The sequence below is a fragment of the Methylocella sp. genome, from assembly GCF_041905455.1.
Taxonomy (GTDB): Bacteria; Pseudomonadota; Alphaproteobacteria; order Rhizobiales; family Beijerinckiaceae; genus Methylocapsa.
Genome location: NZ_JAYRLA010000016.1, coordinates 1 through 54889, shown reverse-complemented (window position 1 = coordinate 54889; position 54889 = coordinate 1). Strand labels below are relative to the sequence as shown.

The following is a 54889-nucleotide window of genomic DNA, read 5'->3' as shown; positions in this document are numbered from 1 at the left end:
GGCGCCGCGCCGCTCGCCGTCAGCCGGGCGTTCGGCGACGGCTTCTGGAACCTCATTCCCTTCACCATGCAGATGGCCTTCGTCGCCATCGGCGGCTATGTCGTCGCCGTGTCGCCGCCCGCCGCGCGCCTCCTGCGCCGCCTCGCCGAACTGCCGAGGACCGCGCGCGGCGCGACCGCCTTCATCGGCGTGCTCGCCATCCTTCTGTCGCTGGTCAACTGGGGCCTCAGCCTGATCTTCTCCGGCCTGCTCGTGAAGGCGATCGCGCGCCGCCCCGAGCTGCGGCTCGACTATCGCGCGGCGGGGGCCGCCGCCTATCTCGGCCTCGGCTGCGGCTTCACGCTCGGCGTCTCCTCGTCGGCGGCGCAGCTTCAGGCCAACGCCGCCTCGATCCCGCCGAGCCTTTTGCCCATCACTGGCGTGATCGGCTTCGACGAGACGATCCTCACCTGGCAGAACGGCGTGACGCTCGCCGTCGTGCTCGCCCTGTCGGCGGCGATCTGCTACTTCACCGCCCCCGCCGAGAGCGCGCGCAAGACCGCGCAGGAGCTTGGCGTCGCCCTCGACGAGGAGGCGCCGGCCGAGGCGCCGCGCCCGACGCGGCCGGGCGACTTCCTCGAGCATTCGCCCATCCTCACCATCGTCGTCGTCGTCCTCGCGCTCGGCTGGCTCTTCCTGACCTTCTCCTCGGGCAATCCGCTCATCACCCTGTCCGGCCTCAACACCTATAATTTCGTCATCCTGATGCTCGGCGTCCTCCTGCACTGGCGCCCGCGCAGCCTGCTCAAGGCGTTCTCGAACGCCATGCCGAGCGCGGCGGGCGTCATGCTGCAGTTTCCCTTCTACGCCGGCATAGCGCAGATCCTGACCAAGGCGCAGAACGGCGCCGGCCACACCCTGTCCGACGCGATCGCCCACTGGTTCGTCGGCGCCTCGGGCGGCGAGACGAGCTTCTCCTTCGTCGTCGGACTCTATTCGGCGCTTCTCGGCTTCTTCATCCCGTCGGCCGGCGGCAAATGGGTGATCGAGGCGCCCTATGTGATGAAGGCGGCCAATGAGGTCGGCGCCCATCTCGGCTGGACGGTGATGGTCTACAACATCGCCGAGACGCTGCCGAACCTCATTAACCCGTTCTGGATGCTGCCGCTGCTCGGCGTGCTCGGCCTCAAGTCGAAGGACCTCGTCGGCTACACGTCCGTCCAGTTCCTGTTCCATTTCCCGATCGTGCTGACGCTGGCCGCGGCGCTGATGGCGACGTTCGTCCACCATCCGCCGGTCATGCCGTAAGGCGCGGCCTCATTTCGTCGTGTAGCCGCCGTTCACCAGAATGGTCTGGCCGGTCATCCACCATCCGTCCGAGACGAGAAAGCGGATCCACGGCGCGATGTCCTCGACGTCGGTGAGGCCGGTCTTCGAGAAGGGCGAAAGCGCCGCCGCCGTCCTGTGGTAGGCGACGGCGTCCGCGCCCTCGGCCGGATAGAAGAAGGGCGTGTCCATCGGGCCGGGCCCGACCGCCGTGACCGAGATTCCCCGCGCGCCGAATTCTTTCGAGGCCGCCCGCGTATAGTGCTCGACCGGCGCCTTGGTTCCGGCGTAAGCCGCGTAGAAAGGCGTATAGGCGCCGAGCAGCGACGTCACCACGGTGCAGATCTTGCCGTTGTCGTTGAGGCGCGCGCCGGCCTCCTTGATGAAGAAGAACGCGGCCTTCGAGTTGATCGCGCTCATCTCGTCGAACTCGGCCTAGCCGATCTCGGCGATCGGCTTCTTCAGCACCTTGCCGACCGTGTTGACGGCGATGTCGGGCCTGCCCGCCGCGGCGACGACCGCGTCGAACAGACGCTCCATGGCGCGCGCGCTCGTAAGGTCGCCCTGGAAGGCGAAGCCCTGCGCCCCCGCCGCCCTGATCGCCGCGACGGTCTCGTCCGCGGCCTGCTTCGACGCGGCGCTGTTGTAATGAATGGCGACGGCCCTCGCGCCTTGCGCGGCGAGATCGCGGGCGATGAGCCCGCCGAGGTTCTTGGCGCCGCCCGCGACGATCGCGGTCTTGCCCCTGATGCTGTGGTCGGTCATGTCCGCGTCTCCGTCCTGCCGCGGTCCGACGCCCGGGCCCGCGTTGGCGGCCAGAATAACGTCTGGAATTCACGCACAAAGCAGGCCATTCTGACATCATCTGTCAGCTGTGGCGGACAATCGCCTGGCCCCAATGGATCGTATCGAACGCTTCCGCATCTTCGCGCGCGTCGTCGAATGCGCGAGCTTCACCCGCGCCGCCGCCACGCTCGGCCTGCCGCGCTCCTCCGTCTCGGCCGCCGTCGCCGACCTCGAGGCCGGCCTCGGCGCCCGTCTCCTCAACCGCACCACGCGAAAGGTGTCGACGACGCAGGAGGGCGAGGCGTTCTACGAACGCTGCCTTCGCCTTCTCGCCGACGTCGAGGAGGTCGAGAACCTGTTCCGCCACGACGGCGCCGGCGTCGCGGGCCGGTTGCGCGTCGACGTGCCCGGCCGCATCGGCCGTCTCGTGATCGCGCCCGCGCTCCCCGAGCTCCTCGCGCGCCATCCCGCGCTCGACGTCGATCTCGGCGTGACCGACCGGGCCGTGAACCTCGTCGAGGACCGGGTCGACTGCGTGCTGCGCGTCGGCCCGATCGAGGATTCGAGCCTCGTCGGCCGCAGGCTCGGCGAACTCGGCCTCGTCAACGTCGCAAGCCCCGCCTATCTCGCGCAGCGCGGCGTCCCACGCTCGCCGGACGATCTTTCGGGCCATCTCGCGGTCAACTACGCCTCGCCGTCGAGCGGGCGCGTCGAAGACTTCGAATGGGTGGAGGGCGGCGAGCGCCGCGCGCTCGCGATGCGCGCGCGGGTGACGGTCAACAGCGCCGAAGCCTATATCGCCTGCGCGCTCGCCGGCCTCGGGCTGATCCAGATTCCGGCCTATGACGTGCGCGGCCATATCGCCTCCGGCGAATTAAGGGAGGTGATGCCGGACCATCGCGCGGCGCCGCTGCCGATGAGCCTCCTGCGCCTGCGCAGCCGGCGTTTCTCGCGCCGGCTCGAGGTGTTCGCGGACTGGCTCGAGGCCGTGGTCAGGCGCGACCTGACGTCCTCAGCCCACGCCTGAAGGGCGCAGAAGGCGGCGCCGCCGGACATTTGACATGGCGCGCCGTCGATTTGACCCAAAGCGCCGCGCCGGGGCCGATCCAGCGACGCCGGCGAAGGATCGTGGCGGCGCTGACGCGCGCCCTTTCGCCGCATGTCGCCGGCTCCGCCAAACGGACGGATGCGCCGCTCCGCCCCATCGAGGCGCGCGATCGAAGCGTCTGGATGGCGATCCGCCCTTGGAACGAACAAACAGAATATAATTAGAATAATTGTATATTTAGCCCATCAGCAAGCTATTCGAGAGCTATTCTATTGTTCCTGTAACTATTGACCGACGCTCATTTCCTAAGATAACGCTAAGTCGATAGTCATCTCGACAACAGATATCGGCTTTGAGCCCTGACGAGTCCTTGCGCCGGTCAACGCCGCGCGTGGCTGCTTCGATTTGGATACGGAAGATCGGCATGTCGACGGGAAGGCCACCGGAGCAGAGCGAAATTCTTTTGCGCACGCTCGTCGCGTCCCGCAAATATCTGGTCGATTGCGCCAACCGGATCGTCAAATGCCCGTCCCGCGCCGAGGACGTGGTGCAGGACGCCGCGCTCAAGATCTGCCAGGCCGACCAGCCCGACGAGGTGCGCAATCCGAAGAGCTACCTCTGCCAGATGGTGCGCAACCTCGCGATCGACGCGGTGCGCCGCAACGCGCGCGCCGCGCAGGCGGGCGACGAGGAAAGCGTCGAGAACCTTCCCGCCCCCTGCGCCTGCCCGCTGCGCCGGATGGAGAGCGGCCAGTCGCTGCACGCGATCTCCGCCGCGCTCGCCGCGCAGCCGCCGCGCATGAGCCGCGCCTTCCTGCGCCATCGCGTCGACGGCGTTCCGCAGAAGCAGCTCGCCGCCGAGATCGGCGTCTCGCCGACGCTCGTCAACTTCATGATCCGCGACGCCACGCTGATCTGCCGCCGCGCCGTCGAGGAGCTCGACGCCTGAGCGCTTGGACCTGAGACGGGGAGAAGACCCGGCGGCCTGCTCACGCGCCGCAGCTTTCGCGGGCCGGCGCGACGATCTCGACGACCGCGCCGTTCTCGAGCTTCACGCAGCGGTCGGCGAGGTGGAAATAGCGGTCGTCGTGCGAGATCGCCAGCACCGCCTTGCCGCGCGCCCTGAGCTCGGGCAGCAGGGTTCGGTAGAACACGTCGCGGAACTCAGGGTCCTGGTCGGCCGCCCATTCGTCGAAGACATAGATCGGCCGGTCCTCGAGATAGGCGATGACCAGCGCGAGGCGCTTGCGCTGGCCCTGCGAGAGCGCGCGCGTCGAGAGCCGCCCGTTCTCGACGCTGACCTTGCTTGCGAGCCGCAGCCTGGCGATGAGCGCGTTGGCGCGCTCGTCGAGCGTTTCGTCGGGCTCTCCATCGTCTCGCAGGTCGAGGCCGTCGATCGTCGGGAAGAGATGGAAATCGGAGAAGACCGCCGAAAACAGGGCGCGCTGGCGGCTGCGGTCGTCGTCGCCGACCGGCTCGCCGTCGATCTCGATCCGGCCGCCTTCGGGCGGATAAAGGCCCGTCAGCACCTTGGCGAGCGTCGTCTTGCCGCTGCCGTTGCCGCCGATCAGCATCACGACCTCGCCGGGGGCGAGGTCGAGGTCGATCGGGCCGAGGGTGAAGACGCCGTCCTCCGCCTCGCGGAAATAGCGATGGCCGACGCCCTTGAGGCTGAGCCGCCGGAAGCTTGGACGGCCGGGCCCTGCGACCGGCTCGGCGTCGCCCGCGTCGGCGAGCACGCGGTCTATGCGCTCCATCGAGACGCGCGCCTGCTGCATATGCGGCAGCGTCGCGAGCAGCGAGTCGAGCGGCATCATCAGATAGAGGAAGACGATGGTCGAGCCCGCCGCCGCCTCGCCCGTCGCGAAGGTCAGCGCGCCGACGAGGCCGTAGACGAGCGCCATCGCGACGCTCGAGGCGAGCACGTAGACGCGCAGGCCGCGCAGCCGCAATCGGCGCACGTCCTCGACGCTGGCGGCGAGCGAGCGCTCGAGGAAGGCGCCGGCTCGCCCCTCGTTGAGCTTCAGCTCCTTGGCGCCGAGAAAGAGTCCCTCGAGATGGCCGAACAACTCGTCCTGCGCCTTTCCTGCGGCGTCGAGGTCGTTCAAGGCGCGCAGATTGCCGAGGTGGAAGATCGCCGAGCCCGCGAGCGTCACGAGCAGGGCGAGGATGAAGGAGGTCCAGGACAGCCAGGCGAGATAGAGAAGGCAGCCGGCGACCATCACCGCGTTCATGACGATATGCGGCGCGGCGACGAGGAATTCGGCGATCTTGCCCGCGTCGTCGGCGATCACCGACTGCACCCGCGCCGCGCCGAGCGCCTCGATGCGGCGATAGGGAGCGGCGAGGATGCGGCGCGCCATCTGCGTGCGCACGTCGAGCAGCGCGCCCTCGCCGAGCCGCGCGAACATCATGCCGCTCGCGATCCGCGCCGCGACGGCGACGAGCGCCGCCGCGCAAAAACCCGCCGCCAGCGCGACCGTCTCATGGACGCCGCCGATCGCCGCATTGACGAACGCCACCATGGCGACGCCCGCCGCGCCGCCCGCCACGCAGACGGCGAGGGCGAGGGCGAGCTCGCCTTGCGGCCGACGCCGCAGCACGCGCGCCAGCGGATGTTCGACGATTGCGCGCGCGAAACCGGCCACCCGGCGTTCCTCTCAATTCTCGGCCCACGAGGTTGAGACGATACGGGCTGTTGCAGATTTAGCGCGCCGGCGCCGGGAGCTCTAAATTTTCTCTTCGACCCCGCGTCTAGGGTCCAGAGCGGCTTTCGCGCCGCAAAACCTGGACGGCTCTAGGCGATGACCAGTTTCCGCCCGGCGGATCAAGAACGTTTGGATCGGGCGGACGGCGCCTCGTTCATCCTCGACGCGCCGATGGTCCACGAGCGTTTCTCCGCTCTTTCGTCGTCGGCTCCTTCTCGGCTGGCGCTGGTCGGGTCCGGCTTTCGCCTGAGCTACGGGGAGCTTGCGTCGGTCTCGAACGGGGTCGCGGTCGCGCTTGCGCGGCTCGGAGCCGGCCGCGAGGCCCGGGTCGCGCTCGTCTTCGGGCGCACGCCGCTCGCCATCGTCGCCATGCTCGGCGCGCTCAAGGCCGGGGCGGCCTATGTCCCGCTCGACCCCGACGCCCCGGCCGAGCGCAACGCCGCCATGATCGCCGACGCCGGCGCAAGCGTCCTCGTCTGCGAGGACGGCGATCGGCGCGCCGACGCCCTCGCGCCCGGGCTGCCCCGCCTGCGCCTCGATCCGGCCAGCCTCCCCAGCGCCGCCGAGGCCCCGCAGGTCGAGGCCCATCCCGACCAGCTCGCCTATGTCGTGTTCACCTCGGGCTCGACCGGACGCCCCAAGGGCGTCGGCGTCGCCCACGGCCCGCTCGCCATGCATGCGCGCGAGGTCGGCGCGCTCTACGGCGCGAACCCCGACGACGTCGTGCTGCACGTCATCTCCTTCAGCTTCGACGGCGCCACCGAATGCTGGCTCGCCGCGCTCGCCCATGGCGGGCGCCTCGTCGTCGCCGACCCGAAAAGCCTCGCCCCCGCCGACCTCCTCGCCCTCGTCCGCCGCGAGGGCGTCACCATCGTCGGCATGACCCCCGCCCTGCTCATGAGCCTCGTCGAGGCGCAGGACGGCGAGGGCGGCGGCCCGCTCCCGGTCAGATCCTGGACCGCCGGCGGCGAGGCCTTCGCGCTCAAGGACTTCGCCCGCCTGCGCGCCGCCTTCCCGTCCGCCCGGATCATCAACGGCTACGGCCCGACCGAGGCGGTGATCACCCCGACGCTGTTCGCCGCGGCGCCGGACGCGCCGGCGGCCCGCTACGCCAGCCCGGCGGGCGAAGCCGGCTTCGTGCCGATCGGAACGCCGGTCGGGGCGCGCGCGGCCCATGTCCTCGACGAGGACATGAACGAGGTCGGCGTCGGCGTTGCCGGCGAACTGCACCTCGGCGGCTACGGCCTCGCGCGCGGCTATCTCGGACGGCCCGGCGAGACCGCCCTGCGCTTCGTCCCCGACCCGTTCGGGCCGCGCGGCGCAAGGCTCTACCGCACCGGCGACCGCGTCCGAAGACGCGAGGACGGCGGCCTCGACTATCTCGGCCGGCTCGACCGCCAGGCCAAGATCCGCGGCTTCCGCATCGAGCCCGGCGAGGTCGAGGCGCAGCTCGTCGCCGACCCGCTCTGCCGCGAGGCGGCGGCCGTCGTCGCCCGCCGCGCCGGCGCGCCGCAGCTCGTCGCCTATGTCGCGCCGGCCCGGACCCCCGAGGCGCAGGCGCTCGACGCCGCGACGCTGGCGAGCCGCCTGCGAACCCGCCTCGAAGCCCGCCTGCCCGACTACATGCGCCCCTCGCTGATCGAGGTTCTGCCCGCCCTGCCGCGCCTGCCCAACGGCAAGATCGACCGCCTCGCCCTGCCCGAGCCGGCCTGGCCGCACACCGCATACGAGCCCCCCCGAACCGAGACCGAACGCGCCCTCGCGGCGATCTGGGAAAGCCTCCTCGACGCCCGACCCATCGGACGCGCCCAAAGCTTCCTCGAACTCGGCGGAAACTCAATAACCGCAATAAAAATGACCGCGGGGATCAGGCGCAGGTTCGATGCGACGATCGGCCTCGAAGAGGTCTTCGCGACGCCGACCCTCGCCGAGCTCGCCGCGGCGATCGAACGCGCCGCCGACGCCGCGACTGCGCTCGACGACGTCGACGCGCTGCTCGCGCAGTGGGAGGCCTGGGATATGACGCAGTCGATGCGGCGGGAGCGCTCCGACTGGGAGGGGATCGCGCGGCGCGTCGCGGCGCTGCCGGCCGACAGGCGCGCGCCTTTCCTGCAGGCGACGCAGGCGCACGGCGTCTCGCTCGACGAGCTGCCGTTTGTTCCGATCGACGCCCCGGACGGCATGTCGCCCGCCCAGCGGCGGTTGTGGTTCCTGTGGCGGCTCGAGCCGCAGTCCGAGGCCTATGTCGTCGGCGGCGCGCTGGCGCTCGAAGGCGCGCTCGACGAAGCGGCGCTGCAGCGCGCCCTCGACTGGCTGTCGGCCCGGCACGAGGCGTTGCGCACGATCTTCGCGCCGCAGGACGACGGCGACGCGCGCCCGCTCGTCCTGCCTCCCGCCGCGCTCGCCCTGGAGCGCGCGGACGCGCCCGACGCCGAGACGCAGGCGCGCGAGATCGCGAAAGCCCGCGTGCGCCGGCCTTTCGACCTGACGGCCGGGCCGCTGCTGCGCGCCGGCCTCGTGCGCGTCGCGCCGTCCCGCCATCTGCTCTGGCTCGCCGTCCATCACATCGTCTGCGACGGCTGGTCGATGGCGACGATGGTCGAGGAGCTGGCGGCCGCCTACGGCGCCTTCGCGCAGGGCGAGTCGCCGACTCTGCCCGCCCCGCCGATCCGCTACGCCGACTACGCCGCCTGGCAGCGCCTGCGCGCCGAAGCCGGCGAGGCGACGCGCCAGCTCGACTGGTGGAAGGGCGAACTCGGGCAGGCGCGCCCGCCGCTCGCCCTGCCGACCGACCGGCCGCGCCCTCCCATTCAGAGTTTCCGCGGCGCGCTTCATGCATTCACGCTCGACGCCGAACTCAGCCGGCGCGCGCGCGACTTCTCGCGCAGCCGCGGGGCGAGCCTGTTCATGACGCTGCTCGCCGCCTATCACGCGCTGCTCGCGCGGCTCTCCGGCGAGGACGACATCAGCGTCGGCGTCTCGAACGCCAACCGCGCGAGACCTGAGACGGCGGGCCTCGTCGGCTTCTTCGTCACGACGCAGGTGATCCGCGCGCGTCCGCGCGGCGAGACCTCGTTCGACGCGCTGCTCACAAGCGTCAAGGCGACCACGCTGAAAGCCCAGACGCGCCAGGACGTCGCCTTCGAGGCGCTGGTCGAGGCGCTGGCGCCGGAGCGCTCGCTGAGCTGCAACCCGCTGTTCCAGGCGAAATTCACGCAGCAGATCGCGCTGCCCGAAGCGATCGAGGCGGCCGGCCTCGTCTTCTCGCCGGCGCTGAGCGCGGACGAAGCCGCGCGTTTCGACCTGAGCCTCGATTTCGTCGACCGCGGCGAGACGATCGAGGCGGCGTTCGCCTACGCGGCCGATCTTTTCGACGCGCCGACCGTCGCCCGCTTCGCCGAGCTTTACGCCGATTTTCTCGACCATGCGCTCGCGCGCCCGCAGGCGCCTTTGCGCGAATTTTCGCCGAAGCGCGCTTCCCGCCTTGCAGGCGAAGCGCGCGTCTTCCCCCATAGGGACGTCCTTTCCACCTTCGCGGCCAGCGTCGCCGCCTCGCCCGAGGCGGTCGCCCTCACGGACGGCGCGGCGACGCTCACTTGCGCCGAGCTCGACGCGCGCTCGTCCCGGCTAGCTGCCGCGCTGCGAACGCGCGGCGTCGGGCGCGAAAGCGTCGTCGCCCTCCTCGGCGGACGAAGCGCCGGCTTCGTCACGGGACTGCTCGCGATCATGAAGGCGGGCGGCGCCTACGCCCCGCTCGATCCGCGCCAGCCCGAGAAGCGCTTGCGCGCGCTGATCGCGCAAAGCGGCGCGAAGCTCGTCCTCAGCGATCGTCGGGACGCGCGCTTCGGCGCGCTCGCCGTCGACGACCTTCTCGCCGACGCGCCCGAGCCCCCCTCCGCATGGCCGGCGCCGCATCCACGGCAGGCGGCCTATCTGATCTTCACCTCCGGTTCGACCGGGGAGCCGAAGGGCGTCGTCGTTCCCCATCATGCGCTCGCCAATTACGTCGCCGGCGCCCTCGGGCGGCTGGCGCCGCCAGCCGACTGCGGGCTTGGCATGGCCTCGACGATCGCCGCCGACCTCGGCCACACCGTCCTCTACGGCGCGCTGTGCTCGGGCCGGACGCTGCACCTCATCGACGAGGACGCGATCCTCGACGCCGACCGCTTCGCCGACGTGGTCGCCGCACGCCGGATCGGCGCCCTGAAGCTCGCGCCAAGCCATCTGCAAGGCCTGCTCGCGACGCCGCGCGCCGCCGAGGTCCTGCCCGCCTGCGCGTTGATCCTCGGCGGCGAAGCGCTGCCGCCCGCCCTCGTCGAAGCCGCGCGCGCGCTCAAGCCGGGCCTGCGCGTCGTCAACCATTACGGGCCGACCGAAACCACGGTCGGCGCGCTGACGCATGAGCCCGCCGGCCTGCCGGCGCATGGCTCGGTTCCGATCGGCCGTCCGCTGCCCAATGTCGACGTCATGCTGCTCGACGCCGACCTCAATCCCGTCCCGCCGGGCTCGACCGGCGAACTCCACATAGGCGGCGACGCGCTGGCGCGCGGCTATCTCGGCCGGCCCGGGGCGACCGCCGAGCGCTTCGTCCCCGATCCGTTCCGGCCGGGCGCGCGGCTCTACCGCACCGGCGACTTCGGCAGGCTCGACGCGCAGGGGAACGTCGTGTTCATCGGCCGGCGCGACGATCAGGTGAAGATCCGCGGCCACCGCGTCGAGCTGCGCGAGGTGGCGCAGACGCTGCGCTCCCTTCCCGGCGTAGACGCCGCCGAAGTCATCTTCGAGCGCGCCCAGAGCGGGCGCGAGCGGCTCGTCGCCTATGTCGTCGCTCCCGCGGCGGAGGCGTCCGCGATCGAGGCGCAGGCGCGCGCGATGCTTCCGGCGCATATGGTCCCGGCCGCTTTCGTGAAGCTGGAGCGGATGCCGGTGACCGCCAACGGCAAGCTCGACAGGGCGCGGCTTCCAGCGCCCGAGGCCGTCGCCGCGAAGGCGCCTGAAAATCCTGCGGGCGAGATTGAGCGCGTCCTCGCCGGCGTGTGGGGCGACGTGCTGCGCCGGCAGGATTTCAGCCCGGACGACAATTTCTTCGCGCTCGGCGGCGACTCAATCCTGACCCTGCAGGTTGTCGCCCGCGCCAAGCGCGCCGGCGTAAGAATCACGCCGAAGCAGCTATTCGAGACGCAAACGGTTCGCGCGCTCGCCCGCCTCGCGACGCCGGCCGCGCCGCAGGCGCCGACGCCCGGTCCGAAGCCGACCGTCGAAATCCCGCTCACCCCGGCCGCGGCGGAATTCTTCGCGCGCCCCGTCGGCGCGCGCAGCCACTGGAACCAGTCCGTTCTGCTCGTCCCCTCCTCGCCGCTCAAGCCGGAGGCGCTGACGCAGGCGCTCGCGGCGCTCGCCGCGACACATGACGCGCTGCGCCTGCGCTTTGCGCTCAAGGACGGGCGCTGGCTGCAGCGTCGCGTCGAGGTTCAGGGCGCGACCGACCTGTTGCGCGTCATAACAGTCGCCGACGAGGCGGCGCTTTCGCGCGCCTGCGAAGAGACGCAGCGCAGCCTCGACATCGAGAACGGGCCGCCGCTGCGCGCGCTGCTCGCCGTCTTCCCGGACGGACGCCAGCGTCTGATGATGACCATCCATCATCTTTACGTCGACGGCGTCTCCTGGCGCATCCTTCTCGACGATCTCGAGCTCGCCCTGACGCAGATCGCGCAAGGTCGGGAGCCGCGCCTGCCGCCCGTCGAGACGAGCTTCGGCGACTACGCGCAAAAGCTTTTCCTGCGCGCCCATTCGCAGGCGCTGCGCGACGAGCTGCCGCATTGGCGGGCGCTCGCGGGCGTCGAGCCCGAGCATGCGCCAAGGCCCCTCACGCAGGCGCGGCGGCTCTCGCGCAGCCTCGACGCGGCCCTGACGCGCCGTCTCGACGAGGCGGCGACGCGGGAGGGCGGACGCCTGCACGAGACGATGGCCGCCGCCTTCGTCCACGCGCTCGACGGCGAAAGCGTCGACATGTGGATCGAGGGCCATGGCCGCGGCGGGCCCCTTGTCGATCTCGACCTCGGACGCACGGTCGGCTGGCTCACTGCGCTCTATCCCGTCCGGCTCGGGCGCGGGGCGCGCTTTTCCGACACGCTGCGCCTGACGAGCGACACGCTCGCAGCCGTTCCGGGCGAAGGCGTCGGCTACGGCCTTCTGCGCTGGCTCGCGCCGGAAGACGCCAGAGCTTCCGTCGCCGCGCCGCGCGGTCCGGTGTTCAACTATCTCGGCCGCTTCGACGCGAGCCTTTCGCGGGACGCCTTCTTCCACGTCGCGCCCGAGGGCGCCGGCGCCGAGCGCGATCCGCAGGCGCCGTTCCTCGAGCCGATGCGGCTCGACGCGCGGATCCTCGACGGCGCGCTCAGGCTCGACTGGACCTTCGACCCGTCTTTATATGACGAGGCTGCTGCGCAGACCGTCGCCGCAGCGTTCGAGGCGGCGCTGCGCGAGGCGGCGGGCGAGCCGGGACGGCCGCGTCCCGTCGCGCTCACGCCGATGCAGGAAGGCCTCCTGTTCCAGGCGCTGCTCGCGCCGCAGGATCAGGCCTACGTCAACCTGCTCGCCGTCACCCTCGAAGACCTCGACGTCGAGCGCTTCAGGAACGCCTGGCGCGAGACGATCGCGCGGCACGAGGCGCTGCGGCTCGTCTTCCGTCGGGACGACGGCGAGGCGGCGCGCGCGTTCGCCCTCGACGACGCGCAGCCGCTGTTCGAGGAGCATGACTGGCGCGGCCAGGACGACGTCGACGCGCGCCTGCTGCGGCTCGGCGAGGCGGAGCGCAAGCGCGGCTTCGATCTATCCGCCGCCCCGCCCATGCGCTTCGTCCTCGTGCGGATCGACGAGAAGCGCTGGCGCTTCCTCTTCGTGCGCCATCACGTGCTGCTCGACGGCTGGAGCACGGCGCGCATTCTCAACGAGGTCGCCGACGCCAGCGCCGGCCTGCGCGAGCCCGCCGCGCCGACGCGCGTGCGCGATCATCTCGCAGGGCGCGACCGCGCCGCCGACGAAGCCTTCTGGCGCGACGCGCTGAAGGACGTCGCCGAGCCGTTCCGCCTGCCGAGCCGCTCCGCATCCGACGAGACGCGCGGGCGCCTCGTCCTTCGACTGCCGGCGCAGCCGCTGCGCGAGGGCGCGCGCGAGGCTCGCGTCACGCTCAACACGCTCGTCCAGGGCGCCTTCGGCCTGCTTCTGCAGCGCCGCTCGCTGCAGCGGCGCGCGATCTTCGGAGTCACGGTCGCCGGCCGGCCGGAGGACGCGCTGGACGCCGTCGGCCTGTTCATCAACACTCTGCCGGTCGTCGTCGAGGCGCGCCCCGATCTTTCAACGCGCGACTTCCTCGCCGCCTTGCAGGCGCAGAACGCCGCGATGCGCGAGCATCAGCGCGCGCCGCTCTACGACGTCCAGTCATGGGCGGCCTTTTCCGGCGAGCCGCTGTTCGACGCCGCGCTGGTGTTCGAGAACTACCCTGTCGACGGAACGCGCGCCGGCGCCTTCTACCGCGACCCGCTGGTCGACGAGGATACGCATTACCCGCTCTCCCTGACGGTCGAGGCGGGCGAGGAGATCGTCCTGACCTTCGGCTACGCCCGCGCGCAGTTTTCGGACGCGGAGGCCGCGGCGCTCGCCGATCAGTTCGCGCGCGTCCTGACGCGCCTCGCCGAGGACGTCGAGCGCCCGCTCGGGCGCGTCGGCCTAGCCGGGAGCGGCGCAGGCGAGATCGGCGCGCCGGCGCAGGGCTTCATTCCCGTTCACGAGGAGATCGCGCGCCGGGCCGCGGAGACGCCGGACGCCGTCGCCGTGCGTGGGCCGCGCGGAACTCTGAGCTACGCCGCGCTCGAGGCGCGCGCGAACGCGATCGCCGCCCGCCTTGCGCGGCTCGGCGTCGGCCGTGAGGCGCGCGTCGGCGTGTTCCTCGAGCGCGACGCCGACATGGCGGCGACGCTCGTCGCAATCTTCAAGGCAAGCGCGGCCTATGTTCCGCTCGACCCCGATTATCCCGAAAGCCGGCTCGCCTTCATGGCCGCCGACGCCGGGCTGGCCGCGCTGGTCACGCAGGAGAGCCTGCGGGCGAAGGCGCCGGCGGGCGGCTTCGCGGTCCTTGCGCTCGAGGATGTCGGAGAAGCGGCCGCGCCCTCCGCCTCGCCTACGCTTCGCGGAGATGATCTGGCCTACGTCATATACACGTCGGGTTCGACCGGGCGTCCCAAGGGCGTGATGATCCCGCACGCGGCGCTCGCCAATCTGCTCGCCTCGATGGCCGAGGCGCCGGGCCTGGCGCGCGACGACCGGATGGTCGCGCTCACCTCGCTGTCGTTCGACATTTCGGCGCTCGAGCTGCTGCTGCCGCTGACGCGCGGCGCGCAGCTGCGGATCGCCTCGCGCGAGGAGACGGCCGACGCGCGTCGCCTCGCCGCGCTGCTCGACGAGGCCGGAGCGAGCGTCGTGCAGGCGACGCCTTCGGGCTGGCGGCAGCTCGTCGACGGCGGCTGGAAGGGCCGCCCCAGCCTCAAGGCGCTGTGCGGCGGCGAGGCGCTTCCGCCCGACCTCGCGGAGGCGCTCGTCGCGCGCGGCCTCGAACTGTGGAACATGTACGGGCCGACCGAGACGACGATCTGGTCCGCGGCCGCGCGCGTCGTTCCGGGCGAGGGCGCGCCGCCCGTCGCAGGGCCGGCGCGCGCGACGAGCCTGCGCGTCCTCGACGACGCGCTCGAGCCCGTCCCTGCGGGCGCCGCAGGCGAACTCTTCATCGGCGGACGCGGCCTTGCGCGCGGCTATCTCGGCCGCCCCGGGCTCACCGCCGAACGCTTCGTCCCCGATCCGTTCGGGCCGCCCGGCGCGCGCATGTACCGCTCCGGCGACGTCATGCGCGTCCGCTCCGACGGCGGCTTCGACTATCTCTGCCGCGCCGACCATCAGGTGAAGATCCGCGGCCACCGCATCGAGCTCGGCGAGGTCGAGGCGGCGCTCGCGGCGCATGAGGGCGTGCGCGCCGCCGCAGCCGCGCCGTCGCCGCGCGGCGACGCCCTCGTCGCCTATGTCGTCGCGCGCGAGGGGCTCGACGAGGAGACGCTCGTCGCCCATCTCGCCGCGTGCTCGCCGGCGCACATGCTGCCCTCGCGGATCGTCTTCCTCGAGCGCCTGCCGCTCACTCCGAACGGCAAGCTCGACCGCGCCGCCCTGCCGCGGCCCGAAGCGGCGCAAGCCTCGTTCGCCGCGCCGCGCGAAGGGATCGAGCGCGCCGTCGCCGACATCTGGAGCGCTGTCCTCGGCGTCCCGCAGGTCGGGCGCGCCAGCCACTTCTTCCGCCTCGGCGGCCATTCGCTGAGCGCGACGCGGATGATCGCGCGGATCGAGGTCGAGCTCGGCCTGATCGTCCCGCTGAAGACGATCTTCGACGCGCCGACGCTCGCAGGATTCGCCGCGCGGCTCGAAGCGCTACGCCCGGCGGAGAAGGCGGAGCGGCTCGATGCGCTGATGGCGGAGCTCGGCCTGTCATGAACGTCGCCGTCATGGACAACGCCGCCAAGCTGCGCGCGCTCGCCGAACGCGTCGCCGCGAGCGCGCCGGCCGAGCGCCTAGCGCTCGTCGAGCGGCTGCGGACGGCGGGCCTCTCGCTCGGCGACCTGCCGGTTCCGCGCGCGGACCGGACGCGTCCGCTTCCCGCCAGCGACCTGCAGCGCCGGCTCTGGATCCTGTGGCGGCTCGATCCGGCAAGCGCCGCCTACGCCGTCGGCGGCGGGCTGCGGCTGCGCGGGCGCCTCGACGCGTCCGCCCTGCGGCGCGCCTTCGACGCGGCGGCCGCGCGGCACGAAATCCTGCGCACGCGCTTTTGCGAAGACGCCGGCGGGACGCTCTCGCAGATCGTCGATCCGCCCGGACCCTGCGATTTCGCGCTAGCCGACCTTGCGGCCGCCGCCGACCCCGAGGCGGCGCTGACGCTGGCCGCGCGCCAGACGATCGAAGCGCCCTTCGACCTCGAAAAGGGCCCGCTCCTGCGCCTTCGCTTGCTGCGGCTCGGCGAAGACGACCACGCTCTCGTCATGGCGCTGCATCACGCCGTCTGCGACGGCTGGTCGCTCGAAATTCTCGGGCGTGAAGTGAGCGAGGCCTACGCCGCCTTCGCCGGGGGACATGCGTTCGAGGCGCCGGTTCCTTCGATCCAGTTCGCCGATTGGACGGCTTGGCGCGCCGCAAGGCTCGAGGCCGGCGAGTTCGAGGACGCGATCGCGCGGAGCGTCGCACGCCTTGAAGGTTTTCCCCGCGCCGCAGCGCTTGGCGGCTTCGTGGACGAGAACGCTGAGCTGGACGGACGCGCTCTGCGCCTGCCGCTCGCCTTCTCCTCTGAAGCCGGCGCCGGCGCGCAGGCCCTGGCGCGCGCGCTGGGAACGACGGGCTTTTCCGTTTCGCTCGCGATCTTTTGCGCCTTCCTGCGCAGGATCGCCGGTCAAAGCCGCTTCATCGTCGGCGCGCCGGCGGCGAACCGGGAAGGCGCGGCGGCGCAGGACGTCCTCGGCGCCTTCGTCAACACGCTGGCGCTGCCGATCGAGGTGGACGCGGGCGCCAGCCTGCGCAGCCTCGTCACGGCTGTCGACGCCGCCGCGCGCGCGGCGCAGGAAGGGCAGGAGGCGCCGTTCGAGCGCGTCGTCGAGACGCTCGGCGGCGGCCCGCTGTTCAATGTGATGTTCGCCTATCAGCGCGCCGCGCCCCCGCCCGTCTTCGCCGGGCTCGCCGCGACGCCGATAGAGGCTTTGCCCGAGGCCGCCAAGTTCGACCTCGCCTTCGGCGTCGAGGAAGGCGAAGGCGGCGCGCTCGCCGGAATGCTGGTCTTCGCCCGCGCTCGCTTTTCGCGCGAGAGCGCGGCGCGGCTGCGCGGCCGCCTCCTGCGCTTCTTCGAGGAGGCGGCGCTGCGTCCCGACGCGTCGCTCGTCGATCTCGACATGCTGCCTCCAGCCGAACGCGGCCTGCTCGCGCGCTGGGGCGCGCCGCGCCGCGCGCCGGCCTTCGTCTCCGCTGCGCAGCTGATCTCCGCTCTTTCGTCGTCCGCTCCTTCTCGGCTGGCGCTGGTCGGGTCCGGCTTTCGCCTGAGCTACGGGGAGCTTGAGTCGGTCTCGAACGGGGTCGCGGTCGCGCTTGCGCGGCTCGGGGCGGGCCGCGAGGCCCGGGTCGCGCTCGTCTTCGGGCGCACGCCGCTCGCCATCGTCGCCATGCTCGGCGCGCTCAAGGCCGGGGCGGCCTATGTCCCGCTCGACCCCGACGCCCCGGCCGAGCGCAACGCCGCCATGATCGCCGACGCCGGCGCAAGCGTCCTCGTCTGCGAGGACGGCGATCGGCGCGCCGACGCCCTCGCGCCCGGGCTGCCCCGCCTGCGCCTCGATCCGGCCAGCCTCCCCAGCGCCGCCGAGGCCCCGCAGGTCGAGGCCCATCCCGACCAGCTCGCCTATGTCGTGTTCACCTCGGGCTCGACCGGACGCCCCAAGGGCGTCGGCGTCGCCCACGGCCCGCTCGCCATGCATGCGCGCGAGGTCGGCGCGCTCTACGGCGCGAACCCCGACGACGTCGTGCTGCACGTCATCTCCTTCAGCTTCGACGGCGCCACCGAATGCTGGCTCGCCGCGCTCGCCCATGGCGGGCGCCTCGTCGTCGCCGACCCGAAAAGCCTCGCCCCCGCCGACCTCCTCGCCCTCGTCCGCCGCGAGGGCGTCACCATCGTCGGCATGACCCCCGCCCTGCTCATGAGCCTCGTCGAGGCGCAGGACGGCGAGGGCGGCGGCCCGCTCCCGGTCAGATCCTGGACCGCCGGCGGCGAGGCCTTCGCGCTCAAGGACTTCGCCCGCCTGCGCGCCGCCTTCCCGTCCGCCCGGATCATCAACGGCTACGGCCCGACCGAGGCGGTGATCACCCCGACGCTGTTCGCCGCGGCGCCGGACGCGCCGGCGGCCCGCTACGCCAGCCCGGCGGGCGAAGCCGGCTTCGTGCCGATCGGAACGCCGGTCGGGGCGCGCGCGGCCCATGTCCTCGACGAGGACATGAACGAGGTCGGCGTCGGCGTTGCCGGCGAACTGCACCTCGGCGGCTACGGCCTCGCGCGCGGCTATCTCGGACGGCCCGGCGAGACCGCCCTGCGCTTCGTCCCCGACCCGTTCGGGCCGCGCGGCGCAAGGCTCTACCGCACCGGCGACCGCGTCCGAAGACGCGAGGACGGCGGCCTCGACTATCTCGGCCGGCTCGACCGCCAGGCCAAGATCCGCGGCTTCCGCATCGAGCCCGGCGAGGTCGAGGCGCAGCTCGTCGCCGACCCGCTCTGCCGCGAGGCGGCGGCCGTCGTCGCCCGCCGCGCCGGCGCGCCGCAGCTCGTCGCCTATGTCGCGCCGGCCCGGACCCCCGAGGCGCAGGCGCTCGACGCCGCGACGCTGGCGAGCCGCCTGCGAACCCGCCTCGAAGCCCGCCTGCCCGACTACATGCGCCCCTCGCTGATCGAGGTTCTGCCCGCCCTGCCGCGCCTGCCCAACGGCAAGATCGACCGCCTCGCCCTGCCCGAGCCGGCCTGGCCGCACACCGCATACGAGCCCCCCCGAACCGAGACCGAACGCGCCCTCGCGGCGATCTGGGAAAGCCTCCTCGACGCCCGACCCATCGGACGCGCCCAAAGCTTCCTCGAACTCGGCGGAAACTCAATAACCGCAATAAAAATGACCGCGGGGATCAGAAAAAAACTCGGGGCGCGGCTCGATCTGCGCGCCGCGTTCGACGCGCCCACCCTCGCCGACATGGCGCGCCTGATCGAGAGCGCGCCGCGCGCCGACGGTGAGCGCGAGACCATCATGCCGGCGCCGGACGGTCCCGCGCCGGCGACGCCGACGCAGGAGGAAATCCATCGCTGGCTGCGCGCGCGCCCGTCAAGCCCCGCCTATAACGTCGACGGCGCCGTCAGGCTTTCGGGGTCGATCGACCCGCTCGCCTTCACCCGCGCCTTCGACGCGCTCGTCGAGCGCCACGAGGCGCTGCGCACGGGACTGCGCTTCATCGACGGCGAGCTCAAGCAGGTCGCCCTGCCTCCGCGCGCGGTGTTTGAACATCTCGACCTCGGCGGTCTTCCCGACGCGGCGCGGCAGGCGGAGGCTGCGGCGCGGCGCAACGTCCTGCGTCCGTTCGACCTGACCGCCGGCCCGCTCCTGCGCGCCCTTCTCGTCAGCGCCGGTCCGACCGATCACATCCTGACGATCGTCGCCCATCACGCCGTCGTCGACGCGCAGGCGATGGACGTGCTTCTCGAGGAGCTCTCCCTTCTCCTCGAAGGGCGCCCGCTCGTCCCCGCGCCCCGGCGGCTGCGCGACTACGCCTGCTGGCGGCGTTTCCGCGACGCGGGACCCGAGTTCGAGCGCCGGCTCGCGCAGGCCCGCGAGCGCCTGTCGGGCGCGTGGAGCGCCTGGCCGGTCGCGCCGGACCGTCCCGCCGAGGCGGGCTTTTCCGACGCCGGCGGGCGCGTGCGCTTCGAGATCGCCGCGCCGCTCGTCGCCTCGCTGCGCGCGCAGGCGACCGCGGCGCGGGCGAGCCTGCCGATCCTCGTCCTCGCCGCGCTCGGCGCGACGCTTTGTCGATGGGCGCGCGTCGAGCGCGTCGGGCTCGAAGTCCTGATGAGCGACCGGCGTCATCCCGACGCCGAGCGGATCGTCGGCGTCCTGCTCGACTCCGACGTCGCGATCGTCCGCGCGCCGGAGGACGCGCCCTTCTGCGAGACGCTCGCCGCCGTCCGCGAAGACCGGCTCGCCGCGGAGACGGCGCCGCCCATCCCCTTCCGGCGGCTGATCGAAGCCATCGCGGACAAGGACGAGCCTCCGCTCGAAATCCTGTTCAACTATCTGCGGCGCGCCGCGGCGCCTGCGCGCTCCCTCGCAGGCGTTCCGATCGAAGACTTTCCGATGGAGACCGGAGCGGAGACGCATCCGCTCGAATTCGACTTCATCGAGGACGCGGACGGACGCCTCGCCTGCTCCGTCGGCTATCTCGCCGCGCTGTTCGACCCTGCGACGGTCGAGGGCCTCCTCGCCGCCTTCCGCGCGGCGCTCGCGACGATCGCGGCCGATCCACGCACGCCCGCCTCACATCTTACGAGACGCGATCATGTCGACCACTGAACACCAGATGATCGGGATCGGGTTCGGCCCCGCCAATCTCGCCCTCGCCGTCGCGCTCGCCGAGCGGCCCGCCGCGTGCGGCCTCGACGTCTGCTTCCTCGAGCGGCAGGGCGACTTCCGCTGGCACCAGGGCATGCTGATCGAGGACAGCCGGGTGCAGATCTCGTTCCTCAAGGACCTCGCGACGCAGCGCGACCCCACGAGCCGCTTCACCTTCATCAACTATCTGCACGCGACGGGGCGCCTGCACAGCTTCATCAATCTGAAGCGCGGCAATCCGACGCGCGCCGAATTCACGAACTACTTCCGCTGGGCGGCCGAGGCGTTTCGCGACCACTGTCGCTACGGCGAAACGGTGGAGAGCGTCGAGCCTGTGGCGCGCAACGGACGGGTCGCGCGCCTCTGCGTCACTTCAACCAACAGCACCGGCGAACGCCGCGCGCGGCTCGCGCGCGACCTCGTCGTCGCAGTCGGCGGACGCCCCCACATCCCGCAGCCGTTCGCGTCGGCGACGCCGGAGCGGATCGTCCACGCCAGCCGTTACGTCACCCGGGCGCGGGCGATCCTTTCGGCCTCGCCGCGCCCGCTGCGCGTCGCCGTCGTCGGCGGCGGACAGAGCGGCGCGGAGGTGTTCCGCGACGTCGCGGAGCGCTGGCCGCAGACCCAGGTCGACCTCATCCTGCGCGACCACGCGCTGCGGCCCGCCGACGACAGCCCCTTCGTCAACGAGATCTTCGATCCCGCCTTCGTCGACGTTCTGCACGGGCTGCCCGACGAGCGGCGGCGCTCGCTCCTGGGCGCGCTCAAGAACACCAATTACTCCGTCGTCGACCTCGAGCTGATCGAGCGCATCTACGCCATGCTCTACGAGCAGAAGTTCGCCGGCGCGGCTCGCCTGCGCCTTCTCGCCAACCGCGTCGCCGCCGCCGCGCGCGCCGACGACGGGCGCGTCGAACTCGATCTGCGCGACACGCTGACAGGCGCGCGCGAGCAGATCGCCTACGACCTCATCATCCTCGCCACAGGCTACCGCTACGACGCGCACGAGCGCCTGCTCGCGGCTCTTTCCGCCGATCTCGGCTCCTTCGAGGTCGACAGGTTCTACCGGGTGAAGACTCCGCCTTCCTACGCCTGCCGAATCTACTTGCAGGGATGCAACGAGGACAGCCATGGCCTCAGCGACACACTGCTCTCGATTCTACCGCTGCGGGCGAATGAGATTGTGGACGATATGTTGTCGAGCAGGCATTGTTCGATGGCGACGGCGATGTGACGACGCCTCGTTCGACGGAAGGACGACTTTTGAGGCCCGCCGAAGAAATTTTCCCGGACGCATCGCCGAAGGCCCGAATTGGGGAGATGACAAATTGAACGGACACTCTTTCTGGCGGAAGCGGTTGGCGGCGACCGCCTCCGCCGCCACGCTCGTCCTCGCGGCGTCCGCCGCTCTGGCGCAGGAGGCAGGAGAGCAGACGCTGCCCCAGGTCGACGTCTCCGGGCAGGGAACAGGCGGCGGGGTCGGTCCCTTCCACGGCCTCGTCGCGCCTTCGAGCACGGCCGGCACCAAGACCGACACGCCGATCATCGAGACGCCGCAGTCGATCACTGTCATCGGCCGCGACAGGATGGATCTGTTCCAGGACACCAACGTCAATGAGGCGCTGCGCTACACGCCCGGCGCGGCGCCGGATGTCTACGGCTCGGACCAGCGCTCAGACAATTACATCACCATCCGCGGTCTGCCGGCGAATTTCTTCCAGGACAATCTGCAGCTGCCGCTGCTGCTGCCCTACGCAAGCTGGCGCGTCGATCCCTGGTCGCTCGAACGCATCGAGGTGCTGCGCGGCCCGGCCTCGATCCTCTACGGACAGGGCAATCCCGGCGGCACGGTCAACTATGTTTCGAAGCGGCCGACCGCGACGCCGCTGTTCATCGCGCAGACGCAGTTCGACTCGCACGGCCGCATCGAACTCAATCTCGATCAGGGCGGACCGATCGACCCGCAGGGAACATGGGCCTATCGCGTCGCCGCCACCGCCTACCAGACGGATCTCCAGTTCGGCGATCCGAACGTCGGCCGGCGCCTCTCTTTCTCTCCCTCGCTGCGCTGGTCGCCGGACGCCTCGACCTCGCTAACCTTCTTCGCCAACTATCTGCACGACCGCACCAGCGTCGACACCAACTTCCTGCCCGCCGCGGGCACCGTGCTGTTCAATCCGCTCGGCCAGATTCCGCGCTCGACATGGACTGGAAATCCCTATTTCGACAATTACGACAAGGAGCAGTGGTCGGCGGGCTACGAATTCTCGCACGAGATCAACAAGGTCTGGACCGTACGTCAGAACCTGCGCTACAATAGCATCACCAACGACATCAAGACAGTTTACGGCGCCGGGCTCTATCCTATCCCCGGCAACTACAGCTCCATCGCCGAGATCGCCGCGCGCGCCAACACCGGCGCCGCCCGCTTCGGCGTCGACACGCAGGCCCAGGCGAAGTTCGACCTCGGCGAGACGTCACACACCATGCTGTTCGGCGTCGACTACGCGCATCAGAAGACCTGGGATCCGCAATACTATAATTTCGTTCCGACTCTGTTCAACGTCTTCGCGCCGAACTACACGAATCTCTGGGATCTCAAGCTCTATCCGGCGCAGAACCAGCGCCAGCAGCTCGACCAGGTCGGCCTCTACGCGCAGGACCAGATGAAGGTCTCCGATCGCGTCGTCATCACCGGCGGCGTGCGCTACGACATCGCGCAGCAAAGCTTCCGCGACTCCGTCGCGAGCCCGGACACGGTCTACATGACCAACAACGTTTGGTCGCCGCGCGTCGGCGCGGTGTTCCTGCTCGATGGCGGCTTCGCCCCCTACGCCTCCTACACGCAGTCGTTCCTGCCGAACGTCGGCTCGAACGCCGAGGGCGAACCCTTCGCGCCGAGCTTCGGCCGGCAGGGCGAGGTGGGCGTGCGCTACATTCCCCCGGGCACGAACAGCCAGATTTCGGCCGCCCTGTTCGACATCGACCAGACCAACGTCATCTCGCAAAACGGCGCCAATCTTTCCGACAACATCGCGCAGGACCTCAACTCCAAGGGCGTCGAGCTCGAGGCGCTGCTGCAATTCGAAGAAGGTTTCCGCGCCATCGCCGCCTTCACCTATCAGAACGTGCGCGTCACGAAGGACGCAGATCCGGCGATCATCGGCAACCGTCCGGTCGCCGTGCCGAACACGATGCTGCAGGTCTGGGGCGACTACAAATTCTCCTCGACTCCGCTCGCCGGGCTGCGGGTCGGCGCCGGCATCCGCTATTATGGCGCGACGACGGGCGACGAAGAGAACACTTTCAACGTGCCGAATTTCACGCTCCTCGACGCCGGCATATCCTACGAGTTCCAGAACTGGCGCGTGGCGCTCAACGTCAACAACATCCTCGACACGCACTACGTCTCGGCCTGCTCGAGCCTCGCCTCCTGCTTTTACGGAGCCGGCCGGCTCATCACCGGATCGGTCCGCTACACATGGTGACGAGCCTCGCCGAGCGCGTCGCGACGACGGACGACTGGCCTTTCGGTCTGACGCTCGCCGACGGGCGACGCGCGTACGCCCGGACGCATGAGGGCCGCGCGACGCTGAGCCTCGACGCTCGCGCGGACCTGCGCCTTTGCGCCGTCGGACCCGGCGCATTCGAATCCTTCGAGCGGATCGACGCCGACGCGCTCCCGCCGCCGGCGCTGCTTCCCCTGCTCGCCTGCGTCTTCTCCCAGCCGCCGCGGCCCGCCGTCTTCACGCTTCTTGCGCCAGCTTCCCCGGAGTTCGCAGCCGAAACGCTGGCGCACGGGATCTTCGACGCGGCCGAGCGGCTCGACGACGGGCGATGGCGGTTCCGCATCGCGCGCGGACGCTTCTGGGACGATCCGCGCATGTGGCTGCGCGAGCGCCCCGTTCCCGGCGCCGGCGCGCGCCCGACCAAGCCGCGCGGCGAAGTCTACCGGCGCCATATGCCGCGCTTTCGCGCCGACTACAGCATCCGCGCCTTCGACATGGACAGGGATCTTGCGACCTTCAACGCGTGGATGAACCTCGACAGCGTGGCTCATTTCTGGGACCAGAAGGGCTCCCGCGACGAGCATCGCGCCTATCTCGAGAGCATGGCGGCCGATCCTCATATGACCAGCATGGTCGGCTGCTTCGACGACGAGCCCTTCGCCTATTTCGAGGTTTACTGGGCGAAGGAGGACCGCATCGCGCCCTTCTACGACGTCGACGATTTCGACCGCGGCGTGCATCTGCTCGTCGGCGATTCGAAGCATCAGGGGCCGGGCAAGGTCGAGGCGTGGTTTCGCGGCCTGTTGCATTACATGTTCCTCGACGAGCCGCGCACGCGCCGCATCGTCGGCGATCCGCGCGTCGACCATGTGCGCTGGATCGAATATATGGAGAAGCAGGGCTTCCTGCGGCTGCGCGAATTCGATCTGCCGCACAAGCGCTCGGAGCTCGTCTTGATCGAGCGCGAGACGTTCTTCGGCGAGCCCTGGGGCGGCCCGCGCTGACCGCTCCGCTCAGCCGCGCGGCGCGGCGAGCACGGCTCCGGTCATGGCGTTCGAAAGGCGGATCGCCGAACCCGGCCCGCCGAAGTTCCAGATGTTGCGCTCGATCAGGCTGACGCGCCCCTCGCGCTTGGCCGGGGCGCGCGCCCAGACGACGCTGGAGGTCTTCGACTCGAGCGTCACGGACGGATCGGTGAAGCTGACGAGGCCGACGTCGACGTCCTCGAGCCCCAGAAGCTCGTCCGAGCGCAACGCCCGCACGCCGTCGGGCGAGCGCTGCGCCGGCCAGAAGCTCAGGCCGAGCCGGCGCGCTATTCCCGCCGCCATGCTGTCGGCGGTGAACACCCAGTAGGTGTCCGGCAGGCCCAGCTCCTGCAGCAGCGTGAAGCCGCCGCCGGTGCGCCGCGCCGCCTCGAGCCGCGCGCGGTCGCCCTCGATCGCTCGTTCACTCGCCGCGCGCACGGGGGCGGCGAACGGGACGCGGCCAGCCATCGCCGCGATGAGGTCCAGCATCTCGAACACGGCTTCCAACTGAGTGACGGCGGTCCGGCCGGGTGCGAATTGCATGAGCGCCGTCGGCGCGATCGCCTCGAAGGCGTCGAACAGCGGCGCGTGACGGTAGGCGACGCCGAGGATCAGGTCGGGCTCGAGCCGCGCGATCGCCTCGAGGCTCGGCTGCTGGCGCGTGCCGACGTCCGCCGCCGCCTGCAGCCGATCGACGGCGACGCCGATCCAGCCCGGATAGAGCGCCTTGTCCGACATGCCGACCGGCGGCAGGTCGAGCAGCGCCAGCGTCTCGGCGAGCAGGAACTCGAGCGCGACGATCCGGCGCGGGGACGACGGCATGTCGCGCGAGCGGCGCAACAGGAGCGGCGAGCGAAGAGGATCGGCGTCCTGCGCCGCGGCGGCCCCGGCGAGGACGGCGCCGGGCCCGAGCGCGAGAAGGCCGCGCCGCGTCAGGGAGAGCGTCATCGCGGCGCGCCCTCCGCGCCCCTGCGCAGGAACAGCCACAGGAAATAGGGCGCGCCGACGAGCGCCGTGAAGGCGCCGGCGGGAATTTCGACCGGCGCGAGGAGGACGCGGCCGAGGATGTCGGCGATCATCGTGACCAGGGCGCCGACGAGCGCGGCGACGAGCAGGCGCCGCCCGTGGTCGGAAAAGCCCATGAGCTTTGCAAGATGTGGCGCGATCAGGCCGACGAAGCCGATCGGCCCGACGATCGCCGTCGCCGCGCTGGCGAGCGCGGCCGAGACGACGAGCGCGCAGCCGCGCAGCCGCGCCGCCGGCACGCCGAGATTGGCCGCCTGGTCGTCGCCGAGCGCGAGGAGGTCGAGCGGGCGCGCGAGCAGGACGAGCGCCGGCGCGGCGAGGAGGAGCCAGGGCGCGAGCGACGCCGCGTCGGCGAAGCTGCGCCCATAGGTCCCGCCGACGAGCCAGATCAGCGCGCGCGCCGGCTGCGCGCTCGATTCGACGATCAGGGCGTAGGTGAGCGCGGCGAACAGGCCGCTGAAGGCGAGGCCGGTCAGGGCGAGCGGCAGCGGCGCGAACCTGGCGCGCCGGTTGAGCGCGAGCAGCGCGCCGAGCGCGCCCATGCCGCCAAGGACGGCGAGGGAGAAGGCGCCGGCGCGCCCCATCAGCGGGAACGCGAGCGCGCCTGACAGCGTGGCGAGCGCCGCGCCCTGCGTGACGCCGATGAGCTCAGGCCCGGCGAGGGCGTTGCGCAGCACGCTCTGCAGCAGCGCGCCGCTGATCGCCAGCATCGCCCCGGCGAGCGCCGCGACCGCGAGGCGCGGGGCGCGCACGCCGAAGATCAGCGCGCTCACACGGTCGTGGCCGGCGAGAGCTTCGAGGAGGCGCGCCGGCGACAGGAACGTCTCGCCCCACATCAGCCCGAACGCGGCGGCGGCGACGAGAAGGACGGCGAGGAGGAGCGCGACGGGCCGGACGGAAGGCGCCCGCGCGGCCCCGGACGCCTCGGTCCGGTCGGGCGCGAAGACGATCTCGCCGCGCAGGGCGAGAAAGAGCAGAAGCGGCGTCCCGATCAGCGCCGCGGCGACGCCGGTCGAAATCCCCGAGCCGAGGTCGAGCGCGCCCGCCGCCTCGTCGGCGGCCAGCAGCAGCGCCGCGCCGACGAGCGCCGAGACCAGGGCGACGTCGCCGAGCCGCCGGCGGCCGACGCCGCGCGCGACGTTGGGGGCGAGGAGGCCGACGAAGCCGATCGGCCCGGCGATGGCGACCGCGACGGCGGTCAGCGCGCTCGCCGCGACGACGGCGGCCAGACGGGCCGGCCGCGCCGGCGCGCCAATGGCGAAGGCCGCGTCGTCGCCAAGCGTCGAGGCGGCGAGCGGGCGCAGCAGGAACGGCAGCGCGGCGAGCGGCGCCAGCGCCCACAGCGCCGCCCGCGCGAGGCCGGCCGCCCCCGGCTGATAGAGGGCGCCGGCGCCCCACAGCGCGACGCCGGCGACGTTCTGCTCGAACATCGCGAGCGTGAAGGTCACGAGCGAGCCGAACAGCAGCGCGCAGGCGCCGCCGGCGAGGACGAGGCGCAGCGGCGAGGCGCGCCAGCCGCCGGCCGCCAGGATCGCGATCGCCGCCGCGCCGAGGCCGCAGATGAACAGCAGCGGCGGCCCCGCGAGCGGCGTGAGGACGGGCAGCGCGAGCCCGAGCAGGACGCCGAGCTGCGCCCCCGCGGCGACGCCGAGCAGGTCGGGCGAGGCGAGCGGATTGCGTGTCGCCGCCTGGAACAGCGCGCCGGCGAGGCCGAGCGCCGCGCCGGCGAGCAGCCCCGCGCCGACGCGTGGAAGGGAAAGGTTGAAGAAGGCGAAGGCGGCGGCGCTCGAGGCCGCAGCGTCCTCCGCGCGAAGCAGCGCGATGAGCGGCCCGGCGAGCCGCAGCATGACGAGGGCCACGAGCGCGGCGAGGACGAGCGCCGCCGCCGGGAGCGCGAACCGGCGCGGCGGGGCGGAGGCGAGAGCGCTCACGAGGAAGCTTCGACGGCCGCGGCGCGCGGCGCCGTTTCGCGCGAGCCGTAGAACGGCAGGCAGACCGGGCCGCCCAGCGGATGCTCCATCCGCCACATCCTGACGCCGAACACGTCCTTGAGCGGGCCGGCGGCGAGCGCCGTCTCGGGCGGGCCGTCATGCCGCACGCGCCCGCCCTCCATCAGCAGCACGCGGTCGGCGAGCGCCGCCGCCTGGTTGAGGTCGTGCAGCACCGCGACGATGGTGACCCCGCGCTCGCGGTTCAGCCGGCGCAGCGCGTCGACGAGCTCGACCTGATGGCGCAGGTCGAGCCAGGTCGTCGGCTCGTCGAGAAGCAGGATGCGGCATTGCTGGGCGAGCGCCATGGCGATCCAGGCGCGCTGGCGCTCGCCGCCGGAAAGCTCGGCGAGCGGGCGCTCGCGAAGCGCGGAAAGGCCCATCGCCGCCATGGCGTCGTCCATCGCCGCGCGATCGGCCGGCGACAGCGCGCCGATCAGCGGGCGATGCGCGTAGCGGCCGTAGGCGACGAGTTCGCGCACGAGAAGCCCCGGCGGCGCCTCATGCGCCTGCGCCAGCATGGTCAGCGTGCGCGCCCGCTCGCGCCGTCCGAGCGCGGCGAGCGGCCGGCCCTCGACGAGGACCTCCCCCTCCTGCGGCGCCTGCAGGCCGCAGAGCATGCGCAGGAGGGTCGATTTTCCGCATCCGTTCGGGCCGCACAGCGCGGTGACGCCGCCGCGCGCGATCGACAGGTCGACGCCGTCGACGGCCCGCCGCTCGCCGTAGGCGGCGACGACGCCGCGCGCCGCGAGGGCGGGCTCGAACGCGGCTGCGGTCATGCCGGGCGATCGGCCCCGCCCGATTGCGACGCGAACTGCGATTCGTGCGGCTCGGCCATGGCGACGACCACCTTGCGCGGGCCGCGATAGGGCTCGCGGCCGTGCATCGTCAGCATGTTGTCGAGCATCAGCACATCGCCCTCGCGCCAGGAGAAGACCAGCTTCTCGGCCTCGAGCGCGGCGCGCACATGCGCGAGGTCCTCGTCGGGAATGACGCCTCCGTCGCCGAACGTCACGTCGCGCGGCAGACCGTCCTCGCCGACGGCGTCGACGAGCGCCTCGCGCTCCTCTGGCTCGAGCGCCGAGGAATGGAAGAGATGCGCCTGATTGAACCAGACGTCCTCGCCGGTCTTCGGATGGACGGCGACGGCCTGGCAAAGCTGGCTGGTGCGCAGTTCTCCGTCCTCCTTCCACTCGAAGCCGATGGCGTGGGCGCGGCAGTACGCTTCGACCTGCGCCCGATCCTGCGTATTGAACACCTGCGTCCAGGGCACGTCGAGCCCGTTGCCGAAATTGCGCACATAACGCAGGCCGCGCCGGGCGAATTTTTCCCGCAGCGAGGGATCGATCGCGCGATAGACCGCCCTCGCATCGGCGAGCGGCGTCGCGCCGCCCTCAGGCGAGGCTATGACGCAATGGAACCAGATGAGCATCGGCCATTCGCGCGTGTAGGACTGCTCGCCATGCAGGGGAATCTCGCGATGGGCGGGGTACTCGGTCGAGGAGTAGACCTTGCCCTCGACCGCGCTGCGCGGCGTCGAGCCGAACTCGTAGGACAAAAGCTCATGCCCGAAGGCGGCGGCGAAGGCGCGGAAGGCGCCGACGTCCTCAACCACGTAGCCGCGCAGCAGGACGCCGCCGACGCTGCGCAGCGCCTCGTCGATCTCGGGGCGGCGCGCGAAGGCTTCGATGAGCGGCTCGCCGGCGCCGCTGAGGAGCGCCGGCGGCGCGGCGGCGAGGGAGAGCGGATCTGCTTTGGTCATGGCGCTTGTGTTCCCTTGGCGCGGGCGCGGGTCACGCGCCTTCCTTCTCCATGGCCTCGCGCAGGCTGCGCGGGCGCATGTCCGTCCACACCTGCTCGATATGGGCGAGGCAGGCGGCTCGATCGCCGCTGAAGCCTTCCTTGCGCCAGCCGGCGGGGACCGGTTTGAAGTCGGGCCAGATCGAATATTGCTCCTCGTCGTTCAGAACGACATGGAAGGTCAGGTCTTCGCGCTCGAAGCTCATCGTCGCGTGATCCTCCAAAAACGGCGCGCTCCGGAAACGGCGCGCTTCGGAATGACGCCGCGCGAAGGCGCGACGGCTCTCGCGTGAGACGAATCCGCGCGGATGAAATTTAGGGAACCCGCTCATTTTATGCGTCAGCCGCAGAATTTCTATGTATTTGCAGCTTACATCTTAGATAAATTATAAATTATGCGCGCGATATTGAAATAGTGATGACACATATATTAGTTTCATGTATCCGCTCGACTGCGGCTTCGCATTAATTCATGGGAAAGTCCTGTTGACCGCAGAAAGAGCGACGCCATGCCGCTGCTGATCTCGGAAGCCGACGTTCCGCTCGCCGATCCCGGCGCGGTCGCCGCGGCGCTGATCGAGCACATGAGGGAGCACGACGTTAAATTCGCGACGCAGGGGGCGCGCACGATCGTCGAGTTTTACGACGGCCTCGGCGTGCTCGAGGCGACCGGCGACGGGCTGAAGCTGCGCGTCGAGGCGCCCGACCGCACCGTGCTGGAGATACTGCGCGCCGTCGTCGCCGAGCATGTCCTCGCCTTCGCCGGCGAGGAGCTCGCCGACATCGAATGGCGCGGCGACACCGAGGCCGGCCCGCTGTTCTCCGATTTCCGCGAGATGCGGCTCGAGCGCGCCGTCATGGTCGCCCCGCGCATGCGCCGCCTCACCTTCCGCGGCGACGCCGCGCGCTTCGCCTCGCGCGCCGATCTCCATGTGCGCATGTATTTTCCGCCGGACGGCGACGAGCGTCCGCAATGGCCGCGCCCCGGCCCCGGCGGGCGCACCATCCAGCCGCCCGACGGCCGTCGCCCGGCGTTGCGCTACTACACCGTGCGCCGCGCCGACGTCGCCGCGGGCGAGGTCGACGTCGATTTCTTCATGCATGAGGACGGCGGCCCCGGCGCCGCCTTCGCCGCCGCCGCCCGCGAGGGCGCGCTTGTGGGCATGGCCGGCCCGCTCGGGCGCGCCGCCGCGCCCGCCGCCTTCACCCTGTTCGCCGGCGACGAGACGGCGATCCCGGCGATCGCGCGGATGCTCGAGGAGGCGCCGGCGACGGCGCGCGGCGCGGCGCTGATCGAGATCGACGACGCGCGGGACGCGACGCCGCTCGTCGCCCCCGCGGGCGTCGAAATCCGCTGGCTCGAGCGCGCGCGCGCGCCTGCGGGATCGCGGCTTCTCGTCGAGGCGGTGCGCGCGGCGCCCGCCCCCTACGACAGCGACTGCTTCGTCTGGGCGGGCTGCGAGATCTCCGACGCAAGGGCGATCCGCGCCTATCTGCGAAAGGAGCGCGGGCTCGGCCACGAGCGCCATCTCGTCGTCGGCTATTGGGAGCGCGAGAGTGCGGTCGAGCGATGATGCTTGAAAGGCGAGCCCTGGACGCGCAGGCGCGCGTCGTCGTGAAGCAGTATCCGGCCGGCGGCGGCGCTCCAGTCGAAATCGAGATCGACGCCCTCGCCGCGGACGCCGCGCGCCTTGCGGCGCGACGCGACGGACGCCTCGTCGGCGCGGCGCTGGCGCGGCGCGGGGGCGAGGCGCTGACGCTCGAGATTCACGAGCCCGACGTCGGCGCGCCGGGCTCCGTCCCGATCGTCGCGGCGCTCCTCGCGAGCGCCTTCCAGAGCGTCCCTGGCGCCTCGTTCGCGCTCGTCCCCGACCCGGCCGGCGCGCCAGGGCTCGTCCCCTTCGTCACGGAGGCGCGCGCAATCGGCGCCGCCCGCTTCGGCGTCGTCGAACGCGCCGTCTTCCACGCCCTGCCGGCGCTCTGGCGCGACGCCGGCGCGCATGTCCTTTATTCGACGATCCGTTCGCGGCTTGGGCCCGCCGACCGCCCGCCGCCGCTGCGCCCGCCCAAGCCTGCGGGAGTCATGTACCGCCGCTTCGTTCCCGGGCTCGGCGAATTGTCGCTGCGGCCGATCGACCGACGCAAGGACCTCGCCCTGTTCCACGGCTGGATGAACCAGAAGCGTGTCGCCTTCTTCTGGGACATGGCGCAGAGCGAGACGGAGCTCGACGCCTATCTCGCGGCGCAGGAGGCCGACGCGCATACGATCGGCGTCGTCGCCGCGCTCGACGGCGAGCCCGGCGCCTATCTCGAATTCTACTGGGCGAAGGAGGACCGGCTCGGCGCGCATTACGAGGCGGAGGATTTCGACCGCGGCTGGCACGCGCTGGTCGGCGAGCCGCGCTTCCTCGGGCGCGCGCGCACGCTCGCCCTGTTCCGCTCGCTGACCCACTACCTCTTCCTCGACGATCCGCGCACCATGCGCATCGTCGGCGAGCCGCGCGCCTCCCACGTCAAGATCCTGAGCTATTGCGAGGACGTCGCCTACGACCGCGTCAAGGAGTTCGACTTTCCCCATAAACGCGCGATGCTGGTGATGTGCCGGCGCGAGCGCTTTTTCGCCGAAGTGCCGCTCTGAGCCGTCATCCAATCGGATCGGACCGCTCCATCCGGGATTCGCCATGCCGTTTCGCGTCGGCGGTGGTAGACTTCGCGGCGGACCGCGGAGAAGGCGGCCAAAGCCGCGCGCCTTGAAACGCGCGGCCGGCAAGGGAGGGGCTTCATGCTGAAATCATTGATGACGGCGGCGCTCGCGCTCTGCGCCGGCGCCAGTTGCGCCTACGCCGAAAATCCCGTCACGATCGGACACACAGCCAAGGGTCCGTCGCTTGTCGACGCAAAAGGCATGACGCTCTACACTTTCGCGAAGGACGCCGGCGGCAAATCCGCCTGCAACGGCCCCTGCGCGGCCAACTGGCCGCCGGTCATGGCGGCCGCGGGCGACAAGCCCTCGGGACGGTATTCGATCGTCTCGCGCGACGACGGCTCGAAGCAATGGGCCTATGACGGCAAGCCGCTCTACGCATGGAGCAAGGACAAGAAGCCTGGCGACGCGACCGGCGACGGCTTCCTCGACGGCGCGTGGCGCGTCGCCCAGCCCTGATCCCGCGCACCGGCCGCGACGGCGAGGACCGCGCCCCGCGCGGCGCTCGAGCGCCTGCGGCCGGATGAGCGCATTCTACCGACAAGAAACGCCCCGGCTTCAAAAGCTTGCGAGCCATGCGCCGGCCTTGGCCTCGCGCGAGGCCGACGCGTCCAGATGATCAGCCCGGCGACGCCGGAACAGGTCGCGCGCGGGCGACGTCGACGATGCGAAGGACAGTTGCAGTTCAGGGCGTCTGCCGTTAAGGGAGAGGCCTTGGGCCGGTGTCGAAGCCTTACAGCCCGCCGCAATAGCTCAGCCGGTAGAGCACATCATTCGTAATGATGGGGTCGGGGGTTCGAATCCCTCTTGCGGCACCAATCTTTTCAAAGGTTTAGGTTATATCATCGGGGCGCAAGCCCCGAAAACGCCCCGAAAACCTACCGCCGCCCGCGCCCCGAGACGCTCGCCACGACGCGTTTCAGGGGACCTGGCGACAGGTGGCCATAGCACTCCTCGACGAGCTTCGCCGTCGTTCCGATCGCGGCGGCGATCTGCTCATAGGAATGGCCCTCCTGCAGCGCCCAGGAGGCGAAGGTGTGCCGCAAAACGTGCGGAGTGACCTCCTGGCCAAGGCCCGCGTGCTTCCGCGCCGTGTTCCACGCCCGGCGCATTTTTTTCATCGGCAGCCCGTCCCACGTGATTACATAGGCCCCGCCCTCCGTGCGCCACCGGCGCATATGCGCGAGCAGGCGATCAGAGATCGGCACCGGCGGACGGCGCTTGCTCGACTCTGTCTCCACGAATCCCTTCTGGAAGATCAGCCCTTCTTCAAGGTCGGCCCAGCCCGCGTCGGACGACGGGAGCCAGCGCAAGCGCATGATCGCCTCGTGCCTCGATCCGGTGTAGAGGGCAATGAGGATGAAGCGAGCGACGTGCCGGGCCTTCTCTTTGCGCGTCGCCCAGATCAGGCGGGCCGCTTCGCTCCTCGACAACCACCGCAGACGGGCCGAGGATTTTTTCGGAAGCACGACGGGAATCCTTGCCGCAAGCTTGCGCTCGCGGAACGCGTAGCCGAGCGCCGCGGACAGGATCGCGAGCTCGCGTCGCGCCGTTGACGAGCTCACCCCCCGGGCCTTGTCTTTGTTCTTCGTGAAGTTCGCGACCTGCTGCGCCGTGCGCCAGGCGACATAGTCCTGACAGCGTCCGGGCGTCACGTCGGAGGCGTGCTTGTCCTGCCACCACTCCAAGATCCTGACGAGGGCTTGCGCAGCGAACTCCGGGCGCCCGAGCGCCGGCGCGCGCTCATCGGCATAGAGATTCAGGACGTCGGCGAGCCGAACACGCCGGGGATCACCGTCGCGGAAATCTGGCTTGTGCTTCCCGGCGAGGTATGTCGCGAGCTTTTCTTCAGCTTCTCGATGCTCGCCCTCGCCGCAGCCTGTGCCGCTTTCATCGCTTCCGTCTCTGATGACCCAGACTGGGGCGCGGCCTTTTCGCCGCCTGAGGTACAGGTGCGCTCCTTTGGGCGGACGCGGCATAGCTCGACCATCCTCTCGACCGCTGCGAGCGTCGTAAAATACGCTTTCCCGATGCGGGACACGGCGAGGTTGCCGCGCGCCGCTTCCTTCCGCAAGACCGCAGGGCTGACGCCGCCGTCAGGAAACGCCAGCCGCGCTGCTACATCAAGCCGAAGCGGCGTATCGCGCCCGATCTCGGCGGCGGAAAGAACAGGTGCGGGGCGGCTCATTGCGCGGCCTCGGCCGCCGCGCTCGGGAACTCGCTATATTCCCGGCCGTCGAGCAGCCGGCCGGCGCGGCGCTTGCCGATCCGGTCTACGCGAATGACGCGCTCCCCATGGAAGCCTTGGCCGCCTGCGAGGTTCAGCCATTGGCCGCGCGGCGTTTTGTTCGCGATCACATCGCACCGACGCCAGTCCGGGTCGTCGTGATCTCTATCGTAGATCGGCCCCCACTCCCCCCACTGCTTGAAGAAGAGCGGCACGCCGGCCGCGGCGCACTGGTCGCGAATCGAGCGCGCCCAGTCCGGATGCATCGGCCGCGCGCGCGGGCCGCTCTCGCCGCCGACGATGATCCAGTCAATCGCGGGCGAGAAGCCGTTGACGGCCCGGATAAACCAGTCGTGGAAATTGATTCCGCCGAGCAGCGGCTCGGCGCTCATGAACCGCACCGCCGCCGGCGTCGCGAGCAGGTCGGGGACGCGCTCGTCGGCGCGGCGCTGGTCCTCGGCCGAGACGCCGAGCCAGACGTTCGGCAGGGGGAAAGTCGGCCGCAGGATAGCATCCGGCCAACCCGCCCCGCGCATGGCCAATCGCTGCTCGTGACGGCTGATCGGCAGCGAGCCGGGCGGGTTGGCGTCCGGCCAGACGATGTTCCAATCGCCGGCGCGCGTGCCAAGAAAGCGCTGATCTTCGCGGCGACGTTCAGGGTCACACTGCCGCCACCGCGCAAGCGGCCGACCAGCTTTCCGTCGTTGACGGCGAGCCGGCCGAATGTCGTCGCGGACATAACGCGCTCCTCCAGGAAGGCGTCGATCTCGCGCAAAAGAGCTTCGGTATCGATCATGAGCGTAGCGTAATAGGCAAATGCCCATAACATCAAGAGGCAAACGCCCATTAGACGATGGGCGCAACGGTGGGCAGATTCCCACGCATGGACGACATGATCAGAAAACGTCTCGACGACCTCCTGACGATGGGCGGCATTGACTACAAAAAAGCCAGCAGCTTCCGCGAAGGCAGCGACACCTACGTCTGGCAGGCCATCCACAGGGAGCGCGGCAAGGCTGACGAGATCGAGAAGATCGTCTTCGCGATCGGACCGTCCTTCGTGCCGTGGGTGATGAAGGGCATAGGACCTCGCCCGACGCCGGAAATGGTCAGGCTTTCGTTCGAGCGTCGCGAGGAGGAGCGCGCCGCGAGCGCCGGCCTTCCTAATGTAGAGTGGCGCCGGGGGGGCGTCCTGTCTCTGGTTCGCGCGACAGTTGAGGCGGTCCTTCAGACGATGGGTCCGATCGGCCAGGCGACGCCCGCGGAGGCTCTGGAGACAGTATTCCGATCGACCGTAGAAGCGCTTCTAGCCCAGCCAGGCGACGAAGATCCGATTGATCCAGTTGTGCTGGATCAGCTTCGCGCCGAGCACGCAGCTCGTAAACGACCTCAAGGAGACTTGCATGGATCAGCTCATGATAACGCATCATAGAATCGAGCCCGTCGAAATAGATAGTTTATAATCCCGTATCTATACTGCGTCAGGCTGACGGCGTTCTTAACGATGCGTAATGTGCAAAAATATAAAGCTGAACACAGATTGAAAATGATGATCAGACGCAATGAATATAATTCTCATCAGGATATAATGAAAAGGTTTTGTCGCGCGCGCAGGAGCGCGGAGCGTGGCGCGCCACTGTTTTGCTTCATCGCCGCGGCCGGTTGTATTCTTCTCGGCGCAGTCCGTGGCGCGGCCGCCGCCGAGATTGATCCTGATTACGCGACCGGGCTCTATGTGCTGGCGATCGGACTGTCTCAATCCTGCCCGGCCTGGCAGGTCAACACAGGCGCGGCGTCAACGCTTCTCTCGCTCGCCGGCGTCGCCCCTGAGGATTACGATCAGGGCGGAAAGCGCAACGCCGCCTTCATGAAGACGGCCGCGTCGGTCAAGACCAGACTCGCGCAGCAGCCGCAGGCTGCGTCATGCCGTGACGCAGAGGGGATGTTTGGCCCGAAGGGCGCGCTCTTCAAGCGGCTCCTGAAGGAGGCCGCGCCGGACCGCGGAACGCGATGACGCCCAACGGCGAGCGCATCGGCGCGGTCATCAAGATCGAATATATCGACAGGTTCGACCAGAAATCGTCGCGCACGGTGCGCGTCGAGAACCTATCCAAGACGAAATACGGAATATATCTGACCGCATTTTGCATGCTTTATCATGCAGAAAGAACGTTCAGACTTGACGGAATCCAGTCGCTGAAAGACCAGAGCGGGAAATCTTGGGAAGCGACGGAATATTTCGGCGGCTGGATCGCCGCCATACCAGAACTGACCCCATTGCGCGGGACTTCGCCAGTCGGAGTTGATCTCGCGCGGCCAGGCGTCCTCGCCCTGATGTGGGTTCAGACCGCCGCTCCAGATCGAGACGATGGCCCTCAGCTGCTCGACTATATCCGGGACAGGCTCGCATCCAAAGCTGCTGCGCTCACTGAAGACGACGAGGCCCAATGGGCGTACTGGCTCGAGCGGCAGACGCCAACCTTCGACGTCGCGAGCGCCTGTGTCCGGCGGCTAGGGAAAGCCGAGCGGGCGCTGGTCGACGCGACGGTCGCGAGGCTGATCGCTTCCTCGCCCGATCGCGTCCGCAGGGCGCGGCGCCTCAAGATCGGCGACGCGTGAGGTCGGCTTCATAACTTCTGAAAATTGTCAAGGAGAGTTCGGCGCCGGGAATCCGCGCGCGAGCTCTCCTTGACATGCGCGCGCCGCCGGCTGCGCCGCCAGATGGGCAAACGCCCATAATTTTATTCTGCCCATTGACACCATGGGCAAAAGCCCACAGGATGCGCCCATCGCAATCCGGTGGGCGCCTCCATGGACATCCAATCCGACCTCGATCCCAGCGTGCGGCTGCTCGCGCATTTCCGCGCCCGCGAGCGGCGTCTCCATCTCGACGAGGAAAACAGCGACCTCCGCGCGCAGGTCGCCCGGCTCAAGGCGCAGCGCGTCGCGCAGCTGCGGATCATCATCCGACAGGCGCAAGCCTGCGCAAGCGCCTCGCCGCCTCGCAGGCGCGCGTGCTGGCGCTGGCCGCACGGCTCGACGAGGGCCGGCCGCGGGCGGCGGCGGACCGCACCCGCCACGACCGTGCCGACGAGATCACCATCGGCGCGATGCGCCACGTCCTCTCCGCCCTCAGCGATTCCGAGCTGGAGCTGGAGCCCGTCCGCTTTGAGGCCTACCGCCGCGCGCTCTTCCTCAATGACGAGACCTTCCGTCACTTCGACGCCGCCGCGCTCGCCGTCGAGCGCATCCGCCGCGCCGCCATGCGCGCGCCGGCGCTGGCCTGAGCGTGATGGCCGCCGCCGCGCAGGCGCGCAACCCGCTCGAGATCCAGCTTTTCGGCCCGCGCGCCCTCATGGACGACTCGACGCTGATCGACATGCGCATCGGCGCCGACATGGGCGCCGTCTTCGCTCAGGCGGGCGTCGTCTACGCCGCCGATCTGCTGCGCCTCGGCTGGACCCCGTCCCAAATCGAGGCCTTCCAGACCCGCTGGGCCAAGGGAGAAGTCAAGTGACCTATGACGAGCTGCGGGCGCTGCTCCCGGACTTCGACGCCCAGATCGCGGCCGACGTCGCCAAAATTCCGGCCGAACATCTTCGTGACGACGGCCGCCTCGGCGCGCAGATGCGCATGGAGACGGCGCTCACCGCGCCTTTTTTGCTCTGGCTCGCGCATGAGATCAACCGCTCGGCCACGCGCGGCACGAAACCCAGCGAGATCGCGTTCGGAGCGGCGGCCGGCATTAGCGCGTTCGTCAAGAGCCTCGCCGACAATCTCGCGCGCAGCGGGCGCCAAGCCGCGTTTGTCGGCGATTTCCTCGCCAGCGTCGCGGTGGACATGGAGCCGCGCCTGCGCGGCGATCCCAGCGACAGGCTCGACGGAGGCCAGACCATCGTCATCGACGTGCCGAGAGGCCGCGCATGACCGCATGGATGCAAGGCCGGCGCGGCCGTCCGATCGACCTCGTGCGACCCACGCCTGCCGAGGTCGATTTCCGCGACATCGCCGACCAGCTCGCCCAGATCAACCGCTACTGCGGCGCGCCCGTGGGTGCTGCTGCACGACGCGCACGAGGCGCGCATCAGCGACCTCACCACGCCGCTCAAGGCCGCGCTGATCGAGATCGCCGACGGGCTCGTGCGCAACGGCGGCCGCCTGCTCCGCGCGACGATCTCGACGATCTCGCTGCGCCACGACGAGGCGATCCACGCCGCCGCCGGCCTGCGGCTCCCCGACGCGCGGCTGAAGGAGGCGATCCGCCGCGCCGACATCGTCGCGCTGCAGACCGAGCGCCGCGATTTCGTCGGACCCAGCGCGCGGCCGTGGGCGCCCGACATCGAGGCCGTCGCGCCCCTGCGCACGGTCTACCGCCGGCGGCCGGCGGCCGACGTCGCGGACGACCTCTACGCGATGTTCCGCCGCTGCCTGCCCAACCTCATGGAGCGCGCCTGATGCGTCAGATTTTTCGCGACGTCCTTTGGACCGTCGCCTTCCTCGCCCTCGTCGCCTTCGGCCTCGTCATGCTCGCCGCGCCGGGAACGGTCGCGCCATGCGGGCCGTCCTCCGGCTGGCTCGTCGGCGGATGCGCCTATCTCGCCATGCGCCCGTAAGCCGGCGCGCAGCAAACCGGAGCATGATTAATGTCATCCTTTCTTATCCGCCGCTTCCGCGACCTGCTCGACCAGCTCAACAGGGGCCGCTTCATCGAGAAATGCGACGAGCATCTCGCCAAGGTGGTCGAGACGCTCGAAGGCCTGCCTGACCAGAAGGGCAAGGCGCAGATCACCGTCACGCTCGACGTCGCCTATGAGAGCGGCCGGCTCGAGATCAGGCCGACGGTGAAGACCAAATTGCCGGAGGACAAGGCCTTCGGCGGCACGCCGTTCTGGGCGCACGAGGGCGCGATCAGCGTCCAGCACCCGAGCCAGATCGACATGTTTTCCGGCCCACGCGACGCGCTGCGCGATCGCGACGCCGGCTGATGGAGGAGCATCATATGACCGAGCGCAAACCGACGAAGCCCGCCGGCGATCAGCCGCCCGCGCAGACCGCCGTCGAGCCCGACCATCTGATCGGATCGACCCCCTTCGCGCCCGAGGCGTCGGTGCTGATCAACCACGCCGACGTGCTCGACCGCATCCGCGACCTCGCGCTCGAGAGCCGCGACGTCGACCTCATCGACCTGCCGGCGCCCGAAGGCGCGATCGGCGTGCCGGCGAGCGTGCCGGCGCTGGTCAAGCATGGCGCGACGCCGCAAATCGTCGCCCTCGAGGCGTTCTTCGAGCCGCACCGCACGGCGCCGACGCAGCGGAAGGGCACGGCGACAGTCACCACGCTCGCCAGCTTCTGCGATCTCGTCAACAGGCACAAGGACGAGCACACCGCAGTCTTCGCCAAGTCGGACTGGCCGGACCCGAGCCTCACCGCCGTGATCGACTACCACACGACCGACCACGTCGCGCGCTTCGGCAGGCACAGGGTCCATTACGCATTCCCGCTCACCGACGAGTTCCGGGCGTGGATGAAGCACGACGGCGCGCTGCTCGAACAACGCGAATTCGCCGAATTCCTCGAAGAGCACGCGGCCGAGCTCACCGCGCCCTACGACGCCGAGGTCAACGAATATGAGCGGCTGTTCAAGGAGAAATTCGCGACTCCGAACCAGTTGATCAACCTCTCGCGCAGCCTCGAAATCTTCGTGGGCGCCAAGATCAAGCGCGCCGAGCGGCTTCAGACCGGCGAGCGCACCATCATCTTCGAGGCGACGCACGCCAACGCCAACGGCGATCCCGTCGACATTCCCGGCATATTCATGGTGAGCGTGCGCGCCTTCGTCGACGGCGATCCGGTGCGCATTCCGGCGCGGCTGCGCTATCGCGCGGGCGCCGGCGAGATCAAATGGGCCTATCAGCTCTACCGGCCGGAATTCTGGCTGCGCGTCCAGGTCCAGGACGACCTCGCCACCGTGCGCCAGAGGACGGAGCTGCCGACCTTCGAGGGAGCGCCAGAGTCGTGAAGCTCGCCATCGAGCGCGCGGACCTGCACGCGGCCCTCGGCCGCGTCGCAAAGATCGTCGAAGCGCGCAGCACCATCCCGATCCTCTCCTTCCTGCGCCTCTCGGCGCAGGACGGCGCGCTCACGATCACCGGCACGGATCTGGACGTCGAGGCGACGACAATCGCGCCGGCCGACGTCGGCGCCGCGGGCGAGGCGACGGTCGCAGCGCGCGAATTCGCGTCGATCGTCACCAAGCTTGGCGCCGGCGCGCAGGTCGAGCTCGAGGCGGCCGACGGCAAGATCGTGGTCAAGGCGGCCCGTGCGCGCTTCACGCTCGCCACGCTGCCGGTCGAGGACTATCATCGCGCAACGCCGGCAGCACGCTCCCCCTCCTTTTCCCGCTCAAGGAGGCGCCTCATGACGTCCGAAAGTCTGCCTGTAGCTGAGCGGCAGGACATCATCGTGCCGATCGTCGGCGGCCAGATCGTCGCCGAGGGCGGGATCGTCTATCTCGAGATCGGTCCGCTCAGCCTCTCCCTCTCGCTGGAGGACGCCGAGGAGACCGCGGCGGCGCTGGAGACGGTGCTGCGCCGCATGCGCGGCGAGGACGAGCCATGAGCGGGCTGGAGCTCTTCACGCTCCTAACGCGGCTTGCAGCGCGTCTCGCAGCGCTGCTGCGGAAGCCCTGTCGAGCTGGATCTGGATCGGACGCAGGACAGTGTTCTGAACCAATAGAAAAATTTGGCCTGCGTCTGATCCCGCTACCTCAATCGCCGGATGATCGATCGCCAGGCTCGGTTTCTGGTGGGTCGGCGGCGTACCTGGCTGCGGTCCGCCGGCCGCCGGCGGCAGCAGGCTCAACCTGCCCTCCTCCAGCGCGTGCAGGATTTCGTCGAGCGCGCCGAACGCGCCCTTCATCGCCGCGGCCGGCAACGGCGCGTCGCAGCGCCAGGCGTCCTTCGCCCGCTCCAGCGCGGCGGCGTAGGTCGCGACCCATTCCGCCGGATGCGCCGCCTCGCGCGCGCAGCGCCACACGAGGCGGCCCATCGCCGTCTCGATCGCCAGCATGCGGCCTTTCAACCGCTCCATCTCATCGCGATCCGCCGGGGCCTCGCTCTCGTTTGTCATGACGCCTCACATCCCTTGAAGTTCGTCCGGGCGGCGCGCCGCCGCCGCCGGGACCGTCGGAAGACCCCGGAAGACCACCATGTCCGCTGTGGAATTGCCTCCGTCATCGCTCCCCCTCTGGCCTCAACAGATGCCAGAGGAGCGTTTGCAGATGTGCAAAAAGTTTTTGCGTTCGGCGCAAAGAGCGGAGTCCGAGTTCGTCGCCGAGGCGGCCGGCTGGGCGGAAGACCTGACGCGGCGCGAGGCGCGAGGGTCGGGCGATTTCGCCAACGCCATGCGGCGCGTCGCCTCGCGCCTCGGCGTGCCCTACGGCGCGCTGTGGGCGCTGCGCTACCGGCCGCCGAAGGGCGTTCTCGCCTCCCTCTATTTCGCCCTGCGCGACGCCCGCGAGGCGGAACGCGCGCGCCAAATCCGGGCTTTGAAAAATGAACTCGAGCACACCGAGCGGACAGCCGGGCCTGATCATCATAGCGTTCGCACGGCTCGCGCTGTGGTGGACCAGGCGGACTGCGCAAATGACTGAACTCGTCTACTTTCTCGATGACGGCGCCGGGCGCATCAAAATCGGCGTCAGCGGCCGGCTGACCGCGCGAATCCGTCAGTTGTCTACAGGCAATCCAGGAATGACGCTTATGTGCGTCATTCCTGGAGGCGGAGATCTCGAGAAGGAAATTCACAAGCGCTTTGCTGCTTACCGGCTCGGTGGCGAATGGTTTCGGGCGGCTGAGGAGCTGCTCGCATTCATCGCAGCAGTCGGATGGCCAGTCGGAAGCTGGGATGAGATCACGGAGTTGGGCGTCAATGAAATGCGGGCCATAAGCGTAGCCGCATCTGGTCTCCGTGATTTTCTGCGCGCAGTGCACCCGCGATCTACTGCATTTTATGTTGCCGCGCGCACGGGTCAGCCTGTCCGCACCGTTGAGAAGTGGATCGACGGATCATCCAGACCAAATTTCGAGGGACTTGTCGCGCTACTGCGCGCCTACGGACGGCCGTTAGCGGAGACGCTGATCTCTTCGCAGCAGACAAAAAGGGCGGACTTGCCGCGTAAGTTTGATGGTCCCGCCTGATGGCCCCCCGCTGGACGCCGCAGATGGTCGACCGCGCCGTCGCGCTGCGCAAGGACGGGCGTACCGCCACCGAGGTGGCTGAGGCCCTTGGCGTCACCCGCAACGCGGTGATCGGCCAGATGCATCGGGTGAGATGCGCGGCGGCCCCGAATCAGCCGAAGCCGGTGAAGCCGCCGGCGCGCAACCCCGTCGCTGAAACGAAGCCCCGCGCGAAGGCCTGCGCCGTCACGCCGCCGGCGGCGCCGAAGGCGCGCCCGCCTGCGCAGCGCGGCGGCTACTTTTCGTTATCGGCCTGGACGCCGGCGCCCGCGCCGAAGCCGCCGCGGCTGCATGATTTCGCGGTCGAGCCGGGCGCCGTCTCCTTCGAGGCGCTGCGCTCCGGCGCGTGCCGATGGCCGTCAGGCGGCCCGGAGGCGGCGGACCTCATGTTCTGCGGCGCGCCGGCGCTCGAGGGCCGCCCCTATTGCGCCAGGCATTGCCTGCGCGCCTACGTGGCGCCGCACCGGCCGGCCCTGTGCGCGCAGCTGCGGGCGGAGGGCGCGCAATGACCCGCCTCGCCCGCGAGGAGCTCGCCGCGATCAAGGACGCCCATCCGCTCGACGAGCAGATCGGCGCGCGCACGAAACTTTCGCGCGCCAATTCGCGCGGGATCCGCGAGGGCCAGTGCCTGTGCAAGCCGGTGCGCGGCAAGCGGCCGCTGTGGGTCAACACGCGCACGCAGACGTGGGGATGCCTCGCGCGCGGCAGCGTCTGCGGCGGCGACGTCTTCACCTTTCTCGAGCAGTTCGACGGGCTCGATTTTTCCGCCGCGCTGCGCTCGATGGCCGGCACCGAAGTGGTGCGCGACCCTGAGGCCGCGGCGCGCATGGAGGCGGAGCGTCGCCGCCGGGCGCAGGAGCAGGAGGCGCTCGACGCGGCACTGGCCGAGGAGGAGCGAGCGCGGGCCTTCGCCGCCTGGCGCGCGGCGACCGCCGCCGACGGCACGCTGGTCGACGCCTATTTCGCCCATCGCGGGCTCGAGCCGCCAGCCTCGAAAGCGCTGCGTTTCTCGCCCGCCGAGCCGTACTGGCATGCGGCGGACGACGAGGGCGGCCGCCCGGCGGTCGTCCATGCCGGGCCCTGCATACTGGCGGCGATTCAGGGGAACGAGCGCGGCTTCGGCGACGTCGGCGAACCACACGTAATGAAGCCTCTCAGGGAAGCGCGCGAAGAAGCGTCGATCACTCACCGGGCCGCGCTCATGCACGGCTCGGTCCTGTAAAAACTTCGCGTTTTTCGCGATATCGAACTTGCCCGCAGAAGCGGGTTGAGGTAGGGGTTTCATGTTGAAGTTGCCTTTTGTCCTTGAGGCCGTTCTGTTGTCGCAGAACGGCCTCTTCTTTTTCGGGGTGTCACGATTGGCTGGCTGCCGATTTCAGGCGGCGAGGCCGTTGAGGTAGGCCTCGACGTCGGCGAGCCGAAAGCGCGTGCTGCCGCCGAGCTTTATGCACCGAAGGCGCCCGTCCGCCATCTCGACGTAAACCTTCGACCGGCTGATGCTGAGCAGTTCGCACAGCTCCTTGACAGAGAGCAGGCGCAAGCTATCGACCGCGACGTGGGGCGCGGTCTCGGCAATGTTATTTTTGGAAGATCGAGCGCCGACCATGACAAGCATCCTTCAATGTAGGAGCTGCGGCCAGATGCGTCGTGCATAGAGGCGCAGCCCATAATTACGGTGCGCACGTCATATGCGTGATTCGGAATCAACCATACCGCAAAGACGGCGCAAGACGTCTTTGGACAAAAAGATAGCTTCAATCACCGACAAGGCGATCGAGGTCTTCCGATGTGACCATCTGACGCCCGCACAGCCGCCGCCGATCGGGCGAACCCGCGCGCAGGTTCGGGAAAACCCGCAGGCGATCTCCGTCGCCGATCACGATGTGCTGCGCCTCGAACAAGGTCAACTCGGGATCGCCCAGCCGCAGGATGAGGCGGTTCCCAAGCGGCTTCCATTCATTGTTGCGTCCCCTCTCGGTCATTCCTCATGCTCCTCTCGTTTTCCTCGATGATCCGTTCACCGACCATGCGGAGGGCTCGCTCGATCCTGAAGCCGAAATAGATTAGCAGGACAACCCACAGCGGGGGGGGGGGGTAGATTAGGCACACGGCCACCGCAACGGCGATCTTGATCGCCGCCCATAGGTAGGCGGCTATAAAGAAGGCGATCACCCCGAGGCCACGCCTGACGTCCCGCCACTTCACACGATTCTCTTCCGCGTACTACGCGCGCAGCGCCTCGACCTTCGGCCAGTCGAGGCCATCGCAGGGCATGCCACCAAACCTTGCGGCGATTTCCTCTTTCGTCATCGCAAAAAACCTCCAATGGGGCGCCCCACCAGTGCGGAGCGCCGATTGCTCGTCACGCCTCGATCAAGCTGGCGAAATGCTTCCTGTCATCGGGATATTCGCCCTGTCGCTCGATGACGTAGCGCATGGCGCGCACTCGCGCGTCCATCCCATCCGGCGTGTGCGCCGCACGCTTCAGCACCTCCACGCCACACCAGAACGCCATGCTGCGGTGGTTCCGGGCTGCGCGCGAGAATATGTTTTCACCGCGGCCTTCGTCGGCGATCACCTCACCTAGCGCGTCGTCGTGGCTCTTGGCCCACCGAAGCAGCTCTTCGTCGGGGTGAGACGCAGCTTCGTCGGGCGCATCTCCGACATGCACGGGCTGCGTCCATTCAGGGACGGGCGGTTCGCCAGTCTCTCCTGTCGCCGAACGCCAGATGTTGACGAGCATCCGGCTCAACGGATCGGAGCGGTCGAGTTCAATGTCGCCAATGCAACTGCAATCAAGCGCCGCCTGGGCGAGGATCGCGACTTCAGCTTGCGTCCGCGGCGTCATGTCGGCCAGCGCTTCGAGGGCGAGGTCCCGCCGATCAATCGCGGCTTCGCCAAGAGCGCCATCGCAATCGAGCGTGTCGTCGATCCTGTCATACTCGGTCGCGGCGGCCATGAATGCGGCGTAGAGCGACGCGATATCCATGCCGATGATGTTTGTCATTAGATGTCCTCCATAACATAGTGAGTGCGCTAACGGCCCGCCGCAGAGCTGCTACGCGGGCCGCGCCATGGATAGCGCCTCGATCCAAGCCTGAATTTCCGACGCGCGCCATCGGGCCAGCTTGGTTCCGGCGGAGACGGGGCGCGGAAACGTCCCGTCAGCCATCTTGCGGTAGATCGTGGTCGAACCCCATGCCTGTGATCACCTCGACCTCCTTCCGGCGCAGGAGCCGGTCAAGCTCCGACATTGGCGTCGACCGGCGAGTTCTGAAACCATGCGGCGAACGTCGGCTCGCCAGTCTCGCCCGACGTCAAGCGCCAGATTTGCATAATCAGCCGGCTCAGCGGGTCGGTGAAATCGGGTTTGGCGTCGCAAGCGTCGCGGATGGCGAGCGCGGCGTGCGCAAGGATCGCAACCTCGGCTTGCGTCCTCGGCGTGACGCTCGTCAGAGCATCGAGCGCGGCGTCAGCGCGACCGCTCGCCGCTTCCGCGCGCCTATAATCAAGCTCGTCCTCGGTGTCGCACACTTCGCCGCTGGCGGCGACGAACTCGGCGTAGAGCGCCGCGATATCGTTACTGATGATGTTGATCATTCGTTACTTCCCTTCGGTTGGCTTCATGTTGTGAAAGTCGCGACGTTCCATGTCCCGATTTTCGGGATTTTTTGCTTGCATCGCCGCGCCATGAATGACACTAAGAGGACAATACAGGTGCGAGAATCGCTGGGTCAAATGAAAAATCCTTCCCCGGGGCAGATTAAGGCTGGCCGCCACCTTGCGGGGTTATCGCAGGCTGACGTGGTTGATGCGACGGGGCTGTCTATTCGGACCATCAAGCGCGCCGAAGACGAGCAAGGCGCGACCATTTCTGACGCCGCCATAGCGGCGATCGTCGACACTCTCGAAGCCGCCGGCGTGATCTTCATCGCCGAGGGCGAGATGCGCGACGGAGGGCCGGGCGTGAGGCTGCGCCAAAATCCCAAGCAGCTTTAAAAATCGGCCCGCAGCGCGTTGCAATCATACGCTGAAGGCCCTATGTAGTTCGCGCGGAGTGCGCAGCCCGGTGGCGTGCGAGGCTCATAACCTTGAGGTCGCAGGTTCAAATCCTGCCTCCGCAACCAATCGCCTCCCATTCTTGCTCCGCCGCCTTCCAGCCTACGTTCCGGGCGTCGCGTCGATCTCTGCGATCAGGTCGAGCGATTGTTGTCGCTGGAGGACAAGCAGCTCGCGCAGATAGATCAGAATGTCGTATGGCGGCCGCTGTCGATCGCGCGCCATGTGGTTGACCCATTGGTGCGACTTGCCAAAATAGCGCGCCATCCCGGATTGCCAGTGGTCGCCCCAAACCTGCTCGGCGCAGCGGAGCCAAAGAGGATCATCGTTCACGGTCATATCCCCTCTCCCGCCGGATTAAGCGCGGCGAACAACTCAATGCAGCGTGTTTGCAGGGCGTCGTGGCGCGCCCACGCCGCGTCGAGGCCTTCGCCTGTCGCGTCCCATTGCCATGCGGCGTCCTCAAGCCGCTTCACAAGATCGGGCGGCCTGCGATGTAAAGCGTGGTCTCGGCGTCGGGCGCGACCTCCATGCGTCCGTTTCGCTCGAAGATGAGCGCGTGCATGTTGGGCGGCAATTCCGCGGCGAGTTTGCGCAGGGCGACGTTTCGTTCGCTCTCGCGCCGGGCTTCGATCACCCTGAGCGCGCTCGCCAGATCGGAAAGCTCGCCGAGATTGGCGTCATATTCAGCCTGTAGCGTAGGGTCCGCCATCTTCATCCCCTCAATCTGCGGCTTCGACCTTGCGCCGATAGGCGCGCCGGCTTCCCGCGATCCGCTTCGCCGCCTTGGCATCGAGAAGCACGCGCGAGCGCCTATGGCCGCAAAACGGTGACGACCGAGACCGGCCGGATCGAGTTGGAGATCCCGCGTGATCGGCAGGCGACGTTCGATCCGCAGCTCATCGCCAAGTACCAGCGCCGTTTCCCCGGCTTCGACGACAAGATCATCTCGATGTACGCCCGCGGCATGAGCGCCCGGGAGATCGTCGGACATCTGCGCGAGCTCTACGGGATCGAGGTTTCGCCCGATCTTATCAGCGCTGTCGCCGACGTGGTTCTGGAGGAGATCGCCGCTTGGCAGGCACGGCCGTCGGAGCCGGTCTATCCGCTCGTCTTCTTCGATGCTCTGCGGGTGAAGGTCCGCGACGAAGGCATTGTCCGCAACAAGGCCGTGCACATCGCGCTCGGGGTCCGCGCTGACGGCGCCAAGGAGATTCTCGGCCTCTGGCTAGAGCAGAACGAGGGCGCGAAGTTCTGGCTGCGCGTCATGAACGAACTGCGCAACCGCGGCGTCGAGGACATTCTGCTCGCCGTCGTCGATGGGCTGAAGGGTTTTCCTGATGCGATCCGAGCCGTTTTCCCGGAGGCCATGGTCCAGACCTGCATCGTCCACCTGCTGCGCCACAGCCTGGACTTCGTCTCTTACAAGGACCGCAAGCCCGTCGCGGCCGCGCTGAAGGGGATTTACCGCGCCGTCGACGCCGCTGCCGGCGAAGCTGCGCTCGGCGCCTTCGAGGAGGGCCTCTGGGGTCGCCGATACCCGGCCATCGCCCAGAGCTGGCGACGCGCCTGGAGCGAGGTCGTGCCGTTCTATGCCTTCCCGGCGGACGTCCGGCGCATCCTCTACACGACCAACGCGATCGAGGCACTGAACGCCAAGCTGCGCCGCGCAGTCCGGGCCAGAGGCCACTTCCCGACCGACGAGGCCGCGATGAAGCTCCTCTTCCTCGTCTTGAACCGATCCGAGAAGGAGTGGAAGATGGGGCCGCGCGAGTGGGTCATGGCCAAGGCCCAGTTCGCCGTCATCTTCGGCGAGCGCTTCACAAGAGCCATGGCGGCCTGATGTGCAACCCGCCGCCCGCACACGGAATTCCCGACAGTCCCTGGCCTTCCCGAAAAAATGCTACGCTTTGCGGCGAAGGAATCCCGTAATGCGTCCCGAACCAAAAAAGCCGCTCATCGTCGTCAGCTACGCCCACAACGACGAGCCGGAACACCCAGCCGACGGCGAGGTCAAATGGCTGTCCTTCGTCATCGATTTCCTCGAAGCGGCCTTCAGGCCACGCGCGGTCGAGATCTGGCGCGATCGCCTCATGCCCGGCGGCACCGACTGGGAGCCGGAGATCGCGCAGAAATTCCGCGCTTGCGACATTTTTATCCTGCTCGTCTCGCGCTATTCGATGAAGTCGGAGTACGTTCTCGACAAGGAAATTCCAATCATTCGCGGGCGCCAGGCGAAGGGTGAAAAAGTTCATTTCTACCCGCTCGTTTTGACGCCTACGCCCAAGGCCGGGCTCGCGACCGTCCGCGACAAAAATCTCCGGCCCAGGAATGGCAAGCCGCTCTCCGATTTTTCACCCAACGAGCGGTTGCGACAGATGAGCGAGGCCGCCGACGAGATCGCCGAAATCGCCGCGACAATCGTCGCAGGTGAGAGCATTTTTAGCGCCAACGCCGAAGAAGCGCGCGCAAGGACCAAGCCTTTTCGAATATTCATTTCCTACAGCCGAATAGACGACACTCCGCCACCCGGTAATCCGGCTGCTGGTTATGTTAAACATTTTCGCAACCAGTTGATGTGGGAACTCCGACAAAGGGGCCATGCGGATTCCATTGTTTGGATGGACGCAGATAAGTCGGAATTGATGGATTCTTGGTCTAACGTTGCCAAGGAGGCGTTGCTTGAGGCAGATTTTTTTATTGTTGTTTTATCAAAAAATTACCTTCAAAGCGAATGGTGTAAAAAAGAACTTGAAGAAATAATTCTACTAGAAAAACAACTATACGGAGCGGATGGTCGGCGCATTTTCCCGGTTTACAAAACCCCTGTTCCAATGGAACACGTCCCAGACACTCTAAAAAACGTTAATGGTCTCATGTTATACAACGATATGTCAGAATATTATGATCGTGGACGGGCGAAGTCGGAATTTTTTCTCGTTCTTAGTGAACTCACGAATGCGATTGATCGCCGGCTGAGGGAGTTGGGCTGAACGGCACCCCGACGAAGCTGTGCGGGCACGGTACGGAAGCATTCCTCGACGCCCATTCCACGGAAAAAAGATACGCAGAAGCCGGCTCATAGTCCGATCAGCGTGTTCCGCAAGGCGACAGCCAGAGAGGAAATGCTCTTGCGCCTCGCCTCGCTCGTGGGCGCACCACAGGAGAAGACATCCTCGAAAAATTCAAGTTGCTCGATCACCGAGCGCAATTTCAGCGGCGAGCCCACATGGCGCCAGGCGCGGCGATAGGGCACCACGAGATCGGCGAGTTGCGCGTCGAGATTCTTGGCCGAAGCGATCGCGTCGATCAAGCCGGCGTCGGCAACGAGGACGAGCCGCCAGAAATCGTCATCCTCTTCCGGCGGCTTGTCAATCAAAGCCTTCAGCCGTTCCGCAACTCTCGCGTCGCAGTCGCGCCCGTCGCGGATGGCGACGCAGATGCGCGCGCAGGAGGCCATCAGCTGCGGATAGGACTTGTCCTCGTCTTGCGCCAGTTCGGCGGCGCGGTCGTAAAGCGCCGCCATTGTCTCCAGCGCATTGTCCTCGCCTCCATCGGCGTATTGGATCTGCGCGAGCTGTTTCCAGCAGCCGCCTTGGAGCACCAAACGTTCGCTCGTCTCGCCAAGCATCCGGGTCAGCTCTTCGATGGAGGCGAGCACCGCGCGAATAATCTCGTTCACCTTTTCCGCGTCCCTCTCGCCGGGCGCGGTGGATCTATGACACGCGACGGCGTTGCGCGCGCGCAGATTGGCGAGCTGTTCGGCTGCCTTGACCGTATAGGATGCGTCGCTGCTGCTGACAGCCGCCTCATAGTGGGCGATGGCGACAGGGAAATCGGCCAGTTCGCCCCAAGCTTCGGCAAGGGCGACGCGCAATTCGGCGCAATGGAGCCAGTTCTCCGCCGCCGTTTCAATCTTTTCGAGGCGCGATTTTAGCTCGTCGATCTTGCGTTCGACGCCGATATTCAGTTCGTCGCGGATCTGGCGCACGGCTTCAACCGCTTCGGACGCCGCTACGAAACTGAATTTTTCGCCGCTGGACTTCGAGTCGGGGAGCACACGCAGCCGGTAATCGGGGTCGCCGTAACATTGATAGGCGCCCCAGGTCGCGTCGGCGCCGCCGTTCTTGCGCGCTTCGCGATAAGCGTCGCGCCGCGCGTTCAATGTCGCATCGCCGAAGGTTTCTCCGTTAAGTATCCCCTTGTAGAAGCGCTGGGCGAAAATCGAGGCGGAATTGTCGTCGATCGCCCAGCCGGCGGCGATGACGCAGCGCGCGCCGAGTTTGATGAGTTCGATTGCGATATTGGCAGCGAATGGTGGCCGGCCTTCGAGATCAGTCTGGCCGACGCCGAGAAAGCAGCAATTCACGAAAACAATGCCGGGACTGACCGGAATCTTAGGCCGTCGACTCATAAGCTTTGACGCCAGATTCTGGCGGCGACGAGTTTGACGGCCTAAGCCTCCTGCGCGACGCCTTCCCGGCGCGCTTGCGACGTTGATCGACGCGCCGCGGCGTCCTAATAGGGGCCGCGCGGCGACCACGTTCCCGCCCCAAGACGGGAGATCAAGACCGGGACGGCCCGGCGGCTCGACAGGAGGTCGCCATGGCGTGGGTGGTTCTGGTTTTCGCCGGGATTTGCGAGGTCGTTTGGGCGACGGCGATGAAGCAGTCGCAGGGTTTCGCCCGCCTTTGGCCGTCGATCGTGACGATCGTCGGAATGTTCGTCAGCTTCGGCCTGCTGTCGTGGTCGATGCGCGTCCTGCCGCTCGGCGCGGCCTATATGGTCTGGACGGGGATCGGCGCCGTCGGCGCCTTCATCGTCGGCGTCGTCCTGCTCGGCGAGTCGGCGAGCCCGGCGCGGGTCGCCGCCGCCGTCCTGATCGTCGGCGGCATCGTCCTCATGAAGGTCTCGACGCCCTCCTGACGGGAACGCCGCGCGTCTAGAACAGGCGAAGAAGGAGCGGCGCCAGAAACGCGGTCAACACGGCGTTCAGCGCCATTGCGACGCCGGCGAACGCGCCGGCGACGGGATCGACGTTGAAGGCGCGCGCCGTGCCGATTCCATGCGCGGCGAGGCCGATGGCGAAGCCGCGCGCCGCGTAATTGCGCAGGCGCAGCGCGTTCATGAGCGGCGTGGCGATCACCGCGCCGATGACGCCGGTCAGGATGACCAGCACCGCCGTAAGCGCCGGCTCGCCGCCCGCCTGGTCCGAGATCGCCATGGCGACCGCCGCGGTCACCGATTTCGGCGCGAGCGAGACGAGCACCGTGCGCGGCGCGCCGAGCGCGGCGGCGATCGCAAGCGTCGAGACGACGGCGGTGACCGAGCCGGCGAGAAGGGCGGCCGCCATCGGGGCCATGTAGCGGCGCACGAGCGGCCAGTTGGCGTAGAGCGGGACGGCGAGGGCGACGGTCGCAGGTCCCAGCAGGAAATGCACGAATTGCGCGCCGTCGAAATAGGTCTTGTAGGGCGTGCCGCTGAGCTTCAGCAAGCAGGCGACGAGAACGACCGCGATCAGCACCGGATTGGCGAGCGGATTGAGCCGGAAGAAGCGCGCCAGCGCGTCCGCCGCGATCCAGGCCAGAAACGTCACGGTCAGCCACAGCAGCGGCGTCGTCGAGAGATAGACCCACAGGCTGAACGGCTCGTTCACGGCGCTTTCTCCGCGTCGGCGCCCGTTCGCCGGGCGACGGCGACGAAGACGAGGCCGGTGACGGCGAGCGTGGCGGCCGTCGAGACGACAAGGGCGAGCGCGATGACGATCCCGTCGTCCGCCAGAAGCCGGAGATGCTGGACGACGCCGACGCCCGCCGGCACGAACAGCAGCGCGAGATTCTGCAGCACGCCGGCGGACGCCTTGCCGACGCTCGAATGCTTCAGCGCCTCGGCGTCGAGCCCGGCGAGGCGCTGACAGGCGAACAGCCCGAGCAGCATGAGGACGAGCCCGACGACAGGGCCCGGAACCGGGAGCCGCAGTCCGCGCGAGACGGACTCGCCTGCGAGCTGGCAGACGAGAAGCAGGACGAAGCCATGAATCATGGGAGCGCGTTCCCGACGTCGACGTCACTATGGAGCGCGCGCGCGACCCTGTCGAGACGACGGCTCCCGCGCCGGCTCAGGACAGCAGCTTCCCCACGAGGACGCCGGCCGCAGCCGCCGAAGTCGCGATCGCCAGGGTCTCGAACACGGCGCGCGGGATGGAGCTTTTCGCCACGAGGCCGCGTCCGACGCCGAGCGCCGCGAGCAGCAGGGCCGTCAGGCTCAGCGAGACGATACGCGCCGTCTCCATCGGCAGGAAGGCGAAGGGCAGCACCGGCGTGAAGCCGGCGAAGAGGTCCGAGGCGAACATCCAGAACGCCTGCGCGGCGGGGCTCGCCTCGTTCGCGTCGGAGAGCTCCGCGCGCAGGCCCAGGGCGGCGCGCGGCGCGCGGCGGAGCGCGTCCGTCACCTGATTCACGTCCCGCCCGGCCATGCCGCCGCGCGAGAGCGCCAGGGCGACGGCCTCGACCGCGGCCCGCGACTGCGCCGCGTCGACCGCCTCCGCGCGGCGGGCGCGGCGCGCGTCGCGCACCGATTCGGCGTCGAGGTAGCTGCCCGCCATCATCGACACGGCGGCGGCCGCCGCGCCGGTCGCGCCTGCGACCAGCACCGCGCGCGGATCGTCGGTCGAGAGCGCGACGCCGAAGACGAGGCCGAAGATGGAGACGGCGCCGTCCTCCATGCCGAACACGACGTCGCCGATGCAGGCCTTGAGCGAGGCGAAGAGACGCGGCGTCGGCATCAGGCTTCTCCATGACGCGCCGTGCGCCTTCGAGGACGTTCAGGATCCGGGCCGCGCGGGCCGCCTCGCCGCTTTTCGCCTATAGTGCGTCCGCCCTCAACCATAAGAATCGAGGCGGACATGAGCGGACCGAAATTGTTCGAGCCCTTCGCGGCGGGGCGCCTCAGGCTGGCGAACCGCATCGTCATCGCGCCGATGTGCATGTACTCCGCGCAGGACGGCCGCATGACCGACTGGCACGTCATCCATCTCGGCCATCTCGCGCTCTCGGGCGCGGGGCTGCTGACGATCGAGGCGACCGCCGTGCTGCCGGAAGGCCGCATCACCTATGGCGACGTCGGGCTCTGGGACGACGAAACCGAGGCGGCGCTGGCGCGCACGCTCGAAGCGGTGCGGCGCTGGTCCGACATGCCGATCGCCATCCAGCTCGCCCACGCCGGCCGCAAGGCCTCGACCGAGAAGCCGTGGCTCGGCGGCGCCCAGATCGCCCCGGATGCGCGCAACGGCTGGCGAACCGTTGCGCCCTCCGCCCTGCCCTTCGCGGCGCATGAGCACGCGCCGACGGCGCTCGACCGCGGCGGGATCGCCCGCGTCGTCGACGCCTTCGCCGCGGCGGCCGAACGCGCCGGACGGCTCGGGATCGACGCCGTGCAGATTCACGGCGCCCACGGCTATCTGATCCATCAATTCCTCTCGCCGCTCTCCAACCGGCGCGAGGACGATTATGGCGGACCGCTCGAGAACCGCGCGCGCCTCGCGCTGGAGGTCTTCGACGCCGTGCGAAAAGCTTTCCCGGCCGAACGCCCGGTGACGATGCGCGTGTCCGGGACCGACTGGGTCGAGGGCGGCTGGGACGTCGGGCAGACGATCGCCCTCGCCAGGGCGCTCGAGGCGAAGGGCTGCGACGCGATCCATGTCTCGAGCGGCGGCCTCGATCCGCGGCAGGCGATTCCGGTCGGTCCCGGCTATCAGGTTCCGCTCGCCCGCGCGGTGAAGCAGGCGACGAGCATGCCGGTCGTCGCGGTCGGGCTCATCACCGAGTACGAGCACGCCGAAGCGATCGTTTCGACCGGCGACGCCGACCTCGTCGCGCTGGCGCGCGCGATGCTCTACGACCCGCGCTGGCCGTGGCGTGCGGCGGCGCATCTTGGCGCGAAGGTTCGCGCGCCCGAGCAATATCTGCGCTGTCAGCCGCACACGCTGCGCGACCTGTTCGCCGTCGGCGCCAAAGGCTGAGGCCGAAGCCGCGCCGCTTGGAGCGTGTTCAGCGGAGTCCAATTCGCTGAACACGCTCCAACTATTTGTTTAAACGCATTTTCTCGACGCAAAAGTCTGCAACTTTTGCTGGGGGGAGTAGGAGCGTCAAAGGCGACCATATCTTGTATGTCCTTTGCGCGCTCATTCCTGTCCTTCCCCGTCTTCGGCATTCCTACCGGGCTCAGCCCGTCGCGTACAGGCGCGCATGATCGCCTT

51 protein-coding genes, 2 tRNA genes and 2 pseudogenes (1 of these 55 cut by a window edge) are annotated in these 54889 nt (G+C 69.1%); 33 read left to right on the top strand and 22 right to left on the bottom strand.

Annotated features, from left to right (window positions below; translation table 11 throughout):
* Positions 1-1287: the 3' portion of a short-chain fatty acid transporter gene (locus ACE3OG_RS13365; RefSeq protein ID WP_374309435.1), read on the top strand. Its footprint begins 153 nt before the window's first position; 1287 of the gene's 1440 nt are visible here — the last part of the coding sequence; its start codon lies off the left edge, out of view; its stop codon occupies positions 1285-1287.
* Between the two features lie 9 nt (positions 1288-1296).
* On the opposite strand, the pseudogene ACE3OG_RS13360 reads toward ACE3OG_RS13365, so the two are convergent.
* Positions 1297-2070: pseudogene (locus tag ACE3OG_RS13360) on the bottom strand (SDR family oxidoreductase).
* A 133-nt stretch (positions 2071-2203) separates the two neighbouring features.
* Between ACE3OG_RS13360 and ACE3OG_RS13355 the strand changes: the two are divergent.
* Positions 2204-3118, top strand: coding sequence for a LysR family transcriptional regulator (locus tag ACE3OG_RS13355; protein ID WP_374309433.1), 915 nt, complete (start codon positions 2204-2206; stop codon positions 3116-3118).
* A gap of 445 nt (positions 3119-3563) precedes the next feature.
* Entirely contained in the window at positions 3564-4088 is a 525-nt protein-coding gene (locus ACE3OG_RS13350) for a sigma-70 family RNA polymerase sigma factor (protein WP_374309431.1), read from the top strand.
* Positions 4089-4128: 40 nt separating this feature from the next.
* Here ACE3OG_RS13350 and ACE3OG_RS13345 read toward each other — a convergent pair whose 3' ends face one another.
* Entirely contained in the window at positions 4129-5787 is a 1659-nt protein-coding gene (locus tag ACE3OG_RS13345) for a cyclic peptide export ABC transporter (protein WP_374309429.1), read from the bottom strand.
* 189 nt (positions 5788-5976) lie between these two features.
* Between ACE3OG_RS13345 and ACE3OG_RS13340 the strand changes: the two genes are divergently transcribed.
* The 5 genes from ACE3OG_RS13340 (at position 5977) to ACE3OG_RS13320 (ending at position 24570) form a co-directional block, all read left to right on the top strand.
* The gene (locus tag ACE3OG_RS13340) at positions 5977-15381 is read left to right on the top strand and encodes an amino acid adenylation domain-containing protein (protein ID WP_374309427.1); all 9405 of its coding nucleotides are present in this window, start codon (positions 5977-5979) and stop codon (positions 15379-15381) included.
* Positions 15378-20018, top strand: a complete 4641-nt coding sequence (locus tag ACE3OG_RS13335) for an amino acid adenylation domain-containing protein (RefSeq protein ID WP_374309425.1) — start codon at positions 15378-15380, stop codon at positions 20016-20018. Before ACE3OG_RS13340 ends, ACE3OG_RS13335 begins: the two co-directional genes overlap by 4 nt.
* Complete coding sequence (locus ACE3OG_RS13330) at positions 20005-21291, top strand: lysine N(6)-hydroxylase/L-ornithine N(5)-oxygenase family protein (protein ID WP_374309423.1); 1287 nt, start codon at positions 20005-20007, stop codon at positions 21289-21291. Before ACE3OG_RS13335 ends, ACE3OG_RS13330 begins: the two co-directional genes overlap by 14 nt.
* 94 nt (positions 21292-21385) lie before the next feature.
* Positions 21386-23545, top strand: coding sequence for a TonB-dependent siderophore receptor (locus ACE3OG_RS13325; protein WP_374309421.1), 2160 nt, complete (start codon positions 21386-21388; stop codon positions 23543-23545).
* Complete coding sequence (locus ACE3OG_RS13320) at positions 23539-24570, top strand: GNAT family N-acetyltransferase (RefSeq protein ID WP_374309419.1); 1032 nt, start codon at positions 23539-23541, stop codon at positions 24568-24570. Before ACE3OG_RS13325 ends, ACE3OG_RS13320 begins: the two co-directional genes overlap by 7 nt.
* A gap of 9 nt (positions 24571-24579) precedes the next feature.
* Here the strand turns inward: ACE3OG_RS13320 and ACE3OG_RS13315 are convergent, their stop codons facing one another.
* The 5 genes from ACE3OG_RS13315 to ACE3OG_RS13295 are packed head-to-tail and all read right to left on the bottom strand — an operon-like array spanning position 24580 to position 29611.
* Positions 24580-25539 carry an ABC transporter substrate-binding protein gene (locus ACE3OG_RS13315; protein ID WP_374309417.1) on the bottom strand — a complete coding sequence of 320 codons (960 nt, stop codon included), beginning with the start codon at positions 25537-25539 and terminating at the stop codon, positions 24580-24582.
* Positions 25536-27548 (bottom strand): iron ABC transporter permease, encoded by a 2013-nt coding sequence (locus ACE3OG_RS13310; protein WP_374309415.1) that lies wholly within the window; start codon positions 27546-27548, stop codon positions 25536-25538. The genes ACE3OG_RS13315 and ACE3OG_RS13310 overlap by 4 nt, the downstream gene beginning before the upstream one ends.
* Positions 27545-28384 carry an ABC transporter ATP-binding protein gene (locus tag ACE3OG_RS13305; RefSeq protein WP_374309413.1) on the bottom strand — a complete coding sequence of 280 codons (840 nt, stop codon included), beginning with the start codon at positions 28382-28384 and terminating at the stop codon, positions 27545-27547. The genes ACE3OG_RS13310 and ACE3OG_RS13305 overlap by 4 nt, the downstream gene beginning before the upstream one ends.
* Positions 28381-29367 carry a TauD/TfdA family dioxygenase gene (locus tag ACE3OG_RS13300; RefSeq protein WP_374309411.1) on the bottom strand — a complete coding sequence of 329 codons (987 nt, stop codon included), beginning with the start codon at positions 29365-29367 and terminating at the stop codon, positions 28381-28383. The genes ACE3OG_RS13305 and ACE3OG_RS13300 overlap by 4 nt, the downstream gene beginning before the upstream one ends.
* Before the next feature lie 31 nt (positions 29368-29398).
* Positions 29399-29611: an MbtH family protein gene (locus ACE3OG_RS13295; protein ID WP_374309409.1), complete on the bottom strand. Its 213-nt coding sequence runs from the start codon at positions 29609-29611 to the stop codon at positions 29399-29401.
* Between the two features lie 303 nt (positions 29612-29914).
* Here ACE3OG_RS13295 and ACE3OG_RS13290 point away from each other — a divergent pair, with 303 nt between their 5' ends.
* From ACE3OG_RS13290 to ACE3OG_RS13275, 4 genes are all read left to right on the top strand, one after another.
* Positions 29915-30979, top strand: coding sequence for a DUF2218 domain-containing protein (locus tag ACE3OG_RS13290; protein WP_374309407.1), 1065 nt, complete (start codon positions 29915-29917; stop codon positions 30977-30979).
* Positions 30979-32043 carry a GNAT family N-acetyltransferase gene (locus ACE3OG_RS13285; RefSeq protein ID WP_374309405.1) on the top strand — a complete coding sequence of 355 codons (1065 nt, stop codon included), beginning with the start codon at positions 30979-30981 and terminating at the stop codon, positions 32041-32043. The genes ACE3OG_RS13290 and ACE3OG_RS13285 overlap by 1 nt, the downstream gene beginning before the upstream one ends.
* 144 nt (positions 32044-32187) lie before the next feature.
* A complete protein-coding gene (locus ACE3OG_RS13280; RefSeq protein WP_374309403.1) occupies positions 32188-32568 on the top strand; it encodes a hypothetical protein in 381 nt (126 codons plus the stop codon).
* 283 nt (positions 32569-32851) lie between these two features.
* Positions 32852-32927 (top strand) — tRNA-Thr (locus ACE3OG_RS13275).
* 60 nt (positions 32928-32987) lie between these two features.
* On the opposite strand, the gene ACE3OG_RS13270 is transcribed toward ACE3OG_RS13275, so the two are convergent.
* Entirely contained in the window at positions 32988-34088 is a 1101-nt protein-coding gene (locus tag ACE3OG_RS13270) for a tyrosine-type recombinase/integrase (protein WP_374309401.1), read from the bottom strand.
* Between the two features lie 205 nt (positions 34089-34293).
* Positions 34294-34872, bottom strand: a complete 579-nt coding sequence (locus tag ACE3OG_RS13265) for a DUF5131 family protein (protein WP_374309460.1) — start codon at positions 34870-34872, stop codon at positions 34294-34296.
* Between the two features lie 347 nt (positions 34873-35219).
* On the opposite strand from ACE3OG_RS13265, the gene ACE3OG_RS13260 reads away from it, so the two are divergent.
* The 3 genes from ACE3OG_RS13260 to ACE3OG_RS13250 all read left to right on the top strand — a co-directional run bounded on the left by ACE3OG_RS13260 (position 35220) and on the right by ACE3OG_RS13250 (position 36955).
* Positions 35220-35768, top strand: a complete 549-nt coding sequence (locus tag ACE3OG_RS13260; RefSeq protein ID WP_374309399.1) for a hypothetical protein — start codon at positions 35220-35222, stop codon at positions 35766-35768.
* Between the two features lie 72 nt (positions 35769-35840).
* Positions 35841-36350 (top strand): hypothetical protein, encoded by a 510-nt coding sequence (locus ACE3OG_RS13255; RefSeq protein ID WP_374309397.1) that lies wholly within the window; start codon positions 35841-35843, stop codon positions 36348-36350.
* Positions 36347-36955, top strand: coding sequence for a hypothetical protein (locus ACE3OG_RS13250; protein WP_374309395.1), 609 nt, complete (start codon positions 36347-36349; stop codon positions 36953-36955). The genes ACE3OG_RS13255 and ACE3OG_RS13250 overlap by 4 nt, the downstream gene beginning before the upstream one ends.
* Positions 36956-36982: 27 nt before the next feature.
* Here the strand turns inward: ACE3OG_RS13250 and ACE3OG_RS13245 are convergent, their stop codons facing one another.
* Positions 36983-37315 carry a hypothetical protein gene (locus ACE3OG_RS13245; protein ID WP_374309393.1) on the bottom strand — a complete coding sequence of 111 codons (333 nt, stop codon included), beginning with the start codon at positions 37313-37315 and terminating at the stop codon, positions 36983-36985.
* A gap of 35 nt (positions 37316-37350) precedes the next feature.
* On the opposite strand from ACE3OG_RS13245, the gene ACE3OG_RS13240 reads away from it, so the two are divergent.
* The 8 genes from ACE3OG_RS13240 to ACE3OG_RS13205 all read left to right on the top strand — a co-directional run bounded on the left by ACE3OG_RS13240 (position 37351) and on the right by ACE3OG_RS13205 (position 40954).
* Positions 37351-37623, top strand: coding sequence for a hypothetical protein (locus tag ACE3OG_RS13240; RefSeq protein ID WP_374309391.1), 273 nt, complete (start codon positions 37351-37353; stop codon positions 37621-37623).
* A 2-nt stretch (positions 37624-37625) separates the two neighbouring features.
* Complete coding sequence (locus tag ACE3OG_RS13235) at positions 37626-37853, top strand: hypothetical protein (RefSeq protein ID WP_374309389.1); 228 nt, start codon at positions 37626-37628, stop codon at positions 37851-37853.
* Positions 37850-38263, top strand: coding sequence for a hypothetical protein (locus tag ACE3OG_RS13230; RefSeq protein ID WP_374309387.1), 414 nt, complete (start codon positions 37850-37852; stop codon positions 38261-38263). The genes ACE3OG_RS13235 and ACE3OG_RS13230 overlap by 4 nt, the downstream gene beginning before the upstream one ends.
* A 126-nt stretch (positions 38264-38389) precedes the next feature.
* A complete protein-coding gene (locus ACE3OG_RS13225) occupies positions 38390-38791 on the top strand; it encodes a hypothetical protein (protein WP_374309385.1) in 402 nt (133 codons plus the stop codon).
* Positions 38791-38949: a hypothetical protein gene (locus ACE3OG_RS13220; RefSeq protein ID WP_374309383.1), complete on the top strand. Its 159-nt coding sequence runs from the start codon at positions 38791-38793 to the stop codon at positions 38947-38949. Before ACE3OG_RS13225 ends, ACE3OG_RS13220 begins: the two co-directional genes overlap by 1 nt.
* 30 nt (positions 38950-38979) lie before the next feature.
* On the top strand, positions 38980-39321 hold the full coding sequence (locus tag ACE3OG_RS13215) for a hypothetical protein (protein WP_374309381.1): 342 nt from the start codon (positions 38980-38982) through the stop codon (positions 39319-39321).
* 14 nt (positions 39322-39335) lie between these two features.
* Positions 39336-40355 carry a DUF2303 family protein gene (locus ACE3OG_RS13210; protein ID WP_374309379.1) on the top strand — a complete coding sequence of 340 codons (1020 nt, stop codon included), beginning with the start codon at positions 39336-39338 and terminating at the stop codon, positions 40353-40355.
* The gene (locus ACE3OG_RS13205; RefSeq protein ID WP_374309377.1) at positions 40352-40954 is read left to right on the top strand and encodes a hypothetical protein; all 603 of its coding nucleotides are present in this window, start codon (positions 40352-40354) and stop codon (positions 40952-40954) included. The genes ACE3OG_RS13210 and ACE3OG_RS13205 overlap by 4 nt, the downstream gene beginning before the upstream one ends.
* 15 nt (positions 40955-40969) lie before the next feature.
* On the opposite strand, the gene ACE3OG_RS13200 is transcribed toward ACE3OG_RS13205, so the two are convergent.
* Complete coding sequence (locus ACE3OG_RS13200; RefSeq protein WP_374309375.1) at positions 40970-41464, bottom strand: hypothetical protein; 495 nt, start codon at positions 41462-41464, stop codon at positions 40970-40972.
* A gap of 79 nt (positions 41465-41543) precedes the next feature.
* Here ACE3OG_RS13200 and ACE3OG_RS13195 point away from each other — a divergent pair, with 79 nt between their 5' ends.
* Genes ACE3OG_RS13195 through ACE3OG_RS13180 form a run of 4 tightly spaced genes read left to right on the top strand, consistent with a single transcriptional unit; the run spans position 41544 to position 43795 of the window.
* Positions 41544-41987 (top strand): hypothetical protein, encoded by a 444-nt coding sequence (locus tag ACE3OG_RS13195; protein WP_374309373.1) that lies wholly within the window; start codon positions 41544-41546, stop codon positions 41985-41987.
* On the top strand, positions 41980-42534 hold the full coding sequence (locus ACE3OG_RS13190) for a GIY-YIG nuclease family protein (RefSeq protein ID WP_374309371.1): 555 nt from the start codon (positions 41980-41982) through the stop codon (positions 42532-42534). The genes ACE3OG_RS13195 and ACE3OG_RS13190 overlap by 8 nt, the downstream gene beginning before the upstream one ends.
* Entirely contained in the window at positions 42534-43082 is a 549-nt protein-coding gene (locus ACE3OG_RS13185) for a GcrA family cell cycle regulator (RefSeq protein WP_374309369.1), read from the top strand. Before ACE3OG_RS13190 ends, ACE3OG_RS13185 begins: the two co-directional genes overlap by 1 nt.
* On the top strand, positions 43079-43795 hold the full coding sequence (locus ACE3OG_RS13180; protein ID WP_374309367.1) for a hypothetical protein: 717 nt from the start codon (positions 43079-43081) through the stop codon (positions 43793-43795). Before ACE3OG_RS13185 ends, ACE3OG_RS13180 begins: the two co-directional genes overlap by 4 nt.
* Positions 43796-43948: 153 nt before the next feature.
* Here the strand turns inward: ACE3OG_RS13180 and ACE3OG_RS13175 are convergent, their stop codons facing one another.
* The 5 genes from ACE3OG_RS13175 to ACE3OG_RS13155 all read right to left on the bottom strand — a co-directional run bounded on the left by ACE3OG_RS13175 (position 43949) and on the right by ACE3OG_RS13155 (position 46173).
* Positions 43949-44179 carry a helix-turn-helix transcriptional regulator gene (locus ACE3OG_RS13175; protein ID WP_374309365.1) on the bottom strand — a complete coding sequence of 77 codons (231 nt, stop codon included), beginning with the start codon at positions 44177-44179 and terminating at the stop codon, positions 43949-43951.
* Positions 44180-44327: 148 nt separating this feature from the next.
* Positions 44328-44555 (bottom strand): hypothetical protein, encoded by a 228-nt coding sequence (locus ACE3OG_RS13170; protein ID WP_374309363.1) that lies wholly within the window; start codon positions 44553-44555, stop codon positions 44328-44330.
* Positions 44556-44935: 380 nt separating this feature from the next.
* Positions 44936-45580, bottom strand: coding sequence for a hypothetical protein (locus tag ACE3OG_RS13165; RefSeq protein ID WP_374309361.1), 645 nt, complete (start codon positions 45578-45580; stop codon positions 44936-44938).
* Between the two features lie 51 nt (positions 45581-45631).
* On the bottom strand, positions 45632-45757 hold the full coding sequence (locus ACE3OG_RS13160) for a helix-turn-helix transcriptional regulator (RefSeq protein ID WP_374309457.1): 126 nt from the start codon (positions 45755-45757) through the stop codon (positions 45632-45634).
* A 56-nt stretch (positions 45758-45813) separates the two neighbouring features.
* Positions 45814-46173 (bottom strand): hypothetical protein, encoded by a 360-nt coding sequence (locus ACE3OG_RS13155; RefSeq protein WP_374309359.1) that lies wholly within the window; start codon positions 46171-46173, stop codon positions 45814-45816.
* 30 nt (positions 46174-46203) lie between these two features.
* Here ACE3OG_RS13155 and ACE3OG_RS13150 point away from each other — a divergent pair, with 30 nt between their 5' ends.
* Together ACE3OG_RS13150 and ACE3OG_RS13145 are read left to right on the top strand one after the other, a co-directional pair.
* The gene (locus ACE3OG_RS13150) at positions 46204-46572 is read left to right on the top strand and encodes a helix-turn-helix domain-containing protein (RefSeq protein WP_374309357.1); all 369 of its coding nucleotides are present in this window, start codon (positions 46204-46206) and stop codon (positions 46570-46572) included.
* Positions 46573-46624: 52 nt separating this feature from the next.
* Positions 46625-46700, top strand: a tRNA-Met gene (locus ACE3OG_RS13145).
* Between the two features lie 34 nt (positions 46701-46734).
* On the opposite strand, the gene ACE3OG_RS13140 is transcribed toward ACE3OG_RS13145, so the two are convergent.
* Together ACE3OG_RS13140 and ACE3OG_RS13135 are read right to left on the bottom strand one after the other, a co-directional pair.
* Positions 46735-46971, bottom strand: a complete 237-nt coding sequence (locus ACE3OG_RS13140) for a hypothetical protein (protein WP_374309355.1) — start codon at positions 46969-46971, stop codon at positions 46735-46737.
* Between the two features lie 133 nt (positions 46972-47104).
* Positions 47105-47344 (bottom strand): hypothetical protein, encoded by a 240-nt coding sequence (locus ACE3OG_RS13135; protein WP_374309353.1) that lies wholly within the window; start codon positions 47342-47344, stop codon positions 47105-47107.
* 90 nt (positions 47345-47434) lie between these two features.
* Between ACE3OG_RS13135 and ACE3OG_RS13130 the strand changes: the two are divergent.
* Both ACE3OG_RS13130 and ACE3OG_RS13125 read left to right on the top strand, forming a co-directional pair.
* A pseudogene (locus ACE3OG_RS13130) lies at positions 47435-48475 on the top strand (IS256 family transposase); the annotation flags it as partial.
* Positions 48476-48563: 88 nt separating this feature from the next.
* On the top strand, positions 48564-49625 hold the full coding sequence (locus tag ACE3OG_RS13125) for a toll/interleukin-1 receptor domain-containing protein (protein ID WP_374309351.1): 1062 nt from the start codon (positions 48564-48566) through the stop codon (positions 49623-49625).
* Between the two features lie 86 nt (positions 49626-49711).
* Here the strand turns inward: ACE3OG_RS13125 and ACE3OG_RS13120 are convergent, their stop codons facing one another.
* Positions 49712-51046, bottom strand: a complete 1335-nt coding sequence (locus ACE3OG_RS13120; RefSeq protein ID WP_374309349.1) for a tetratricopeptide repeat-containing protein — start codon at positions 51044-51046, stop codon at positions 49712-49714.
* A 191-nt stretch (positions 51047-51237) separates the two neighbouring features.
* On the opposite strand from ACE3OG_RS13120, the gene sugE reads away from it, so the two are divergent.
* Positions 51238-51558: a quaternary ammonium compound efflux SMR transporter SugE gene (gene sugE / locus ACE3OG_RS13115; RefSeq protein WP_374309347.1), complete on the top strand. Its 321-nt coding sequence runs from the start codon at positions 51238-51240 to the stop codon at positions 51556-51558.
* A 16-nt stretch (positions 51559-51574) separates the two neighbouring features.
* Here sugE and ACE3OG_RS13110 read toward each other — a convergent pair whose 3' ends face one another.
* The 3 genes from ACE3OG_RS13110 to ACE3OG_RS13100 form a co-directional block, all read right to left on the bottom strand.
* On the bottom strand, positions 51575-52288 hold the full coding sequence (locus ACE3OG_RS13110; RefSeq protein WP_374309345.1) for an LrgB family protein: 714 nt from the start codon (positions 52286-52288) through the stop codon (positions 51575-51577).
* Positions 52285-52674 carry a CidA/LrgA family protein gene (locus ACE3OG_RS13105; protein ID WP_374309343.1) on the bottom strand — a complete coding sequence of 130 codons (390 nt, stop codon included), beginning with the start codon at positions 52672-52674 and terminating at the stop codon, positions 52285-52287. Before ACE3OG_RS13105 ends, ACE3OG_RS13110 begins: the two co-directional genes overlap by 4 nt.
* A gap of 76 nt (positions 52675-52750) precedes the next feature.
* Entirely contained in the window at positions 52751-53416 is a 666-nt protein-coding gene (locus ACE3OG_RS13100) for a VIT1/CCC1 transporter family protein (protein WP_374309341.1), read from the bottom strand.
* 120 nt (positions 53417-53536) lie between these two features.
* Between ACE3OG_RS13100 and ACE3OG_RS13095 the strand changes: the two genes are divergently transcribed.
* Entirely contained in the window at positions 53537-54652 is a 1116-nt protein-coding gene (locus ACE3OG_RS13095) for an NADH:flavin oxidoreductase/NADH oxidase (RefSeq protein ID WP_374309339.1), read from the top strand.
* The last annotated feature ends 237 nt before the right edge of the window (positions 54653-54889 follow it).

What these genes read in the sequence shown, in the direction of transcription:
- ACE3OG_RS13355 (WP_374309433.1), top strand. Translation starts at nt 2,204, where the DNA reads ATGGATCGTATCGAACGCTTCCGCATCTTCGCGCGCGTCGTCGAATGC.
- ACE3OG_RS13350 (WP_374309431.1), top strand. Translation starts at nt 3,564, where the DNA reads ATGTCGACGGGAAGGCCACCGGAGCAGAGCGAAATTCTTTTGCGCACG.
- ACE3OG_RS13335 (WP_374309425.1), top strand. Translation starts at nt 15,378, where the DNA reads ATGAACGTCGCCGTCATGGACAACGCCGCCAAGCTGCGCGCGCTCGCC.
- ACE3OG_RS13330 (WP_374309423.1), top strand. Translation starts at nt 20,005, where the DNA reads ATGTCGACCACTGAACACCAGATGATCGGGATCGGGTTCGGCCCCGCC.
- ACE3OG_RS13320 (WP_374309419.1), top strand. Translation starts at nt 23,539, where the DNA reads ATGGTGACGAGCCTCGCCGAGCGCGTCGCGACGACGGACGACTGGCCT.
- ACE3OG_RS13315 (WP_374309417.1), bottom strand. Translation starts at nt 25,539, where the DNA reads ATGACGCTCTCCCTGACGCGGCGCGGCCTTCTCGCGCTCGGGCCCGGC.
- ACE3OG_RS13305 (WP_374309413.1), bottom strand. Translation starts at nt 28,384, where the DNA reads ATGACCGCAGCCGCGTTCGAGCCCGCCCTCGCGGCGCGCGGCGTCGTC.
- ACE3OG_RS13300 (WP_374309411.1), bottom strand. Translation starts at nt 29,367, where the DNA reads ATGACCAAAGCAGATCCGCTCTCCCTCGCCGCCGCGCCGCCGGCGCTC.
- ACE3OG_RS13295 (WP_374309409.1), bottom strand. Translation starts at nt 29,611, where the DNA reads ATGAGCTTCGAGCGCGAAGACCTGACCTTCCATGTCGTTCTGAACGAC.
- ACE3OG_RS13290 (WP_374309407.1), top strand. Translation starts at nt 29,915, where the DNA reads ATGCCGCTGCTGATCTCGGAAGCCGACGTTCCGCTCGCCGATCCCGGC.
- ACE3OG_RS13285 (WP_374309405.1), top strand. Translation starts at nt 30,979, where the DNA reads ATGCTTGAAAGGCGAGCCCTGGACGCGCAGGCGCGCGTCGTCGTGAAG.
- ACE3OG_RS13280 (WP_374309403.1), top strand. Translation starts at nt 32,188, where the DNA reads ATGCTGAAATCATTGATGACGGCGGCGCTCGCGCTCTGCGCCGGCGCC.
- ACE3OG_RS13270 (WP_374309401.1), bottom strand. Translation starts at nt 34,088, where the DNA reads ATGCCGCGTCCGCCCAAAGGAGCGCACCTGTACCTCAGGCGGCGAAAA.
- ACE3OG_RS13265 (WP_374309460.1), bottom strand. Translation starts at nt 34,872, where the DNA reads ATGCGCGGGGCGGGTTGGCCGGATGCTATCCTGCGGCCGACTTTCCCC.
- ACE3OG_RS13260 (WP_374309399.1), top strand. Translation starts at nt 35,220, where the DNA reads ATGGACGACATGATCAGAAAACGTCTCGACGACCTCCTGACGATGGGC.
- ACE3OG_RS13255 (WP_374309397.1), top strand. Translation starts at nt 35,841, where the DNA reads ATGCGTAATGTGCAAAAATATAAAGCTGAACACAGATTGAAAATGATG.
- ACE3OG_RS13250 (WP_374309395.1), top strand. Translation starts at nt 36,347, where the DNA reads ATGACGCCCAACGGCGAGCGCATCGGCGCGGTCATCAAGATCGAATAT.
- ACE3OG_RS13220 (WP_374309383.1), top strand. Translation starts at nt 38,791, where the DNA reads ATGCGTCAGATTTTTCGCGACGTCCTTTGGACCGTCGCCTTCCTCGCC.
- ACE3OG_RS13215 (WP_374309381.1), top strand. Translation starts at nt 38,980, where the DNA reads ATGTCATCCTTTCTTATCCGCCGCTTCCGCGACCTGCTCGACCAGCTC.
- ACE3OG_RS13210 (WP_374309379.1), top strand. Translation starts at nt 39,336, where the DNA reads ATGACCGAGCGCAAACCGACGAAGCCCGCCGGCGATCAGCCGCCCGCG.
- ACE3OG_RS13200 (WP_374309375.1), bottom strand. Translation starts at nt 41,464, where the DNA reads ATGACAAACGAGAGCGAGGCCCCGGCGGATCGCGATGAGATGGAGCGG.
- ACE3OG_RS13195 (WP_374309373.1), top strand. Translation starts at nt 41,544, where the DNA reads ATGTCCGCTGTGGAATTGCCTCCGTCATCGCTCCCCCTCTGGCCTCAA.
- ACE3OG_RS13190 (WP_374309371.1), top strand. Translation starts at nt 41,980, where the DNA reads ATGACTGAACTCGTCTACTTTCTCGATGACGGCGCCGGGCGCATCAAA.
- ACE3OG_RS13185 (WP_374309369.1), top strand. Translation starts at nt 42,534, where the DNA reads ATGGCCCCCCGCTGGACGCCGCAGATGGTCGACCGCGCCGTCGCGCTG.
- ACE3OG_RS13180 (WP_374309367.1), top strand. Translation starts at nt 43,079, where the DNA reads ATGACCCGCCTCGCCCGCGAGGAGCTCGCCGCGATCAAGGACGCCCAT.
- ACE3OG_RS13175 (WP_374309365.1), bottom strand. Translation starts at nt 44,179, where the DNA reads ATGGTCGGCGCTCGATCTTCCAAAAATAACATTGCCGAGACCGCGCCC.
- ACE3OG_RS13170 (WP_374309363.1), bottom strand. Translation starts at nt 44,555, where the DNA reads ATGACCGAGAGGGGACGCAACAATGAATGGAAGCCGCTTGGGAACCGC.
- ACE3OG_RS13165 (WP_374309361.1), bottom strand. Translation starts at nt 45,580, where the DNA reads ATGACAAACATCATCGGCATGGATATCGCGTCGCTCTACGCCGCATTC.
- ACE3OG_RS13155 (WP_374309359.1), bottom strand. Translation starts at nt 46,173, where the DNA reads ATGATCAACATCATCAGTAACGATATCGCGGCGCTCTACGCCGAGTTC.
- ACE3OG_RS13140 (WP_374309355.1), bottom strand. Translation starts at nt 46,971, where the DNA reads ATGACCGTGAACGATGATCCTCTTTGGCTCCGCTGCGCCGAGCAGGTT.
- ACE3OG_RS13135 (WP_374309353.1), bottom strand. Translation starts at nt 47,344, where the DNA reads ATGGCGGACCCTACGCTACAGGCTGAATATGACGCCAATCTCGGCGAG.
- ACE3OG_RS13125 (WP_374309351.1), top strand. Translation starts at nt 48,564, where the DNA reads ATGCGTCCCGAACCAAAAAAGCCGCTCATCGTCGTCAGCTACGCCCAC.
- ACE3OG_RS13120 (WP_374309349.1), bottom strand. Translation starts at nt 51,046, where the DNA reads ATGAGTCGACGGCCTAAGATTCCGGTCAGTCCCGGCATTGTTTTCGTG.
- sugE (WP_374309347.1), top strand. Translation starts at nt 51,238, where the DNA reads ATGGCGTGGGTGGTTCTGGTTTTCGCCGGGATTTGCGAGGTCGTTTGG.
- ACE3OG_RS13105 (WP_374309343.1), bottom strand. Translation starts at nt 52,674, where the DNA reads ATGATTCATGGCTTCGTCCTGCTTCTCGTCTGCCAGCTCGCAGGCGAG.
- ACE3OG_RS13100 (WP_374309341.1), bottom strand. Translation starts at nt 53,416, where the DNA reads ATGCCGACGCCGCGTCTCTTCGCCTCGCTCAAGGCCTGCATCGGCGAC.
- ACE3OG_RS13095 (WP_374309339.1), top strand. Translation starts at nt 53,537, where the DNA reads ATGAGCGGACCGAAATTGTTCGAGCCCTTCGCGGCGGGGCGCCTCAGG.